44 protein-coding genes, 2 pseudogenes and 1 riboswitch are annotated in these 42053 nt (G+C 45.8%); of the genes and pseudogenes, 14 read left to right on the top strand and 32 right to left on the bottom strand.

The window, feature by feature from the left end; genetic code table 11:
* Positions 1–476 precede the first annotated feature (476 nt).
* Positions 477–932: an RNA-binding protein gene (locus tag AK965_RS18340; RefSeq protein ID WP_099080968.1), complete on the top strand. Its 456-nt coding sequence runs from the start codon at positions 477–479 to the stop codon at positions 930–932.
* On the opposite strand, the gene murI is transcribed toward AK965_RS18340, so the two are convergent.
* Both murI and AK965_RS18330 read right to left on the bottom strand, forming a co-directional pair.
* Positions 886–1701, bottom strand: coding sequence for a glutamate racemase (murI, locus tag AK965_RS18335; RefSeq protein WP_099080967.1), 816 nt, complete (start codon positions 1699–1701; stop codon positions 886–888). The genes AK965_RS18340 and murI overlap by 47 nt on opposite strands.
* A 182-nt stretch (positions 1702–1883) precedes the next feature.
* Complete coding sequence (locus AK965_RS18330) at positions 1884–3758, bottom strand: TonB-dependent receptor (protein ID WP_099080966.1); 1875 nt, start codon at positions 3756–3758, stop codon at positions 1884–1886.
* 57 nt (positions 3759–3815) lie between these two features.
* A riboswitch (cobalamin riboswitch) is annotated at positions 3816–4019 on the bottom strand.
* 187 nt (positions 4020–4206) lie between these two features.
* Here AK965_RS18330 and trmA point away from each other — a divergent pair.
* Positions 4207–5316: a tRNA (uridine(54)-C5)-methyltransferase TrmA gene (gene trmA, locus AK965_RS18325; protein ID WP_099080965.1), complete on the top strand. Its 1110-nt coding sequence runs from the start codon at positions 4207–4209 to the stop codon at positions 5314–5316.
* A gap of 65 nt (positions 5317–5381) precedes the next feature.
* Here the strand turns inward: trmA and AK965_RS18320 are convergent, their stop codons facing one another.
* Together AK965_RS18320 and fabR are read right to left on the bottom strand one after the other, a co-directional pair.
* A complete protein-coding gene (locus AK965_RS18320) occupies positions 5382–5747 on the bottom strand; it encodes a YijD family membrane protein (protein ID WP_099080964.1) in 366 nt (121 codons plus the stop codon).
* Complete coding sequence (gene fabR / locus AK965_RS18315; RefSeq protein ID WP_099080963.1) at positions 5747–6388, bottom strand: HTH-type transcriptional repressor FabR; 642 nt, start codon at positions 6386–6388, stop codon at positions 5747–5749. Before fabR ends, AK965_RS18320 begins: the two co-directional genes overlap by 1 nt.
* Before the next feature lie 277 nt (positions 6389–6665).
* Here fabR and sthA point away from each other — a divergent pair, with 277 nt between their 5' ends.
* Positions 6666–8096 (top strand): Si-specific NAD(P)(+) transhydrogenase, encoded by a 1431-nt coding sequence (gene sthA, locus AK965_RS18310; RefSeq protein WP_099080962.1) that lies wholly within the window; start codon positions 6666–6668, stop codon positions 8094–8096.
* 63 nt (positions 8097–8159) lie between these two features.
* Here sthA and dinF read toward each other — a convergent pair whose 3' ends face one another.
* Together dinF and lexA are read right to left on the bottom strand one after the other, a co-directional pair.
* The gene (gene dinF, locus AK965_RS18305; protein ID WP_099080961.1) at positions 8160–9503 is read right to left on the bottom strand and encodes an MATE family efflux transporter DinF; all 1344 of its coding nucleotides are present in this window, start codon (positions 9501–9503) and stop codon (positions 8160–8162) included.
* Positions 9504–9701: 198 nt separating this feature from the next.
* Positions 9702–10322, bottom strand: coding sequence for a transcriptional repressor LexA (gene lexA / locus AK965_RS18300; RefSeq protein WP_099080960.1), 621 nt, complete (start codon positions 10320–10322; stop codon positions 9702–9704).
* Between the two features lie 368 nt (positions 10323–10690).
* On the opposite strand from lexA, the gene plsB reads away from it, so the two are divergent.
* Positions 10691–13117, top strand: a complete 2427-nt coding sequence (gene plsB / locus AK965_RS18290; protein WP_099080959.1) for a glycerol-3-phosphate 1-O-acyltransferase PlsB — start codon at positions 10691–10693, stop codon at positions 13115–13117.
* 82 nt (positions 13118–13199) lie between these two features.
* Here the strand turns inward: plsB and ubiA are convergent, their stop codons facing one another.
* Both ubiA and AK965_RS18280 read right to left on the bottom strand, forming a co-directional pair.
* Entirely contained in the window at positions 13200–14054 is an 855-nt protein-coding gene (gene ubiA, locus AK965_RS18285; protein WP_099080958.1) for a 4-hydroxybenzoate octaprenyltransferase, read from the bottom strand.
* On the bottom strand, positions 14055–14594 hold the full coding sequence (locus AK965_RS18280; protein WP_172438191.1) for a chorismate lyase: 540 nt from the start codon (positions 14592–14594) through the stop codon (positions 14055–14057).
* Between the two features lie 152 nt (positions 14595–14746).
* Between AK965_RS18280 and AK965_RS18275 the strand changes: the two genes are divergently transcribed.
* Complete coding sequence (locus tag AK965_RS18275; RefSeq protein WP_099080956.1) at positions 14747–15157, top strand: flagellar basal body-associated protein FliL; 411 nt, start codon at positions 14747–14749, stop codon at positions 15155–15157.
* Positions 15158–15222: 65 nt separating this feature from the next.
* On the opposite strand, the gene glpG is transcribed toward AK965_RS18275, so the two are convergent.
* From glpG to ftsY, 6 genes are all read right to left on the bottom strand, one after another.
* On the bottom strand, positions 15223–16062 hold the full coding sequence (glpG, locus tag AK965_RS18270) for a rhomboid family intramembrane serine protease GlpG (RefSeq protein ID WP_099080955.1): 840 nt from the start codon (positions 16060–16062) through the stop codon (positions 15223–15225).
* Positions 16062–16382 carry a thiosulfate sulfurtransferase GlpE gene (gene glpE, locus AK965_RS18265; protein WP_099080954.1) on the bottom strand — a complete coding sequence of 107 codons (321 nt, stop codon included), beginning with the start codon at positions 16380–16382 and terminating at the stop codon, positions 16062–16064. Before glpE ends, glpG begins: the two co-directional genes overlap by 1 nt.
* A 414-nt stretch (positions 16383–16796) precedes the next feature.
* The gene (gene rpoH, locus AK965_RS18260; protein ID WP_099080953.1) at positions 16797–17654 is read right to left on the bottom strand and encodes an RNA polymerase sigma factor RpoH; all 858 of its coding nucleotides are present in this window, start codon (positions 17652–17654) and stop codon (positions 16797–16799) included.
* Positions 17655–17830: 176 nt separating this feature from the next.
* Positions 17831–18799 carry a permease-like cell division protein FtsX gene (ftsX, locus tag AK965_RS18255; protein ID WP_099080952.1) on the bottom strand — a complete coding sequence of 323 codons (969 nt, stop codon included), beginning with the start codon at positions 18797–18799 and terminating at the stop codon, positions 17831–17833.
* The gene (gene ftsE / locus AK965_RS18250; RefSeq protein WP_005535654.1) at positions 18789–19463 is read right to left on the bottom strand and encodes a cell division ATP-binding protein FtsE; all 675 of its coding nucleotides are present in this window, start codon (positions 19461–19463) and stop codon (positions 18789–18791) included. Before ftsE ends, ftsX begins: the two co-directional genes overlap by 11 nt.
* Positions 19464–19486: 23 nt before the next feature.
* Complete coding sequence (gene ftsY / locus AK965_RS18245; protein ID WP_099080951.1) at positions 19487–20689, bottom strand: signal recognition particle-docking protein FtsY; 1203 nt, start codon at positions 20687–20689, stop codon at positions 19487–19489.
* Positions 20690–20912: 223 nt separating this feature from the next.
* On the opposite strand from ftsY, the gene rsmD reads away from it, so the two are divergent.
* Positions 20913–21512, top strand: coding sequence for a 16S rRNA (guanine(966)-N(2))-methyltransferase RsmD (rsmD, locus tag AK965_RS18240; RefSeq protein ID WP_099080950.1), 600 nt, complete (start codon positions 20913–20915; stop codon positions 21510–21512).
* A gap of 25 nt (positions 21513–21537) precedes the next feature.
* Complete coding sequence (locus tag AK965_RS18235; RefSeq protein WP_099080949.1) at positions 21538–21804, top strand: DUF1145 domain-containing protein; 267 nt, start codon at positions 21538–21540, stop codon at positions 21802–21804.
* A gap of 64 nt (positions 21805–21868) precedes the next feature.
* Here AK965_RS18235 and AK965_RS18230 read toward each other — a convergent pair whose 3' ends face one another.
* The 4 genes from AK965_RS18230 to AK965_RS18210 all read right to left on the bottom strand — a co-directional run bounded on the left by AK965_RS18230 (position 21869) and on the right by AK965_RS18210 (position 24830).
* Positions 21869–22453: a YhgN family NAAT transporter gene (locus tag AK965_RS18230; protein WP_005430358.1), complete on the bottom strand. Its 585-nt coding sequence runs from the start codon at positions 22451–22453 to the stop codon at positions 21869–21871.
* A gap of 102 nt (positions 22454–22555) precedes the next feature.
* Positions 22556–22777 (bottom strand): YecH family metal-binding protein, encoded by a 222-nt coding sequence (locus tag AK965_RS18225; protein ID WP_172438190.1) that lies wholly within the window; start codon positions 22775–22777, stop codon positions 22556–22558.
* A gap of 85 nt (positions 22778–22862) precedes the next feature.
* On the bottom strand, positions 22863–23483 hold the full coding sequence (locus AK965_RS18220) for a lysoplasmalogenase (protein WP_099080947.1): 621 nt from the start codon (positions 23481–23483) through the stop codon (positions 22863–22865).
* Positions 23484–24464: 981 nt separating this feature from the next.
* Positions 24465–24830, bottom strand: coding sequence for a DUF4145 domain-containing protein (locus AK965_RS18210; protein ID WP_099080946.1), 366 nt, complete (start codon positions 24828–24830; stop codon positions 24465–24467).
* A 239-nt stretch (positions 24831–25069) separates the two neighbouring features.
* Between AK965_RS18210 and AK965_RS18205 the strand changes: the two genes are divergently transcribed.
* The gene (locus AK965_RS18205) at positions 25070–25399 is read left to right on the top strand and encodes a DUF2500 domain-containing protein (RefSeq protein ID WP_099080945.1); all 330 of its coding nucleotides are present in this window, start codon (positions 25070–25072) and stop codon (positions 25397–25399) included.
* Between the two features lies 1 nt (position 25400).
* On the opposite strand, the gene AK965_RS18200 is transcribed toward AK965_RS18205, so the two are convergent.
* Positions 25401–26414 carry an acyltransferase gene (locus AK965_RS18200; protein ID WP_099080944.1) on the bottom strand — a complete coding sequence of 338 codons (1014 nt, stop codon included), beginning with the start codon at positions 26412–26414 and terminating at the stop codon, positions 25401–25403.
* 276 nt (positions 26415–26690) lie between these two features.
* Here AK965_RS18200 and AK965_RS18195 point away from each other — a divergent pair, with 276 nt between their 5' ends.
* Positions 26691–27041, top strand: coding sequence for a cystatin domain-containing protein (locus AK965_RS18195; RefSeq protein ID WP_099080943.1), 351 nt, complete (start codon positions 26691–26693; stop codon positions 27039–27041).
* An 89-nt stretch (positions 27042–27130) separates the two neighbouring features.
* Here AK965_RS18195 and arsJ read toward each other — a convergent pair whose 3' ends face one another.
* The 6 genes and pseudogenes from arsJ to rhtB all read right to left on the bottom strand — a co-directional run bounded on the left by arsJ (position 27131) and on the right by rhtB (position 32042).
* Positions 27131–28348, bottom strand: a complete 1218-nt coding sequence (arsJ, locus tag AK965_RS18190) for an organoarsenical effux MFS transporter ArsJ (protein WP_099080942.1) — start codon at positions 28346–28348, stop codon at positions 27131–27133.
* Positions 28349–28605: 257 nt separating this feature from the next.
* On the bottom strand, positions 28606–29100 hold the full coding sequence (locus AK965_RS18185; RefSeq protein WP_099080941.1) for a cyclin-dependent kinase inhibitor 3 family protein: 495 nt from the start codon (positions 29098–29100) through the stop codon (positions 28606–28608).
* Between the two features lie 11 nt (positions 29101–29111).
* On the bottom strand, positions 29112–30113 hold the full coding sequence (locus AK965_RS18180) for an ArsJ-associated glyceraldehyde-3-phosphate dehydrogenase (protein WP_099080940.1): 1002 nt from the start codon (positions 30111–30113) through the stop codon (positions 29112–29114).
* A 43-nt stretch (positions 30114–30156) separates the two neighbouring features.
* The gene (locus AK965_RS18175; RefSeq protein WP_099080939.1) at positions 30157–30492 is read right to left on the bottom strand and encodes a metalloregulator ArsR/SmtB family transcription factor; all 336 of its coding nucleotides are present in this window, start codon (positions 30490–30492) and stop codon (positions 30157–30159) included.
* 103 nt (positions 30493–30595) lie between these two features.
* Positions 30596–31405 (bottom strand): annotated as a pseudogene (locus AK965_RS18170) (EAL and HDOD domain-containing protein).
* A 22-nt stretch (positions 31406–31427) separates the two neighbouring features.
* On the bottom strand, positions 31428–32042 hold the full coding sequence (rhtB, locus tag AK965_RS18165; protein WP_099080938.1) for a homoserine/homoserine lactone efflux protein: 615 nt from the start codon (positions 32040–32042) through the stop codon (positions 31428–31430).
* 65 nt (positions 32043–32107) lie between these two features.
* Here rhtB and AK965_RS18160 point away from each other — a divergent pair, with 65 nt between their 5' ends.
* Positions 32108–33106 carry an alpha/beta fold hydrolase gene (locus AK965_RS18160; protein WP_099080937.1) on the top strand — a complete coding sequence of 333 codons (999 nt, stop codon included), beginning with the start codon at positions 32108–32110 and terminating at the stop codon, positions 33104–33106.
* Between the two features lie 161 nt (positions 33107–33267).
* Complete coding sequence (locus tag AK965_RS18155; protein WP_099080936.1) at positions 33268–34092, top strand: Cof-type HAD-IIB family hydrolase; 825 nt, start codon at positions 33268–33270, stop codon at positions 34090–34092.
* A gap of 68 nt (positions 34093–34160) precedes the next feature.
* On the opposite strand, the gene AK965_RS18150 is transcribed toward AK965_RS18155, so the two are convergent.
* Complete coding sequence (locus tag AK965_RS18150; protein WP_099080935.1) at positions 34161–34631, bottom strand: EVE domain-containing protein; 471 nt, start codon at positions 34629–34631, stop codon at positions 34161–34163.
* A 39-nt stretch (positions 34632–34670) separates the two neighbouring features.
* On the opposite strand from AK965_RS18150, the gene AK965_RS18145 reads away from it, so the two are divergent.
* Both AK965_RS18145 and AK965_RS18140 read left to right on the top strand, forming a co-directional pair.
* On the top strand, positions 34671–36221 hold the full coding sequence (locus AK965_RS18145) for a COG3650 family protein (protein ID WP_099080934.1): 1551 nt from the start codon (positions 34671–34673) through the stop codon (positions 36219–36221).
* Positions 36221–36817: a tRNA-uridine aminocarboxypropyltransferase gene (locus AK965_RS18140; protein WP_099080933.1), complete on the top strand. Its 597-nt coding sequence runs from the start codon at positions 36221–36223 to the stop codon at positions 36815–36817. Before AK965_RS18145 ends, AK965_RS18140 begins: the two co-directional genes overlap by 1 nt.
* A 71-nt stretch (positions 36818–36888) precedes the next feature.
* Here AK965_RS18140 and yigB read toward each other — a convergent pair whose 3' ends face one another.
* The 6 genes and pseudogenes from yigB to AK965_RS18110 all read right to left on the bottom strand — a co-directional run bounded on the left by yigB (position 36889) and on the right by AK965_RS18110 (position 41609).
* Complete coding sequence (yigB, locus tag AK965_RS18135; protein ID WP_099080932.1) at positions 36889–37608, bottom strand: 5-amino-6-(5-phospho-D-ribitylamino)uracil phosphatase YigB; 720 nt, start codon at positions 37606–37608, stop codon at positions 36889–36891.
* Positions 37608–38549: a tyrosine recombinase XerC gene (xerC, locus tag AK965_RS18130; protein WP_099080931.1), complete on the bottom strand. Its 942-nt coding sequence runs from the start codon at positions 38547–38549 to the stop codon at positions 37608–37610. The genes yigB and xerC overlap by 1 nt, the downstream gene beginning before the upstream one ends.
* A complete protein-coding gene (locus tag AK965_RS18125) occupies positions 38515–39246 on the bottom strand; it encodes a DUF484 family protein (protein ID WP_099080930.1) in 732 nt (243 codons plus the stop codon). The genes xerC and AK965_RS18125 overlap by 35 nt, the downstream gene beginning before the upstream one ends.
* Positions 39240–40070 (bottom strand): diaminopimelate epimerase, encoded by an 831-nt coding sequence (gene dapF, locus AK965_RS18120; protein ID WP_099080929.1) that lies wholly within the window; start codon positions 40068–40070, stop codon positions 39240–39242. Before dapF ends, AK965_RS18125 begins: the two co-directional genes overlap by 7 nt.
* Before the next feature lie 10 nt (positions 40071–40080).
* Positions 40081–41334, bottom strand: coding sequence for a diaminopimelate decarboxylase (gene lysA, locus AK965_RS18115; protein WP_099080928.1), 1254 nt, complete (start codon positions 41332–41334; stop codon positions 40081–40083).
* Positions 41335–41397: 63 nt separating this feature from the next.
* Positions 41398–41609, bottom strand: a pseudogene (locus AK965_RS18110) (lipoprotein).
* Here AK965_RS18110 and cyaY point away from each other — a divergent pair.
* Positions 41589–41903 (top strand): iron donor protein CyaY, encoded by a 315-nt coding sequence (gene cyaY, locus AK965_RS18105; protein ID WP_099080927.1) that lies wholly within the window; start codon positions 41589–41591, stop codon positions 41901–41903. The pseudogene AK965_RS18110 and the gene cyaY overlap by 21 nt on opposite strands.
* Positions 41904–42053: the final 150 nt, after the last annotated feature.

Below are 42053 nucleotides of genomic sequence, written 5' to 3'. Positions count from 1 at the left end.
GATTGGTCACTCAGTTCATTGAAACCTAATTTGATACCAAGGTATCTAATTGGATTATCATCAACGAGTGCCCACACAGATTGATAGGTCTATATTGTTAAAGAGCTTTTCTAATCAACTTGGCGCTTCTGCGCTTCGTGGTTAGGGGTGCGTACTTTACGCTTCCCGTTTTGAGAGTCAAGCGTTTTTTCAAACTTCTTTTCTCCCTTTCCAACTCGTCGTGTTACTTTCGTCTCACTCCGTGTCGGTGGATGCGCAGTATAGGGAACTGAGAAATGAACACAACCTTTTTTCGAAAAAAAACAATTCAACCGCTCACTTATCCATCAAACACGTTGTATCTGCATATTTCTTCGTCACATTTGAGACATGTCACAGCAATTGGTTGGAAAAAAACCAACCATATACGTAAGATCCATGTGTCTATTTTGTTAATAGACAACTTACTTAATTCTTATCTATATGTAGTAATTAAAATGACTTCTAAAAAAAATCTGATCTTATGTGCCGGGTTAGCGGTCGTTGGGGGAGTTGTCTTCTCTCAATTGGCTATTTCGCCAGCCTTCAGCTTCGTTATTGGTGTCGCCGCTACTGCTTTTCTATTTTCACTTTCTAGCAAGACACCTGTTATTCAACCTTCGAATACCGATCCTTCTACTAAAACGCTGTATGTCGGTAACCTGCCTTATAAAGCAAATGAGAGTCACGTGCGTGATTTATTTGCGCAATATGGTCAAGTCTACGCTGTGCGCTTAATGAAAGATAAGCGCACAGGCAAAAGAAGAGGGTTTGGTTTTGTCGTAATGGCAGCAGAGGATGCTGAACCAGCCATCGCTAAACTAAATGAAAAAGAATATATGGAACGAACATTGAAAGTTCGAATTGCTAACGATCCAAAACACCAGGATGGCGATAAACCTGAACAGGATTAAATCCTAGTTTCGCCAAACAAACGTTCAGTGCATCTTCTTCCCAAGGAGGTGCACTGGCATAAATCTTCTTAGCCCCCTCTTCTTTACTTTCTTCTATTTCCTGATTGAATAATAACGCTTTCACTCGACGAGCAATCGCTTCACCAGAGTCAATCAGAGTCACTTCACCATCTAACGCTTGATGAATTTCTTCTTTCATCAATGGGAAGTGTGTACAACCTAGCACGGCGACATCAACTTTATCTCGCAAGGGCGAAAGGATCGTCTTTAATTCATTCATCGAGATCGACTGACCACGCAGCTTTTCTTCTGCCATATCAACCAAACGCGTAGAGCCAAGGAGTTCTACCGGTTTACCTTGTGCAAAATCACGAATCAATTCATGTGTGTACTGGCGGGTGACGGTTGCCGGTGTTGCAATAAGCCCAACCCCTTGAGATGCAAGTAAGGAAGCAGGCTTGATCGCTGGCACGACACCGACGACAGGTATGGATAAGCTTTCACGTAACGAGGGAAGCACAATAGTACTCGCGGTATTGCACGCGATGACCACAATATCTACCTGATGATCTTCAACTAATGCTGACACCAGTTGATTAACACGTGATATCAAGACATCCTGATCAAGCTCACCGTATGGGTAAGCTTCATTGTCGAACAAATACAAGTAATCCATGTGTGGCAGAAGTCGGTGGATTTCTTGAAAGACAGATAGCCCTCCGACACCGGAATCAAACACTAGGACTTTTTTCTTACTGGATGCTCGCACGAGTCTTACCTGCAAATTAGAGACCCGGCGATCATACTGGTTAGATTTGGTTTGGCAATGCTTTAACTGGGTATCTTTGATAGCGGCATTACGCCTCAGTCCCACTCCAAGCTTAGTTAATGCAATATGTCTTTGAAATAAACAAGACCGCCTATACGGCGGCCTTAACTCCTCAAGCGCTATTAAAAGCGATAGTCTGCTGAGACAAAGTACTGACGCCCCGGAGTCGCGTAGCCCGAATACATCTCGTAATCCTTATCGAATGCATTGCTCAGTTTCGCATTAATATCCCAACTTTGGTTTACAGCGTAAGAAGCAGTGAAGATCCATAGACTATAACTAGGGAGTCTATTGCCATTATAGAAGCGCTCACCTTGGTACAGATACTGCGAACCCAGCGTCCATTGGTCAAATGTTGCGTAAGCATTCCACTTAGCACCGCGTTTTGAACGGTAAGCTAATTGAGTGTCTTCTGCTCCGGACTTATCGATAGGATCTTTGTAATCGAGATAGAACTCGTGAGAAACAACATCCGTGTCGAACTTCACTTCTAGCTCAACCCCTTTGATTTCTGCTTCGCCGACATTTTGCATGCCCGCACCTTCCCAAATCAGCATATTCTCAATTTGGTTGTAGTAACCCGTTACCGTCCAATCAACAATGGATGCCGCGCCAGATAGAGAGATCTCCGTATTTTCTGACTCTTCTGGTTTTAAGTTTGGCATTTCAGAACCTGGGTAGTACAAGTCAACAAAGCTTGGGGCGCGAAAAGCGGTGCCGTGACTCAAGGTCAGCTCGTAACCTTCGTAAACTTTCCAACTAGCAGCCGTTTGCCATGTGGTGTTGTTACCAAACTGATTGTTTTCGTCATTACGTACACTTGCTTCTAGCGTCCATACGTCAAATACATACTGAGCAATAGCGCTAACACCAAAGTTGGTTCTTGGGTTCTTGTCTGGTGCGTAGTCTTGTGCTGGTCCCCAATCACTTGGTGCAATGTAGCCTTTTGCGAGCTTCTCAGTACGATAATCCAAACCACCGCCAACGCTCAACTCTTCGTTAATGCTGTACGAATTCAACCAAATCGCGTTGAATTGCTCAATGGCAACATGATCACCTTTTGATTTAGACTGGTTCGCTTTGTAGTCATAGTTGTCTTGCTGACCGTAAGCGATTTTCAGCTCTGAAGAATACAGCTCTTTTGAGTATTCCAATGACAAGTCTGCACCAACGTATTCCACATCACCCGTTTTCTTTTCGTGCTTATCGACAGTGTCCCAATCTGGGTTTCCATAGTTACTATTGTCGTAGTCATATTCATTGTTATATGCCGTCACACCAACGTAACCTGTCACATTCTCAAAGAAGTTCTGCTGATAGCCCAATTTAAAGTTAAAAGACTCAAAACCGTGCTCATCACCGTCATTAACGCCCGGCAACGGCCTAACATTAAAACCATCCGTTTTCTCATAACCTAACACCCCCTTTATGTGCTTATCTTCGCCGATCGGTTTAGAGACAACAAAGGCGCCTTGGGTATGGTTATCAGAACCGTAGCCAGCCGATACTTTACTCGCATCACTATCAATATTTGCACGAGTAATAATGTTGATAACGCCAGAAATCGCTTCTGAACCGTAGATAGAGGCGCGAGCACCACGGATATAGTCGATGCGTTCAATTGAGTTAATTGGAAACTGGTTAAAGTCCACACCGCCCATAATGGCTCTTGGCATTCGTACGCCATCCACCAGCACAAGCACTTGGGATGAGCTACCACCACGAATATAAAGAGAGGCACTTTGGCCACGACCGCCATATTGAGCAACCTCCACACTTGGTAAGGTGCGGAATACATCGACTAAGCTCTGCGCTTGCAAACGTTCGATGTCTTCTTTGGTGACAGTGACCGTTTGTGCCAGTACTGCGCCATCAATTTGCTTAAAACGGTTAGCCGTCACGACGAGGGTTTCGTCAGCGGAGATTTCTTGGGCCTGTAGATAAGAGACAGGTGAAAGTAACGATGCACATGTGATCGCTAGTAGAGATTTTCTCATTATATTGTCCTAAATCGCGTCGTTCCTACTGAGCCTCACCCTTAAGCGATGATTTCATATTATGGCTCAGCTGTTGGTCGGTATTCGGACTTCAGAGCGAGGTTTACACCACCTACTTACTCGACTTCCCACATATACTAATGCAGTGTCTTGAATGAGCGTTCGTTCTCTTTTACCGCTGCGCGTCAGTTCTGGACTCTCACCAGATTCCCATTTCAGCCATCTAGATTGCTAGATAACACCAACTCGGGGCAAATATTATTCAGCTATTGATTATTTGTCCAGCCAATAATACCCACCGGAATACTCAGACTCTCGTTCATTTCTCGATCTACCGACGCAGAACACACTATCTTTAAATCAATTCAGGGACAAAACTGGACATACGGTTGAGATTGAATAAAATCTGCGCTCTTAAATTGAAGAATGCACCATAAAAGGTAAGATCATGGCTACTCTTGATGTACATCCACAACGCTACCAAGAACAACTGGCTGAAAAAGTCGAACGTCTCACTGATATGTTCGCGCCATACAACGTGCCAGAACTTGAAGTGTTTGAATCCCCAGAGCAGCACTACCGTATGCGTGCTGAGTTCCGCGTTTGGCATGAGGGTGAAGATCTTTACTACATCATGTTTGACCAAGAAACTCGTGAAAAATACCGCGTTGACCAATTCCCTGCGGCAAGTCGTCTGATCAATGATTTGATGCCACTATTGGTTGAAGCAATGAAAGACAACGAATCACTACGCCGCAAATTGTTCCAAGTGGATTTCCTATCGACGTTGAGTGGCGAGGTTTTGGTTTCTTTGCTTTACCACCGTCAACTTGATGATGAATGGATTGAAAACGCAAAAGCACTGAAGCAACGTCTAAATGATGAAGGCTTTAACCTGAACATCATCGGTCGTGCGCGAAAAATGAAAGTCGTTCTTGACCGCGATTACGTCATTGAGAAGCTAGACGTAAATGGCCAAAGCTACATCTACCAACAAGTAGAAAACAGCTTTACCCAACCAAACGGCAAAGTAGCAGAAAAAATGCTGGAGTGGGCCGTCGACTGTACTCAAGAGAGCACCGGTGATCTACTAGAGCTTTATTGTGGTAACGGTAACTTCTCTTTAGCACTGGCACAGAACTTCGACCGCGTTTTAGCCACTGAGCTAGCGAAACCATCGGTGGTTTCTGCGCAATACAACATCGCAGCGAACAAGATTGATAACGTACAAATCTTAAGACTATCAGCAGAAGAGTTTACGCAAGCCATCGAAGGTAAGCGTGAATTCCGCCGCCTACAAGATGCGGGTGTGGACCTGAAGAGCTACAACTGCAATACGATTTTTGTCGACCCGCCACGCTCAGGTATGGATGTAGACACGTGTAAAATGGTGCAAGGTTACGGACGCATTATGTACATCTCTTGCAACCCTGAGACACTAAAAGAGAACCTGGACATTCTATGTGAAACACATAACGTAACGCGTTTTGCTTTGTTTGATCAATTCCCTTACACGCACCACATGGAAGCAGGTGTTCTGCTTGAGCGTAAAGCGTAATCCACCAGCATCAGGCATAAAAAAAGCGAGCTCAGTAGCTCGCTTTTTTATTGGATTCGATTTGCTTATTCTACTGCGTTTTTCTTGTTCATAAAGCCCAGTTTCTTACCGATCCAAGCCAATAAGATCAGAGAAACCAGGATAGCAAAGAAGTTCGAGCCTGCTTCTGGGTATTGCGCTTTGATAAACGCAGAGTGACCAAAAGCTCCCACAAAGAAACATGCTAGCCCCACGAGCGGGATATCTTCTGATACCGGATTGTTAAGATATTCTTGGTACAGCGCTTGTACCGCCAACACAAGAGCAATCAAAGGAAAGATGGAGAACGACACTTCACTCATGGTTAACCATGACAACAAAGCATCACCACATATACCTGCAACCAGCGCCAAAATCAGCGTTTTCTTTTCAGATTTATTTCCATTCGACATTATTCTATCCCGCCTTTTAATCGGTTACGTTCACGTTCTTTGCGATACCAATAGGCCCCTTTGGCTATCATTCGCAATTGCATGATCAATCGCTCGGCGAGTTCATCGCGTTCACGTCGATCTAAATCTAAAGCTTCTGCACCAGAGCTAAATACCAAGGTCACCGATGCCTCTGCTTGAGTAAACGCCTCTTCCCTAGTCATTCCAGTGCTCATTAAATACTCTGTTAATTCTGCCGCAAAATGCTGAATTTCTCGAGCGACGGCAGTACGAAATTCAGAAGAAGTGCCAGAGCGCTCACGCAGCAATAAGCGGAAAACGTTAGGACTACTTGCAATGAATTCCATGAAGGTTTCAACCGAAGTTCGAATTACACTGCCTTCTTTGACAATACGCTGGCGTGCCTGTCGCATCAGTTGGCGTAATAGCAAACCACCTTCATCAACCATGGTTAAGCCTAGCTCATCCATATCTTTGAAGTGCCGATAAAAAGAAGTGGGTGCAATCCCCGCTTCTCGAGCGACTTCTCGCAAGCTGAGATTGGAAAAACTACGATCCGCACTTAATTGATTAAATGCCGCATCGATCAGCGAGCGACGTGTTTTTTCTTTTTGTTGTGCACGGATTCCCATTGATTTCATTCTTAAACTGGCTCTTCTTTTCATTCGGGTACGAGAGTGTCAATATAACGCATATCCCCCCTACGTATAAAGCGACGTTATCTCGGTTCAAATTGACCAAAGCGAGCCTCGAACACGTTACTACTGGCTTATATCCGAATGCAATCTTCCCTACTCAATTTGTAGACATACCGCATAGCAAATAGTTATTTTATTCATTTCTGCGTGATCACTTCCACTCTCTAGCAGCCATTACATACCACCTACTGTGTAAATGAGTTAACATCTCGCAACAGCAATGTTACGCAAATATAACAAGGAAACCATCATGGCGCATGCTAATCACTATGACGTGATCGTAATTGGTAGTGGTCCCGGGGGAGAAGGGGCGGCAATGGGTTTAACCAAAGCAGGACTGAATGTCGCCATTGTAGAAAAAGAAAGTAGCGTGGGTGGCGGATGCACGCACTGGGGAACCATACCTTCGAAAGCATTGCGCCATGCCGTTAGTCGTATTATTGAGTTCAACAACAACCCATTATTTTGTCGTAATAACACAAGTATTCATGCCACATTTTCTGACATTTTAGGCCATGCAAAATCGGTCATCGACAAGCAAACTCGACTTCGCCAGGGCTTTTATGATCGTAACTCGTGCACGTTATTGTTTGGTACAGCACGCTTTATCGATAATAATTCGATTGCATTGATGCAAAGCGATGGTACGGAAGAAATCTTCTCTGCTGATAAATTTGTTATCGCGACAGGTTCTCGCCCTTACCAACCGAACAACGTCGACTTCTTACATGAGCGTATTTACGACAGCGATTCTATCCTGAGTTTGAAGCACGATCCTCGCCACATCATCATTTACGGCGCAGGGGTAATTGGTTGTGAGTACGCATCAATCTTCCGTGGACTTGGCGTAAAGACCGACCTGATTAACACTCGTGATCGCCTGCTCTCCTTCCTTGATAACGAAGTCTCCGATGCGCTTTCTTACCACTTCTGGAACAGTGGCGTTGTGATTCGCAATGATGAAACCTTTGAGAAAATAGAAGGCACCGAGGATGGGGTTATCGTCCATCTACAGTCCGGTAAAAAAATGAAGGCAGATTGCCTACTGTATGCCAATGGTCGTACGGGCAACACGGACAAACTGAACCTTGCGGTCGTTGGGCTTGAAGCCGACTCTCGCGGTCAGCTTAAAGTCGATGATAACTACCGTACCGATATCGAGCACATCTACGCCGTAGGTGATGTGATTGGCTATCCTAGTCTAGCCAGTGCTGCGTATGACCAAGGTCGTTTCGTGGCACAAGCCATCACCAAAGGACAAGCCGACGGCAATCTGATTGATGATATCCCGACGGGTATCTACACCATTCCAGAAATCAGCTCAGTAGGTAAAACCGAGCAAGAACTGACTGCGGCGAAAGTGCCTTACGAAGTGGGACGCTCTTCATTCAAGCATCTAGCTCGTGCACAGATTGCAGGTAAAGACATCGGCAGCTTGAAGATCCTCTTCCATCGCGAAACCAAAGAGATTCTTGGTATTCACTGCTTTGGTGAGCGTGCTGCGGAAATCATCCACATCGGTCAGGCCATCATGGAGCAAAAAGGCGAAGCCAATACGATTGAATACTTCGTCAATACCACTTTCAACTACCCGACGATGGCAGAAGCGTATCGCGTAGCCGCACTGAACGGATTGAACCGATTATTCTAATTCAATTGGGTTGCCATGATCCAAAAACTAAAACAGCAGGTTTCGACCTGCTGTTTTTTGTAATTAAGCGAGGAAGCTTCCCTTTCTCCACTGATAGAAGAAGATGACCCCGAGTCCAATCCCCCGCATCGCCATAAAGCTAGTCATCGCAAACCACAATGCATGGTTTTGCCAGCCAGAGAACAAAAAGAAAATCGCGAAGAAGCAGCACGTCGCGACAAACATACTGTTACGCATGTCCTTACCTTTGGTCGCACCAACAAAAATACCATCGAATAGAAAGCACCACATCGATGTTAATGGCATTACTACCAGCCACGGTAAATAAACGGACGCTTGTTGCTGTACGACTTCAATTGATGTGATCATGGCGATCAAATGCGATCCCACCAAAGCAAATACCGCAGTCAGACCCAAACAGATGATCAGACTCCAGAAAAAGGTACCAATTAACGACGCACTGAGTTGTGCTCGGTCTTTCGCGCCAATCGCTTTCCCCACCATGGCTTCCATAGCGTAAGCAAAGCCATCCATGCCGTAGGAAATCAGCATCAAGAAACTCATCAATACCGCATTAGCTGCCACCACATCATCACCAAAGCTCGCTCCTTGGAAAGTCATAAAGCTAAATGCTGCTTGCAAGCATAATGAGCGTAAGAAGATATCGCGATTGAGTTTTACAAAGCGCCCTAGCCCATGTTGAGTATCGGTAAGCAAACTCTTTGGAGACGGCAACTGGCGCGCTTGCCATGTTTTCCACACGCACAGTAAGCCAAATGCCATGCCTGAGTAGTCTGCAATGACAGACGCAAGCGCCACGCCTTCTACTTTCCAACCCAAACCAATCACAAACAACAAATCGAGCGCGATGTTAGTTGCGTTAGTGATGATCACCATCCACATTGGTGCTTTGGCGTTTTGCGTTCCAAGCAACCAACCCAATAACACAAAGTTCATCAATGCCGCTGGCGCACTCCACACACGGATAGAGAAATATTGTATGCCGTAGCGCTTCACTTCCGCACTGGCATCACTCCAACCAAAGATCAGATCTGCAATCGGATGATGAGCAATAAGAAAGACCAACGCGAACAGCAATGCCATGACTGAACCTTGCATGAACACCAACGCCAACTGTTTGCGATCTTCGCCGCCATAAGACTGTGCTGCCAATCCAGTGGTCGACATACGTAAAAAGCCAAGTAGCCAGAACGTCACGCTGATCATCGTGCTACCCAACGCGACACCCCCCAGATACCAAGCGTGCTCAAGGTGGCCGATCACAGCGGCGTCAACCAAGCCCAATAGTGGGACAGTAATATTCGATAGCACCATCGGGATTGCGAGCATTAACACCTGACGATGAACTCGAGGATTTGATAAAGGAGAAAAGATTGAGTTTGTCACAGGCGCCTCTTTAGTGGGCCTGAACTCGAACAAAGAAGCCAGGCAATGTAGGCGCAAGAGTGTACATGAGAGTTTAATAACTCGCCAATAACCGCTTGATATACCAATCGGAATAACCCATCTGTTACCCTTATTGGTTAATGTTGAGAACGAACATACATAAAGCCCAGCGAGAGTGCTGGGCTTTGGGGGAAAGTATTACATCCAGTCCGTGTTGCGAATAATGCCAACCGCCAGACCTTCGATCGCCAGATGCTGAGACGTCAAATCAACTTGAATAGGCGCAAACTCTTCGTTTTCTGCATGCAGCAATACCGTTGAGCCTTTGCGCTCCAGACGCTTCACCGTCACATCATCATCAACACGAGCAACGACCACCTGACCATCACGCACATCTTGAGTTTTGTGCACAGCCAGTAAGTCGCCATCCATGATGCCAATGTCTTTCATACTTTCGCCGTTTACGCGAAGTAGGAAATCCGCTTTCGGTTTGAACATGGCCGGATCCACTTGATAGTGCGATTCCACATGCTCTTGAGCCAGAATCGGCTCACCGGCAGCAACTTGACCAATCAAAGGCAGACCTTGATCGTCGTTCGCTGCATCTTCCAGTAGGATTCGTATCCCACGAGATGCCCCTGGTATAATTTCAATCGCTTGTTTACGAGCAAGGGCTTTTAGGTGTTCTTCTGCGGCATTCGCAGAGCGGAAGCCAAGCTCACGCGCAATCTCTGCACGAGTTGGTGGCATTCCAGTATCTTCGATTTTGCTTTTAATCAAATCGAAGACTTGTTGTTGGCGCGGCGTTAACGGCTTCATATGTCACCTGTCTTTTTATACAGTTAACTGTGAGTATATCCAGTAAATGAACAAATGAAAACCCAATTGGTTGTTTTTTAATTTATTTGATTCGCTTCCTGAGCGCCCTCACCAACCTTAACTTAGCTGGCGTTTTAAACACACCGCTCCCTATTCCACGAAAGAAAGCCATCACCTAGGCAATCGACCAATTTGCACTCAATAAAATTAAAAGGTTTGATCAGTTTCTGATATCCTTACACCGCTTAAATTTTATCGCCTAGGCTTATTTCTATAGCCGTATCTATTTCCTTCCTTATTAATGTGGGGAAAGCGGACACAGAAATAAGGTTGGGCTTGTTTGAATACCTATTGAGGCTGTGAACTTTATGTCTTCTGGACAATCATTTTCACGTTCATTACTAAAACTACCTTTATCGGTAATGGTAAAGGGCACCACAATTCCATCGAATCCGATTGACGATCTCAACATCGACCTAACCAAACCGATTGTGTATGCCTTACCGTTCCGTTCGAACGTGGATTTGCTGACACTACAAAAGCAAACTCTGAGCCTTGGTCTACCTGACCCGCTCAGCCCATTGGAAGTCAACGGCAAGACACTGAACCGTTTCGTGTTCATTGCGTCTCCTCCAACCATGATGAGCAATGACAATGATGCACCTAGCGAATCGGTCTCTCTCTTTACTGACCTACTGGAATTGCACAAGCTCGACAGCGAACTTGATGTTCAGATGCTCCCAGTAACAGTGCTGTGGGGTCGTAAACCAGGTAAAGAAGAGAACCACAAGCCATACCTTCAGCCAATGAATGGCCCGCAAAAAGCAAAAGCAGTCATGGCCGCAGGTCGCGACTGTTTAGTTCGCTTCAGCCCGGTGGTGTCTCTGCGTTACATGGCCGACTCCCACGGTACGGACAGTGCCATCGCGCATAAGCTGGCGCGTGTCGCTCGTATCCACTTCTCTCGTCAAAAACTGGCTGCGTCAGGTCCAAACTTGCCTCAACGCGAAGTGCTGTTTGCTCGTCTAATGCAATCGCCAGCGATAGAGAAAGCGATTGAAGATGAAGCGCAGAGCAAAAACATCTCGATTGAAAAAGCACGCAAAGAAGCCCATGACATCATGGATGAAATTGCCGCTGACTTCTCTTATGGTTTGGTGAAAAACGGCGATCGCATTCTTGGTTGGCTATGGACAAAACTGTACCAAGGTCTGCACATCAATAACGCGTCGACCGTTCGTCGCCTAGCGCAAGATGGTCATGAGATTGTGTACGTGCCATGTCACCGCAGTCATATGGACTACCTACTGCTTTCTTACGTTCTGTACCATGAAGGTATGGTACCTCCGCACATTGCTGCAGGTATTAACCTGAATTTCTTCCCAGCAGGCCCAATCTTCCGTCGCGGCGGTGCGTTCTTTATTCGTCGTAGCTTTAAAGGCAACAAGCTGTACTCAACGATTTTCCGTGAGTACCTATCCGAACTGTTCGCGAAAGGTTACTCGGTTGAGTACTTCAGCGAAGGCGGTCGTTCACGCACAGGGCGTCTACTGCAAGCAAAAACCGGTATGTTGGCCATGACGATTCAAGCGATGCTGCGCGGTCTAAACCGTCCAGTCACGCTAGTACCTGTTTACATCGGTTACGAGCACGTCATGGAAGTGGGCACTTACGCCAAAGAACTTCGCGGTTCACGCAAAGAGAAAGAAAACGCCGGCCTTGTGTTGCGTACTCTGCGTAAGCTGCGCAACTTTGGGCTTGGCTATGTGAACTTTGGTAAGCCAATTCAGCTAAACCAATACCTGAATGAGCACGCTCCTGAGTGGACGAAAGACATCGACCGCATGGGCGGCAGCAAGCCACAATGGATGAACCCTGTGGTGAATGATCTAGCAAACAAGATGATGACGCACATTAACGATGCGGCAGCGACCAACGCACTCACACTGTGTGCAACAGCGCTACTGGCCTCTCGTCAACGCGCCTTGTCTCGTGACTCGCTGATCAATCAGATTGAGTGCTACTTAAAGCTACTTAAGAACAACCCATATTCAAGCACTTCAACCGTTCCAACAGAAAGTGCTGAAGAGTTGGTTGATCACGCCATCTCTCTGGATAAGTTTGTGATTGAAACGGACACCATGGGTGACATCATTTCGCTGGATCGTAGCCAGTCGATTCTGATGACTTACTACCGCAACAACATCATTCACTTGTTTGCGCTACCGTCATTGATTGCACAGATGATCATTCGTCAGCGCAACCTGTCAGTAGAGAAGATTCAAGAGAACGTTGCACAAATTTATCCATTCCTTAAGAAAGAGCTGTTTCTAAGCTACAAAGAAGAGAAACTGAATGATCTCGTCGTGAAGATCTTGAACGAGTTTGCAGAGCAGAAAATGATCAGCCTAGACGGCGGTAAGTTGGAGATCAACCAATCAAACAACCAACCTTTGGTTCTGCTTGGCCGCACGATCACTGAAACATTGCAGCGCTACTCCATCGCGATGAATTTATTGGTTGCCGACCAAGAGCTAGGTAAATCAGATCTAGAACAGCAGAGCCAAGACATTGCTCAACGCTTGGGCCGTCTGCACGGTATCAACGCGCCAGAGTTCTTCGACAAAGGTGTGTTCACTGCAATGTTCAATACGTTGAAAGAACAGCAATACTTAGACAGTGACGGCAATTGCGATTTAGATAAAACGCAACAATTCGCCAAGCTTCTGTTTGCTCTGCTCTATCCTGAAGTGAAGCTCACTATCGAAGAGAGTATCCACCAACTTCAGGCATAAAAACTGAGCTCAGTACAAATTAAAAAGGCATCCGATTGGATGCCTTTTTGTCTTCGAACGATAGTGGCTTGGTAATGAATACTTACCAGAACGCGACAAGTAACCCCATCGCAATCACCATTCCCACATAATTGTTATTGAGGAAGGCTTTAAAACACAAATCGCGTTCACGGTGGCGAATTAAGTGCTGCTGATACACAAACAGAGAAGCGGCAAGTAAAATCGTCCAGTAGTAGCTCTGCCCCAGTTCGTAGTGTTGACCAAGCAGAACCAACATCGCCAAGGTCATCAACTGCAGAACGCCAATCACCAACTTGTCATGACGACCGAACAAGATAGCAGTCGATTTAATACCAATCTTTAAATCATCATCACGGTCGACCATCGCGTATTGAGTGTCGTAAGCAATCGTCCATAATGCGTTAATCACGAACACGAACCACACAATCCATGGCAACTCACCGGTTTGTGCAGCCCATGCCATTGGAATCGCCCAGCTAAATGCCAAGCCCAAAAAGAGTTGCGGCAGGTGAGTATAGCGCTTCATAAATGGATAAATGAAGGCTAATACAATGCCTGCGAAAGAAAGCTGAACCGTCAGCGGGTTCATGGTTAGCACTAATAAGAATGAGCTGATACCCAGAACCAAAAATAGACCAATCGCCTCTTTCGAGGTCACTTTGCCCGATGGCAGTGGGCGCTGTTTGGTACGCTTCACATGGCCATCAACTTTACGATCAGCAAAATCGTTAATCACACAACCAGCGCTACGCATTAGGAACACACCTAACACAAACACGATGAGTACATTCCAACTTGGCATGCCTTGGGCGGCAATCACAAGGGCCCAAACCGTCGGCCACAATAACAAGAGTGAACCAATTGGGCGATCCATTCGCATCAGTTGCCAATATGCTTTGGCTTTCTCTGCGGTCATTTACACCTTCTCCTTAGCGTAAACTGGTGAACTAGGTAAGAATAACTCAGCGACCAACATAGGTTTGTGATTCATCCACAGTCTTGAACGACGAGCTAATAAGCGGCCTTGAGGCAAACTCACCCACCCCATTTGTAGGGCATCACGTTCAACATTGTCAGCACTAAACACGGTCAAACCTAGCGGAATATCCCCTTGCTGGGCTAAATCGTATTGCTGATCGATCAAGGTAGAACGTGGAATAAGGGTGCGTCCAATGACCCACTCACTATTGTCGCCACGCAAAATCACCTCACGCAGAAGGCAATCTTGCTCAGACAAGAGTTGGCTCTCGTTGCGTTTTAACGTCTTAGCAGCGACGATTTGATTATGCAGTAATTCCACGCTTAGGTGCTGGCAATACTGACTTAAACGGCGTGACAAAGACCCTTGTTCTTCAAGCCAATGCTTGGCGAATTCATTTGGAAATTCAAAATTTTCGGGGTTTTGCCACTCTACTTCCAATAATGAAGCAAGATAGAGCGATGTCGGCTGATTCATACTAGTATTCAATTGGTGGCTTTATGCGTACAATAAAGCAACAACTTACTGTCTTATTGAAACTGTAAGTTCCGTTATTTGTTATAGGCGGTCATTGTATCAAGACTTAAGCGATTCGAATATCGCGATCCAGAGAAAGAAAAGTTAGAAATATGTACAAACGTTATGTAGCCCAAATTATTTTCGCATTAAGTCTACTTGTTTCCACACCCTCTTGGGCAGAAACAAAAGAAGCAGGACCACAATTAGCCTACTTTACCCTTGAGCCCGATCTCACCACCAACTTCTATACGAAAGGGAAAAAACTCGGTTATGTACAAGTGCGCATCGACATTATGGTCATGAGCCAGCATGATTTGGCGGTCATTGAACACCACCAACCATTGATTCGTGATGCCGCAATCGAGCTGCTGGGTAAGCAAACTGAAGACACCATCAAATCCCTATCCGGTCGAGAAGATCTACGCAAAACCTTAGTCGCGACACTGAACGAAACACTACTGCCTGAAACAGGTAAAACCATCATTGCTGATCTGTTGTTTACCAAATACCTCTATCAGTAATCGATAAACTCTATATGCAAAAAGACCGCCGATTGGCGGTCTTTTATTTCGAGAGACAAGCAAAGTTACACTTGCTGGTATTTTTGCTTCACAGAATCAAACATGGCAATCGCCATACCCGAGAGCAAACCCACCAAATGCGCCGTATTGGCAATCGCCATAAACGGCTGAACAAAGCCCAGCACTAACCATACCAGCATAAAGCCAATAATCGGTTTTGGCAGGGTTAGACCAAGATGCGGCAGACGGTAGCCAAGAATCCATAAGTAACCAAGCAACGCATAAACCACGCCAGACAAGCCACCGAAGTTCGCTCCCTCAACGTAGAACTGCCCCGCACCGGACAGTGCCGCTGAGATCAAGAAGATTTGCAGCAGCTTTCCTGAGCCTAAGCGACGCTCGATATCACCACCTAGTTGCCACCACCACAGTAAGTTAAATGCAATATGGGTGACTGAAAAATGCAATAATGCATGGCTTATCCAGCGCCAAAGTTGCCATTGCTGCCCTTCAAATGCGGGAAAATGCAATAAGTCGAAGACACCTCTACCAAAGCCTAATATCTGCAGAAGGTAAATCACTGCGCACGTGAACATCACCGAGAGTGTCACAGGGCCCGCTTTAGCTTTAACCATGCTCATGATGCTCGGGCTCGCGTAATGAAACTGGCTCTTACGAGTATCGGCAACGTCCCACGAAGCTGCACTGTATTTCGATCCGGAGGGATTCGCAAGAAAGTGCTGTAATTCGGCTTCCACTTCTATTTCGTGCTGACTATCCGCAAGCCAGAGTGCAAATTGCCCTTCGCCTTCTGGCATCATTTGGATTTCAATCTTGCGTGATGCCATGTAATCAATGAAAGCTTGCGCCATGCGTGGGTTATTTAACGTTACCAATCTCTTCATTAACTTCTCACTATCGGTAGTTGTGCTCGTTGCCAAGCTTCAAAGCCACCATCCACACTGTACACCTGTTCGAAGCCTTGGTTAACTAAATATTGTGCAGCACCTTGACTACTGATCCCGTGATAGCACATCACTAAGATAGGCTGTTCAAACTCAACGTCATTCATAAACGAAACGATAGAGTCATTGGTTAAGTGAAATGCCGACTCAGCGTGAGCAACGGCAAACGCTTGAGGGTCACGGATATCAACAAGCCTTACGTCACCTTGCTTAAGTAGAGTCAGTGCGCCTTGTACATCAATATGCTGAAACTGGTCCATTTCTTTCTCTTTCTTTTGTTCATAATTGCGGATGCTATTGTAACCTATCCAGAGCCAAACTTAGACACAAGGATAATCTGGATATTAAATCTTGCTCACAATACCACCACTTGTGGATAAAGCTGTGAATTACGTTGATAAGGTATATTTAGATCTTTTGATCCACAATATATAGTAATGATCTTGATTTAGTTGTGTGTATATTTATAACTATCCCCAACTAGCATTAGACTTGAAAGCCTTATTTTGTCCGGCTTTCGAACAGTTGATGAATAATTACCTCACAGAGTTATGCACAGGTAGCACAGATAAGTGGGATCGCAAACGCTACCGATATTCGATCGAAAATAAAAAAGCCGAGATCACATGATCTCGGCTTTCTATGAAAATCTTATCTTAGATGAGAAATTGAAGTTAGAATTCCCCAACCGCCAGTTTCAGTTTCTTCATTGCGTTCTTTTCTAACTGGCGAATACGCTCGGCAGAAACGCCAAACTCATCGGCAAGGTCTTGCAACGTTGCCTTCTCATCGTCTAACCAACGAGAACGAACAATGCGCTGGCTGCGCTCATCTAAACTTGCAAGTGCATGACCTAAACGGTTGTTAGTGTGCGTTTCCCAGTTTGCCGCTTCAATATTGTCAGCCACATCAGATGACTTGTCTTCTAGGTAGACCATTGGGGCAGTGTACGAGTTTGCGCTGTCATCATCATCCATTGGCATGTCAAACGTTGAGTCGACGGCCGCTAGACGAGATTCCATTTCTCGCACCTCTGAAGGATCCACACCCAGCTCACGAGCAACGGTTTCTACTTCACCGTTGTTGAACCAACCAAGACGCTTTTTGGATTTACGCAGATTGAAGAACAATTTACGTTGCGCTTTGGTTGTCGCGATCTTCACGATACGCCAGTTACGCAATACGTACTCATGAATCTCAGCTTTGATCCAGTGAACAGCGAAAGAAACCAAACGCACACCCACTTCTGGGTTGAAACGCTTAACCGCTTTCATCAGACCGATGTTGCCCTCTTGTACTAGGTCTGCCATCGGCAAGCCATAACCCGAGTAGCCACGAGCAACATGAACAACGAATCGTAGGTGTGACAGGATCAGGCCTTTCGCCGCATCTATCTCACCATTGTAATGTAATCTTTCTGCCAGCCCACGCTCTTCTTCTGGTGTCAGCATTGGGTAGCTGTTTACAGAACGAATATAGCTATCAAGACTATCTTGCGTGACTAGAGCCATCGGATACGCTTCTTTTGTCATTCAATTCCTCATCAATCTCTGATCTGGAGCATTACATTACAATTTAGCTTCGCCATCTTGAACTTAAAATGAACAAGTTTCAAGAAGGGCGAGTAATTATCCATAAACAAATGGTCTAAACAAGAGGAGAGATATTAGCTTGTGCTAATAAATTCCAAGTATAAGACCTTTATCACCTAAACAGGTTCAATTTCGTTCAGGTGACGCTGCGCGGATACTCGTGCGGCGATACAACCCAGTAAACTACCAGTGATGATCAACAACAGAGATTCATCCCAACTCAATCCAATCAAACGGAATTGGCTGTCATAAAGTGACGCCAACTTTTCCACAGCATTATTCATAACAACGGTGATCAAAGCCGTCACTAACCATGCTATGCTTGCACCCAACACACCGAACCACATGCCCGTGTATAAATAAGGACGAAGAATAAAGCTGTCGGTCGCCCCAATCAGCTTCATGGTTTGAATCTCTTCTTTGTTCGCCAGCACATTAAAGCGCAATGTATTACCGACGATTAAAAATACCGCACCCAACATCAGTATTGTCAGGGTGATAACAATAATACTAGCAAGAGTTTTGATGGCATCAAGGCGTGCTAGCCAGTCTTCATCGAGCCTCACGTCGGTCACGTCTTGTTGCTCACGAACTTGCTTGGCAATCGACTGAATATCACTCTTCACTTCTGAATCGGGTGTAATCACCAACACGCCAGGTAATGCATAACCACTTAGTAGGCTCAACGCTTGGTCAAAGCCGGCGTATTGGCTTAAATCCGATAGACCTTGTTGCGGCGAAATATATTCCACCTCTTTTACTAAAGGCCAAGTCTCGATTTGATCTTTTAACACCATCACGCGTGCATCAGGCATGCCTTCCACTAAGTAAGCACTCACTTGCGATGGTGATGCGACGTCCTCAGCTGCTCCAGCGAGGTTTTTCCCCAGCAAATACAAACAAGCGGGCATCGACAACGCCATCGAAATCACGGCTAGAGTAAGAATGTTACCTAAAGGACGACGCCATAACGCGCCGAAAGAAGATTTTGCTTGTTTTGCATGGACAGAAAAAAAACCATCGGTATTGGCACGCTTGGCACTGCGACCTTTCCCTTTCTTCTGGGTGCGCTTGTTACCTACCATAGTCTTCTACCTCACTTAGGAAGCCTTGGTTCAATTCAAAATGGCGATATTGTGGGCGAGTATTTACTAACCCGATATCGTGCGTCGCAAGGAGAATCGTTACGCCTGCCCGGTTAAATTCTTCAAACAGTCGTAACACGCGGTTAGACAGCTCAGGGTCAAGGTTACCCGTTGGCTCATCGGCCACTAGCAAGGTTGGCCGGTTTACCACGGCACGTGCGATACCCACCCGTTGCTGTTCACCACCAGATAACTGGCTAGGCAAACAACGGGCTTTATCGAGCAAGCCCGTTTTATCCAACGCTGCAGAAACGCGGCGTTTGATTTCATTTTCGGAAATGGATTCAATGCGCATCGGCAGCGCCACGTTGTCGAACACGCTGCGATCCATCAAAAGACGGTGATCTTGGAATACAATTCCGATATTACGGCGCAAAAACGGAATGTCTTTGTTTGAGATACGTGTGATGTCATGACCATTGAAATGGATTTTTCCATCGGTTGGACGCTCTATCGCACATATCAATTTCAACAAGGTGCTTTTACCTGCACCAGAATGTCCGCCTAAAAACGCCATCTCTCCGCGCCTCAAGTGAAAATCGACTTTCTGCAGGGCTTGTCGACCACCTCGGTAAGCTTTGCTCACTTGCTGAAATTTGATCACCGTTTGATTTCCTCTAACTCTAATTACTCTTCACGGCTAAACAGAGCGTCAATGAACTCTTGAGTTTCAAAAGGACGCAAGTCTTCGATACCTTCACCAACACCAATGTAGCGAATTGGGATTTCGAACTGATCGGCAATCGCAAAGATCACACCACCTTTTGCTGTCCCATCCAGCTTAGTCAAGGTAATCCCGGTTAGAGGCGCAACATCACTGAAAAGTTTTGCTTGGCTAATGGCGTTTTGACCCGTACCTGCGTCTAGCGTTAGCATGATCTCATGCGGTGCCGAATCGTCAATTTTCTTCATCACGCGCACGATCTTGCGTAGCTCTTCCATCAGGTTTGCTTTGTTTTGTAGACGACCTGCGGTATCCGCAATCACCACATCCACACCACGCGCTTTTGCTGCTTCAATCGCATCATAAATGACCGAAGCACTGTCAGCGCCAGTATGCTGAGCAATCACAGGTACATTATTACGCTCACCCCAGACTTGCAGCTGTTCAACGGCTGCAGCACGGAAGGTATCACCTGCGGCAAGCATGACTTTTTTACCTTCATTTTGGAATTGTTTCGCCAGTTTACCGATCGTGGTGGTTTTCCCCACACCGTTCACACCAACCATCAAAATAACGTAAGGTGTTTTGCCACTGTCGATTTCAAGAGGCTGTTCAACCTTAACAAGGATTTCAGCCATCTCTTCTTTCAGCAGACCATAAAGGGCTTCGCCATCTTTAAGATCGCCGCGAGAGGCTTTCTCTGTCAGGTTGTTGATGATTTTTGTTGTGGTGTTCATGCCCACATCAGCAATCAATAGCTGCTCTTCTAGCTCTTCGAAGAGGTCATCGTCAATTTTTTTACCGCTGAATAAACCAAAGAAACCTGCGCCAATGTTGGCTTTGGTTCGACTTAGACTGCGCTTAAGACGTGCAAAGAAGCTCTCGGTCGGTTTTTCCTGCTCTTGAACACGAGGAGCGACGGGGGCTTGCGGCTCTTCTGCTTCTGCTTCTGCTTCTGCTGAAACAGCCTCAGCTTTCACTGACTCTTCTTCCACACTTGTTTTTTCTTCCACCGGCTCGGCAACTTCTTCCGTTGGTTTCTGCTCGGTCGCAGGCGCTTCCGCTGCTTCTTCTTTTACTGACTCTTCCGGCGTTGGCTTTTGGCTTTGCTCTTCATCACCAAAACCTAGCCACGAAAGTAATCCGCGCTTCTTTTTTTCCGTCATCTGGGGCTATCCTAGATTGTCTCTTTATCTATTAAGTACGCTTTCCTGAAAACAGAATGACTGATTCAGAAAAGCCTGATGACAGAGTTGTGCTAACTTTCCAATTAGGTAATTCTAATCTTATTAGTGTTACACTCTGTCATCTTGAATATTCTGGGCTGCACCCAAGCTTAAAGCTTGGGCGATTGGCTATAGTATCACTTTATTAGCGGTCAAAAAATCTATGGTAAGACGTCGCCAGCAAAACTCCTCACAAAAAAAGCCAACAACGGGCTTTGTTCGCATTATTAGTGGTTTATGGAGAGGTAGAAAGCTACCTGTGCATGATGCAGAAGGTCTGCGTCCAACCACGGATCGCGTAAAAGAAACGCTGTTTAACTGGTTAGCTCAAGATGTACCACAAGCAAAGTGCCTCGACTTATTCGCAGGTTCCGGCGGCTTAGGCTTTGAATCCGCTTCTCGCCAAGCGGAACAAGTGACCATGATTGAGCTAAACCCTCAAGCATTTCTGCAGCTACAGAAAAACGTAGCCTCACTTAATGCTAGCAATATCCATGTGGTAAATACCGATACGCTGAGCTTTTTAAAGCAACCGGGCACGCCACATCACGTAGTATTCATCGATCCACCGTTTCGCAAAGGGTTATTGGATGAAACCGTGACCTTGCTAGAGCAAAACGGCTGGCTGACTGAAGATGCGATGATTTATATTGAAACTGAAAAAGAGCTGAACATGGCTGGGGTTCCGGATAGCTGGCTCCTGCACCGAGAAAAAACCGCAGGTCAAGTGAGTTATCGCTTATACGCACGCTCACCAGCTTAAAGTTTCGATTTAAAAGGATAGTTAAATGAAAGCGCTATTGATACTGGCAAAAGCGGCGATCGCCTTTGTCTGGTTTATACTAATTCTCAACATTTTTATGCCATTCCCAGGAAAAGCAGCTATCGCGCTGTACATCATGGCCGCATTCCTGTTCATGATGCATGGTTTGCAGATGGCGATCTTCATCGGTGCGTTTGGTGACAAAATTAAGATGAGCGCATGGGAAAAGTACTCGATTTTAATTTTTGGTATTTTTGCTCTGCTCGATATTCGTCGTAAGCACATGATGTAATAAGACAGATAAACGAAAGCCGCTCACAAGAGCGGCTTTTTATATTCATCCGATGAGCAAAAGTTTAACCCATGTAACTCTTCACGCCATCAAGAAACATCTGGGTAGAAATCATAACCAACAGCAATCCCATCAAACGCTCAATCGCTTTGAGACCACGCTCTCCCAAAATCCGGTGGAAGAAGCTGTAGAACATCAAGATGAAGAAAGTGGCGCCCCAAGCAATCAATACAGCGGCAGACAACTCCATAATCTTGTCTGGATGCTGAGAAGAAAGTAAAAGCAGTGCAGCGATAACCGAAGGCCCAGCAATCATGGGGATGGCCATCGGCACAATAAACGGCTCTTCACCTGCGGCCAGCCCGGTAATGCTACCAGCACTTGGGAAAATCATCTTAATGGCGATGATAAACAGAATGATGCCGCCAGAAATACTCAAGGTCTCCGGCTGAACATGAAGGAAACTCATGATGCTCTGTCCTGCGAACAAGAACAGCATCAGAATCATCAAGGCAAACACGAGTTCACGAATCAGTACTTTTCGGCGACGCTTCGCATCTAAATGTTTGAGAATGGACAACACTATCGGCAAATTGCCAAGAGGATCCATAATAAGAAACAGCATGGTCGCTGCTGAAAGAATGTCCATGTTCTGGCCTCGACTAATAAGATGGCGGCCAGTATAGGCGAGACTATGTTTGAGGGCCAATTAAAAACATTCGCCCTCACTTCGGTCATACTAGGTCGGAGCTTAGTGGTTGCAGATACGCGCCATGTTCACCACAAACTTACCTTCCAGTTCAAGTACTTTTTCGCGTTTTAGCAAAAATTCTAGCAATGCATCTAAGTCTAGATCATTCAACTTACAGGTATGAAAACGCACTTCTGCGCCAAAGTGAGCCGCTAGCTCATCACGATTCATTGGCGTTTCGCGAAGTAAGTTTAGTAGGTCATGGGCATGAATTTCAGTCATCATCAACTCCAGTGTTCAAATTCAGTGTGGTCAGTGTACTCAAATCAGCTAACGTTGCTTTGACTTAGGTTAGGATCTGTTAAACCTAATAAATGATGGAAGACACAATAAGTGCATGCGCTAAAAAGTAACTCCCACTCACCCACAAGTAAGCATGTTTCATTGGCTTACGATACCCATGAATAGCATAAACAAGCGCGGAACCCGTCATAACGAGCGTCCCAGTGAAACCAAGCGCATTGGCATAACTTGGAATATGTAGCCAGACGTCACCGGCTGACCACGCAAGGAAAACAAGCATGATGCCCATAACAACGACCGGAAATACCAAAGAGTCTAATTGAGGAAGTAGCAAGAAAAAGGCAACGATGCTTGCGGCCAACAATAACGCTAAAAGCCACCAAACAACTTCGCCGTTAATTTGCACCCAAAAAGCTTTGCTATAACAGATCTGGGCCAACAAGTAGCTAGCAAAGTAAAGCGGCTTGCGAGATTTGAATGAATGAAGCGTGTCTGCAAGTATGAAAACGATCAATCCGCCAGCAATCCAATAGGTATGAGCTGCTGAGTCGCCCTGAGTAATTGCCAAAATAAACAACAAAAGCAGAGTAAAAATTTTAAATATCAGGGATTGTGTTGGATTAACTTGCTTCGCTCCCAACACGGAATATAGCCCCGATAGCCCAATTGCCAACCAACTCCACATGCCGTATACACCTTTTATGTTACCTCGCCGCTAGTCTAGGTAGACCAATCGCTATGTAAAGGTGCAATCTATGAAAGTTGGATCTCGCTAGCGATTCGACACATTCGTTACGCCGACCACCACTTTATACTTTCTCTCACAATAGAAGGCCTCCCCACTAGCATTAACATACAGAAAAAATTGAAAAGAAAACCATCAATATGCTCGCAATACAGACAGTATGATGGAATTATCGACACAAAATAGAAATCCACCCAATTAGCGATTCAAAAGCAGAAATATTGCAACCTTGATACAGCAAAAACCCCCAGACGCCCCGTTACAATATAGAATAAAAACTCAACTGACACATATTAAGTATCTAATATTGATGACAATAGTTGCGTTTGTTCAATAAAACTCGACCTTAGACAATAGGATCCGTAGTGCTGCGTTTTTAGCACGATAACTTTCTCATCTGATAAGAAAATGACACCAACCAAGCCACACACTCAATCACCCCTGCCAGAAAGTACCACCATTTCCCCAACTTTTGAGAAACACACAAAAAATACATAACCAAACCACCACCAGAAAAAAAAAACACTATCACCCCATTAATGTAACGAACTTTAACTAATAAAAATCAATAATTTATAATTTATTAGGAGAAATAAACCACAATAAGAACACTTAGCAACCAAGTCAAAAAACACTGTTTTAATCATCAAATAGCGGTGATAATGAATGATTAAGTATTATTTTTGAAAACCTTTTGGCAATCTGGTTGATCAAAGCCTGAAAACAGTGCTATATTGATTACATCGAGTTCATCAAGGATTTAAGGGGTAGTGTTATGATTTCTTCTTCTCAGAAACAGGGGCTGGTAATGATTGCAGTAGTTATGGGTTTAATGACACTGCCAATGATGTACTAACCAATTGATTTAAATAAAAAAGGGACGCGTACGCGTCCCTTTTTTTATTATTTATTTTTTGCCAACTATAGATGCTTAGACAGAATATCCCAATGCAAGTAATAAAAACCAAGTGCGGCAAGCGTAATCAAGGTCATTAACAAAATCGCCGTTCGCCAGATAAAGCGAGAGCTTCTCGGCGTCAACTCTTTTTCACATTCATCGCAGGCGGCCATAAAGCCTTTTCTATCGTCCAGTTTGTAATTTTCTTCATGTACGATCTTATTACGCACTGTTGCAATAAAACGTAATTTTGCGATGACATCATGTGGCAAACGCTCTTCACAACTGGTGATCAGTTGGTGTAGTCCCTTCCCCTCTGCATGGTATTGTGTTCGCAGAAGCTTTTCGATCGTTCGGGTACGCATGACAACTTTCTCAATATCTGACATCGTGCCCCTCCTTACTTGATCCTTCCTTTATCCATCATTTCATTCTTCTACAAATCTGGAGTTTTTTCGAGATACTAAATGCAATTTTCCTTTCAATTTGTGTCCTTACACGCAGATAAACTGTGAAGTGCGCCGAATAAAGCCCTCCCCATTTACTAAATCATCAAAAAATTATCTCAACTCATCGTTTAATCAGGAAGTTCTGTAAAATAGGGACCAATGAAACATTGGAGGTTATCATGCCAATCTCACTTATTTTAGTTTTACTCACCCTGATCGCTCTAGGAGCTTGGGTATTCTTTCGCTTTTATAGCAAGCATTATTTCGGTGAAAATGCCCCTGAGCAAAGTGCACAAGTCACCATATTAGACAAACAAGCGATCGATATACCGGACGCGAAGCCCGGCCAAGACGATCAAGAGTATTGGATTTATGTGCAGCGCGGTTCCATGGGACCGAAACGCGAATTTCAAATCGGGGTACATTACTACCACGCTCTTAATCCAGGTGACAAAGGGACGCTGACTTATCATGGCGACAAATTTCTACACTTTGCCCTCAAACGTTAATCTACGGCAGCAACCATCGAGTCTTGGCAGATCTCGAAAACAGATAACTCATTGCCAAGGCTCCTGCTCCACTTAATATGACCCACAGTGGGATCACCCATATTGGATTCCCTTGGTGCCAACCAAACGCCTTCATCGGCCACAAGAAGATCGGGTGCAACAAATAAATGCCTAAACTGTACTGACTAATGAAACTCACTACCTTCTGGATTTTCGGCGGTAACTCTTCCCCAACATAACGGCATAACATAAAAATCATCGAAGCCGCTAAAACTACGTTGAGCGTTTTGTAAGACAACCAACGACCCACCGTATATTTACCGGCATCCAAACTATTCATCACCACCATAGTAAACGTCAACGCCAATGCCACCAGCCCGAGACCAGTAAACAACATTGTGACCGAACGATTGAGTGGGATCTTCTTAAACAGCACGTAACCTAACGGTAGGTAGCCCATATAGAGCCACATTTGATTACTCCAAGGCCCATCAATCTTGAACAAGAATAAGGTGCTGGTGAATAACCACAGCGCCAAATAAGCATAGAGAGCGTTATCGTCCATATGACGTACCATCCACTGAAATAACGGAATTACAAAATAGAGCGGAATAAAGTAGTAAAAGAACCCAAGGTGATAGTAAGTCGCATGATGCAAGCTGTTGCTCACGACTTCTTTTACCGTGGCAAAGTCAAAGCCTTGCGCTGTCCAGCCTGACAAATACGCATAAAACATCGACCAAACTAAAAAAGGCACCAACACTTTACCTAAACGCCGTTTGACGTAGTACTTGGCATCAAAAGGACGCGTATCACTGAGCATCAAGGCTCCGGTGATCAAAATGAACACTGGTACCGCCCAACGACTCACACTATTTACACCGACGGCCGTTAACCATTGGTCAAGAGGAATCCCGCCCAACTCAGTGCGGTATGGGGCCAATACGTGAATGGCGATCACTGCAATAGCCGCGACACACCGCAATAAGTCAAAAAACAGAACCCTTTCTCTCATGTTTTTTTCTACTTGGAATGACTGTACGCTTATAGCATAGGGTAATTTTCATCCAGTTAAATAGTTAACAATCTGTTTTTGCTTGTTTTTAACACAACAGCGAACTCTTAAATAACATTGATCTGTAAAATGATTTGCTGCAACACCCATTGTTCAAACGGAAGCCGTAGCCCCAACCTTTCTCGAATGGGCAACAGCATAAGTCAGCTTATTACTTTAGGATGTTGGACAGATTAATAAGAGAGGTCTTTATGAACAAAGCATTATTAAGCATTACTGGTTTGTGTTGTGACCTTAGCTGGATGCAACCAAAAGGAAGAGGCCGTAACACCAGCGCAACCGGAAGCGAACCCTATCTGCAGCGCAGAAAACCTTGCTGGCGGTTGGTCACAAGGTGAAGTGACACCTGAGGCTCAACAAGCGTTAGATTTTGTACTCGGTCAGCTGAATACCGCGGCTAAGCTAAAAGAGCTCTTGAGCGTACGTACTCAAGTCGTAAATGGCCTTAACTACGCGATTGAATTCGAAATGGACAATGGTGAAGTTTGGAACACCATCGTTTACCGCCCACTGAAAGGTGATATGGAAATGACGCGGCTAGCACTACAAGGTCGCATTTGCCCATAACCCAAGCTTGCTGATTTGCGACACTGAAGCACAGAAAGCAAAATGGCTCCCATTGCGGAGCCATTTTTTATACTGAGTCGTAAACTGATTTAAACCGCCGCCACTTTGGCTTTTGGTAACTTGATAGAGATGACCGTCGTCAGCGCTAAGAAGGCAAAAGAGACCCACAGACACGCCGCCAGACCCGCTTCTTGGTAAATCCAACCGGATAGAACCGTACCAATCAAACGTCCCATCGCATTCGCCATATAGTAGAAGCCGACATCCAGTGAAACACCATCGCCTTTCGCGTAGCTTACGATAAGGTAAGAATGCAAAGATGAATTCACCGCAAATACCGCACCGAAGCTCATCAAGCCGACAACAATAACCAGTTCTGGTTGCCAACCAATTTGCACGCCGTAAGCAATCGCGCCAGTGATGACAGCAAGGATACCTGCCCAAATCAATGCTGCACTACCGTCTGGCACTCTACCTTGTGCTTTACCGGTAATACGAGGCGCAAAGCCTTGAACGAATCCGTAGGCAATCACCCAAGCCGCTAGGAAACCGCCCACCATCAGGTGATCCCAGCCAAACACACTGCCTAGGTAGATCGGAAGTGCAACGACAAACCACACATCACGCGCACCAAATAGGAACATACGTGCCGCAGACAGGATGTTCACCGATTCTGACTTAGAGAAAATCTGACGGAATTTAGGCTTGCTCTTCGCTTTACCCATGTCAGCCTCTAGCCAAATCAAACTGGATACGAAAACAATCGCCAGCACACTTGCCATGATGACCATCGAAGTTTGGAAACCAAACGCGGACAACAGCAAACCACCAATAAAGAAGCCTGCGCCTTTTAACGCGTTTTTCGAACCCGTTAAGATCGCCACCCATTTATAAAGTGCCCCTTGCTGCTCGTCTGGCACCAACGTTTTAATCGCGCTCTTGGCACTCATCTTATTCAAATCTTTGGCGATACCTGAAATGGCCTGCGCTGCCATCACCCAAGGGATGGTCAACCACGCATTTGGCACTGCCAACATCAGCAAGGCAAAAATCTGCATCCCTAACCCGACGTTCATGGTTTTGTTGAGACCAAGTCGAGCACCTAGCCAACCACCAACCAAGTTGGTCACTACGCCAAAAAATTCATAGAAAAGGAACAGCGAAGCAATGGCTAAACTTGAGTAGCCTAAGTCATGGAAGTAAAGCACCACCAACATACGTAGTGCGCCGTCCGTCACGGTGAAGTTCCAATAGTTGAACGTCACCAGCATGTACTGACGGATACTTTTACTTAGTTTTGAAATCATAACGACCTCAGATGTACTGCAATCAGAGCATTTAGATCATGATGTTCCAAATACTCTATGACCTGAACACCAGTATTGAGCCATCTCAATACTGGTGCCAAACTGCGAAACAAGAACTGACAATAAAATTAACTATTACTTAATAATAAACAGATAGTTAAATATCAAACTGGCATCCAAGTATCACATAAAATAGTAAGCTACATGGCGTAAGGAGAGCTTTTGGAACATGATGTTCCAAAAGCTCGACAAGCTGATCACGCGCTTTGTGCGACGCGCTCGATGTACTCAACTTGTACTGGTTTGGTGAACGCGCCAGGACGCAAAGCTTGCACTTCGCGCACGATATCTTCTAGCGGCCAACCTTTCTCTAGCAGTAGATGCGCAGCAAACAAACCTGTACGACCAGAGCCGCCTAAACAGTGCATTGCGACCTTACCACCTTGCGCTAGAATTGCGTGCAATTCAGGGCTTGCTTGTTGCCATTTTGCAGCAAACCCTTCGTCTGGCGCGCAGTCGTCTTCAATCTCTATTTGAAACCATTTCATGCCTAACTGTTGAGTGATTTCGCCCAGAGCAGAAACGTCTTGCGCTGCCAACTCTGAGTTATCAAGTGCTGTCACTACCGCTTGTACACCTTGGTCTTTCAACTGCTTTAGAGAATCTTGCAGTTCAACACCTTTTGTACCCGGACACGGAGTCAAAACCAAAGCGCCCGCTTCTAAATCTAATTGCCATGTAGGATGAGACATTTTAAAACTCCTTATGCCATACCAACGTTACGAACCAATTCTGCAGTGCGCGTTGCGTAGCCCATTTCATTGTCGTACCAGGCGTAAATCTTCACCATGCGAGCGCCAACAACCATAGTGGATTGTGCGTCAACGATGGTTGAACGTTGGTCGCCTTTGTAATCGATAGAGACCAATGGACGCGCTTCAAAGCCAAGGATGCCTTTTAGCTCACCTTCCGATGCTTCTTTCAGTAGTGCGTTCACTTCTTCTGCCGTGGTATCACGTTTCACATCAAAAATGATATCTGTCAGCGATGCGTTTGCTAAAGGAACACGAACTGCGTGACCATTAATTTTGTCTTTTAGATCTGGAAAGATTTCAACAATTGCAGTCGCACTGCCCGTAGTGGTTGGGATCAGGCTCATACCACATGCACGCGCACGACGTAGATCTTTGTGCGGCGCATCCAGAATCGTTTGTGTGTTAGTTAAATCGTGAATCGTTGTAAATGATGACTGCTCGATGCCCAGTTTCTCGTGAATCACTTTCACTACTGGTGCAATACAGTTAGTGGTACAAGATGCCGCTGTGACGATGCGGTGCAACGCTGGATCGAAGATGTGGTCGTTCACACCAACCACGATGTTTGCTACACCTTCTTCTTTTACTGGCGCACTCACTACAACGCGTTTTACGCCTTGCTCTAGGTATTTGTTTAGGAATGACGTTTTTCGATGAACACCCGTTGCTTCAATCACAACATCACATTGACCCCAGTTCACCGCATCGATATCACGCTCCTGTGAAGTCGTGATGCGTTTACCGTTGATCACCATGTCTGTGCCTTCAACTTGCACTGCGTGGTTCCAACGACCTTGAACTGAATCAAACTCAAGTAAGTGGCCCAAAGTCGCTGCATCGCCCGCTACATCGTTGATGTGTACGAACTCTAGCTCTGGCCAATCAAACGCAGCACGCAGTGCCAAACGACCAATTCGACCGAAACCGTTAATACCTACTTTAATCGTCATAATCTTCTACCTTTTCAAGCCTATAAACTGTTAACGCTTACTACTAGCAGCAAGCCGCACGAGCTTTATCGTGCAATCGTGAAATATCGTCTTGGTACTCTTTCTTCAAACAGTTCGAGTCCACCAAATCATCAATTAATTTTTGCATCCATCCTGGTAACAATTCGGACAATTCGTAATACACCCACTGCCCCTGCCGTATATCAACTAAGATACCGTTCGATCTGAGTTGCGCGAGATGGCGCGATATTTTTGGTTGGCTTTGTTGTAGCGCGTAGGCTAAATCACCAACACAGACTCTTTCTTCACGAACCACCAGCATTAAGCAACGCACACGGGTCTCGTCGGAGAGAAGTTTGAAGAACTGATGTGGAAGCATAGGGAACATACCTATATATGGATATGCATATATAATTATTTAAAACTTAGGTGTCGTCAAGCGATCGTGCTCGACTGTAATAAAAGTTTAATATTTGATCGAATTATGCGCCAACGAAGCTCTGACTCCAGCGAACGGCCTCATCGAGTTCCAACGTCACATCATCAAAAGACAAACCCTGTTGTTCGTGTACGTCTAGCCAATCTGCACGCTCACAGCACTCTCCCATAGCAAGTAAGGCGCCATCTTCCCCTTGTCGGTGAAGTAGCACTTGTTGTACTAAATGACTCAAAGGGAGCTGTTCCACCAGCGATTCCACTGATAGATCGAGCATGGTATCGAGAATTGGCAGTAAGCCAACCATGAAACCCTGCTCGCTATACAGAGAAAAAGGTTGGTAGCGAGAGATCCATTGGCAAAATTGCGCCCGCTGCAAACACAACATGTATAACTCACGCGGTTTGCGACTAGAAATGTATGAAGCAACGATTACAGAAACAAATAGCTTTAACTTATCTTGACCAAGGTAAACTAATGCCTGACGAAATGAAGTAATGGGTACTTCCAGTTTAATCGATTGGGTGTTCACGAAGCGCAATAGTTTGTAACACAGCGCGACATCTTGAGTGATGATGCTTTCAATACGACCAAAATCTAAATCAGGTAGGCAAACTTCTTGGTAAGCGATGTAACAAGCTTTGTGGAGGAAAATGGATAAAGCATCGTGACGATGCGATCAGCGGGTTGGTACCGACTGAGAAAAAGTTATCCACAATCAACGGCATGCTACCCGGTTTGATTCGATGTGAGCAGGGTAAGCATTACTTTCACCATCACGGAACAACAACTCATACCCCAGCGGCTGTCTTTTTCGGTTAAAAATGGGCTGGCGAGCGACATACGCATTAATCATATTTTGTGGTTTTTATCTTTTATTATTTAGCTGCGGCTAACAATGCTCCACACCCCATAAACATCGAGCCAAATACTTTGTTTATTTTACCCATAACCTTGTCTGAGCGAATAAACCGTCCCATCTGTGCCGCTAGTGTGGTGTAGCCCAGCATGACAAACGCATCAATCGTAACTGTCGTGATACCTAGCACCAGCAGCTGAGTCAGCTGTTCTTTTGCAGGGTCGATAAACTGTGGAAACAATGCCACCAAAAATACGATTGATTTTGGGTTGGTCAGGTTAATAAGAATGGCTTTGTACAATAGTGAAGAACCTGACATCACTTTATGATTTTCCTTGGCCACTAAGCCAGACGTATCACGCCACTTTTGAATGCCAAGCCACACCAAATAAGCCGCTCCGACCCATTTGATCATGCTAAAAGCCGCTGCCGATTGCGCGACTAACGCTCCAATACCAGCCCCAACCAATGCAATATGAATAGCCAGACCAATTTGCAAACCAACAATAGCCCCTAATGACTTGCGAGTGCCGTAACTCAAACCATTGCTGATTGAGTTGACGGTACCAGATCCCGGAGCCAGACTAAAAACAATTGCAGTTACCACATAGGCTAACCAAACGTGGGTATCCATTGCATTTCCTCTATAATTCTTCGATGATACGTCACGTCAATAACGCATCTTCAGGTAATCGACTAATGGCTATTCACCATTCACCTTTGACTTATACTCAAGAGACTTTATTTGAGCAAGCAATAGGTGGTCCGATCGCTGCACTCTGGCAAACTCGCCAAGAGGGCTTCATCAAAGGGGCAGAAAAAAAGAAAATCTATTGGTGCAAACTCACCCACTCTGAACACACAAAAGCGGTGCTCATCGTCAATGGCCGAATTGAGTGTTGTTGGAAGTACCAAGAGCTGTTCTACGATCTATACCGACAAGGTTACGATATATATTCGTTTGATCACCGTGGACAAGGTTTATCAGATCGCTTGATACCAGACTCAGACATGGGTCACGTCTATGAATTTGATGACTATATTGATGATATGGCATTGGTGCTCAAACAACTCGATTTAAGCTCCTATCAGCAGCGATTTATCATCGCACATTCAATGGGTGGAGCGATTGCAACGCGTTATCTGCAAACTCACCCAGAGCATCATTTCAATGGTTTGATCTTAAGCTCACCGATGTTTGGCATTGATTTACCCTGGTATCTCAATCCGGTTGCGCTCCCTGTCAGCCAGATCCTCACAGCATTCTCATCCAAACCTCACTATGCACCAGGGCACAAAGAGTACTATCCCAAGCCATTTGAAGACAACCCACTCAGCCAAAGCTACGATCGCTACCACTGGTTTCGTTGCTTATACCGTGATAAACCAGAGCTGCAAGTTGGGGGGCCTAGTACGCGTTGGGTGTGGCAAAGTTTAATGGCGACTAAACAGTGCATTTTATTAACGCGTCAGGTGAAAGTTCCAGTGTTGTTAATGCAATCAGGCAATGATCGTATTGTTAGTAATCAGGCTCAGCAGCGCTTTATCAATAAGTTAAGAAAAACCAACCCTCATGCAAGCTTGGTTTCTATCGCTGGTGCCGAACACGAAGTCTTGTTTGAAAAAGACCAATATCGTAATCAAGCTTTGGATGCCATGTTTAACTTTATGAAAGAACAGAGACAGACCACAGATTAAAGAGGAAACTTTCGCTTAGCGATTTACCCTCTTTTTCTGCCTAATTTTGGCGTAAACTGCCTTTTGTTCCCCGCACTCGATGCAGTACGACCTAGTCAATCGACGGTGCTTCGCGTGCAATCAACCTGTTCCACTCTATCCACACCGTTTACGAGGGCTTCATGAGCACATCGCTACCTTGCAAAGAGATCACTAAAATCGTTGCCTCAGATCTGGATGGCACTTTACTCGCACCAAATCACCAACTAAGCGCTTACTCGAAAGAGACGCTAAAGGCACTGCACGAAAAGGGCTACACTTTTGTCTTTGCTACGGGGCGCCATCACGTAGACGTAGCCAGCATTCGTCGTACTGTAGGTATTCCGGCTTACATGATCACGTCAAACGGTGCTCGTGTACACGACCAAAATGATCAACTGAGGTACAGCCAAAACGTACCAGAAACCCTAGTACAACCGGTGATCGACACGATCAAGTCAGATCCTGGCATACTTATCCACATGTACCAGAACGACGATTGGTTATTGAACAAAGATGATGAACAACTGCGCGATTTTCATGAAGACTTTACCTATAAGCTATACGATGATAGCAACGCGCCGACTGATGGTATTGCAAAGATTTTCTTTACCCACCCAGCCCAAGATCATGAGCACCTAGTGGTATTTGAAAACAAATTGCGTGAGCAATTTGGCGACAAGTTGAACATCGCATTCTCAACACCTTGGTGTCTGGAAGTCATGAGCGCTGGCGTTTCTAAAGGTGATGCGCTAAAGGCCGTGGCAGAATCAATTGGCTTAACACTAGAGAACACCATCGCATTTGGTGACGGCATGAATGACGTAGAAATGCTATCAATGGCGGGTAAAGGTTTAGTCATGGGCACCTCTCACGAGAAAGTGATGAAAGCACTACCAAACAATGAAGTGATCGGCAGCAACGCCGACGATGCGGTTGCGCACTACCTGCAAGATCATCTGCTATAACCTGTATTGGCTATCAACAGCAGGTTATTGGCAAAATCACAAAGGGCTGCACCATGCAGCCCTTTCTTTTATCGCTGACTTGGCAACTTCTCTTTGCCGAGAATGGCCTCCCACTCTTGCTCACTCACCGGCATGATCGACAAGCGATTGCCGCGTTTCACTAGTGGCATATTTTCTAGCTCTGGCACCGCCTTCATTACCGACAGCGGAATCAAACGCTCAGTCTTACGTACAAACTCGATATCCACCATCATCCAACGTGGATTTTCTGGGTCGGATGTCGGATCGTAGTAATCGCTTTCTAGGTCAAACTGGAAATGATCGGGATACGCTTCACGGGTCACTTTGGCAATGCCAGCCACACCTACGTTCTTACAAGAGGAATGGTAAATCAGCACCAAGTCGCCCAATTTAACTTGGTCACGCATCATGTTACGCGCCTGATAATTACGAACGCCCTCCCAACATGAAACCTTTTGGGTTCGAAGCGTGTCAATAGAAAAGGTATCTGGTTCTGTTTTAAATAACCAATATGCCATAATGCGATCCGATGCAGATTGTAATGAGGAAGATATAACATGAAGGCTTTGAAAAACCCAGTGGCACTCGCCACACTGCTGGTCCTGCAAGCGTGTAGCGTGCAACCTCCACAGTCCGATGCAGGCACGCCAACCACGCTAGCTGCGTCCTTGGATAAGCCAGAAACCATCTTACCTCAAACCTTTATGCTACGTGGTGAAGTGGTAATTGGACACGAAAGCCAATACATCACCCCTTGCGGTAGCGATAAACAGTACTGGCTGCAACTGTCGCCACAACAAATACAACGTGCTGTGGCCATCACCAGTGAACCTTATCAAACCATGTATGGTGAAGTCATTGGTCACCTCAACCCACCTGGCGCCGACGGTTTTTCTGCAGATTTCGATGCTAACGTTGTGGTTGAGCAGGTGAACTTCCTTACGACAGAAAATCCGCATCGCTGCAAGCAAACCAGCAAACCCACTCGCGTATTTGGCAATGAACCATCATGGGCAGCAACCTTTGAAGGTAATGCGCTTAAATTCCAGCGACTTGGAAAATCTAACCAAACGTTAGACATCAACAGCAGTAAGCTGCAACCTCGCCAACGAGCTTACCAACTCAATGACGGCGAACTACATATGACCGAGAACTTGTGTTCTGACACCATGAGTAACTCACTCTATGGCTGGCAAGCAACGCTGGAACACGACGATAAGACCTACCAAGGTTGTGGTATGGCAGCCAACGTAGATTCGACCTTGGAGTGGGTGAACACTTACGTGGCGACGTCAACTCAATCACAAGGCTTTGAAGTGCAGATGACACTGAACAGCGACCACAGTGCGATAACCAAATACAGTTACTCTGACGGACAGCCACCTTTAGTGGAACGCGGTTACTGGCAACAACTGAGTCCATCACAAGTACAAGTCGTGATGACTCACCACCAGCAACAGCGCTTAATGACCGAGCGCCTGTTTACTCGTGAAGGCAACCAGCTGAAAGCAGTAAAAGAGAAAGTGGGTAATCTGGTTTACCCAATCGCCGATGGCGGACTTGTGCTTTACCCAGCAACAGTACACAACTCAGGCACTGAACAACTAACCACGGATCGCAGCAACGATCCGATTGGTGCGGCTGATGTTCCTTCCAGTGCGGACTTCAACTCAAAAGTGGATGCCACCGTACGCCATTACTTTTTCATTAACCAAACCAGCCCAAGCAACAACCAATACCGCTGGCTGACTTACGATCTAAATGGCGATGGTAATGAAGAGCTGCTAGTCCAACTAGATTGGTGCGGTTCTGGCGGTTGCACCCTGCTCGTGTTCGAAAACCACGAGAATGAGTGGCGTTTCAACAGCCGTATGACGCTAGTGCAAAGCCCAATCATGCTGGGTCAACAAACCTCACACGGTTGGCGTGATCTGATTTTTAATGTCAGCGGTGGTGGTGCAACGCCGGGTCAACACGTGATGCAATACACGGGCGTAAGCTACCCAATCAACCCAAGCTTGGCGCCAACAGCGAGCAAAGAGCAAGTCAGCGGTGTGCGTCTGTTCTCGGATGGCATCAGCCCTGTTCGTGAAGGAGTACGCTTATAATGGTGCAGCCTTGTCCACATTGCGGTTTTCAATTCAACTGCATTTGTTCACTGCTGCCTAAACTCCGTAGTGAACACGCATTCATGCTGTTGATGCATCCAAATGAACTAACGCGGGACACCAACACAGGCAAGCTGATCGCACAATGCCAATTGAATGTGACCCAAGCGGTTTGGGATCGCAAAGCACCACCAGCAGAGTTACTGGAAACGCTTGCAGAACCAAGCCTATTGCCAGTGCTGCTCTTTCCCAGTGAGGAAAGCCTGACCTTAGCGCAAGTTAAACAGCAAAGTGATAAGCAAAACAGAAAGCCGCTGTACATCATCCTGGATGCAACATGGCAAGAAGCGCGTAAGATGCTCAATAAAAGTCGTTGGTTAGAAGATGTGGCAATGATGAGCTTAGCCACTCAAACAGATTCCCAATACCAACTACGTCGCAACCAACAAGAAGGCAACCTGTGCACTTTTGAAGTCGCAGCTCAATTGCTGGGGCAACTAGGAGAAAAGCAAAACCAGCAACAGATGTTGGACTTCTTCAAGCACTACCTGCCCGTCTTCCAAGCTGAGAAAAGTGGTCACACTCTAAAAACTTAAGACGATGAGAAAACAAAAAACGCAGCACTGGCTGCGTTTTTTATTCGATACCGTTTCACGTGGAACAATGACTAGTTCAGTAACTCAGGCAACGAAAGTAATTGATGAATTTCAACATCCGGCAACACACGTCCATTGGTGTGCGTCATGACAGAGCGCGCTTTATCATTAAACCAACAAGCTGAGAATCCAGCACGTTTGGCTCCTTGGATATCTGTCAACAAGTGGTCGCCCACATGCAAAATATTTTCTGCGGGAAAATCGAGACACTGCTGCGCTTTGGTAAAGAGATCGGACGCAGGTTTAGCCTGTCCATCAGGGCCGGCTTTCAATACCGATTGGAAGAACGGCGCAAGCCCCACACGATCCAAATCGACATTACCATTCGTGATCGCGACCAACGGTACCTTATCACTAAGCTCAGCCAGTACATCCAAGCTTTGTTGAGGTACTTTAAACTGGCTACGCCAATCCAACGCGACATCGACACCGGCTTGGGCCGCCATTTGCGCCTCATCATCATGGTAACCTACTTGCAAAAAGCCATGCTTAAGCTGAACAAAACGCCAAAGCGTCACATCACTTTTAAGTTCCGGCTGCTGCTGTGCTACACGCTTTTTCAACGTCAACCAATCGGCTTTATCCATCTGCGCCACCGCAGGGTGGGTTTGCTTAAGCCAGGCCAACAGCTCTTGCTCCATGCGCACTATCACTGGGTAGTTATCATAGAGAGTGTCGTCAAGGTCAAAGGTCATCGCCTTTACTGGCGCAATACGGCGGTAGAATTTCATCAGCGTCCCTCGTTTCCGCTCTTCTTACGTGCACGAGGATGAGCCTGATCATAAGCTTGTGCTAAATGCTGGAAATCCAAATGCGTATAGATTTGAGTGGTCGAAATATTTTCATGCCCCAGCAATTCTTGCACCGCACGTAAGTTGTTGCTTGATTCCAGCATATGCGTCGCAAATGAGTGACGCAATTTATGCGGGCTAATATGACTCGCCACTGATTGTTTTTTCCCCCACTCTGCCATGCGCTTTTGTACACTACGATGAGAAATGCGCGTCCCCAATTTTGAAACAAATAACGCGGGTTCGCCTGCTGCGGCTAGATCACCACGTACTTTCAGCCACTTGGTAACCCATTCCGTTGCCATACCTGAAAACGGCACTTTGCGCTCTTTGTCGCCTTTACCAATGACTCGGAGTTCACCACTACGCAATTGCACATCTCGTACATCGACGCCGACCAATTCAGCCAAGCGTAAACCGGCACCATACATCAGCTCCATCATCGCACGATCGCGAATCGACAGTGGATCCTCTTCGTTCACTTCCAATAACTGATTGACTTCATCGACATCGAGATTTTTCGGTAGCGGACGCTTTTTACGCGGAGCAGAAACGCCTTTGGCTGGGTTCGCAGACAGGTCGCCACGTAAGATAAGAAAATCAAAAAAACTGCGCAGAGAGGATAAACGTGTCGCCAGACTACTGGCTTTCATGCCTTCTCGCATGCCTTTACCAGCGAGCTGGCGTACCCAGCCCGCATCGACCTGGGACCACTCTTTCAATCCCATTTCAGTCAGGTGCTGAGCCATGGTTTCTAGCTGCTGCTTATAATTACGTTGGGTATGCAGACTCAGCCCCTTTTCGCTTCGCAAGAATTCGTAGAAACGTTCAAGAGGCTTTTGAAGACTATTTGGCAGAGGAATGCTGGGAGTTGTTGTCATGATGACTTTGCCATACCAATGTTTGAGCGAGATGTGCCACCACTAATGATAGGTGACGCAAAAACAAGGTATCCATATCTGGTTGGAAATGGCCGCCCTCTTCACTAGAAAACGCCAACACGCCAAGCGGCTGTATTTTTACCAGCGGCAATACCACATAGGAACCCATTTCTGGAACATCCATATCCCCAAACAAAGCTTCACGATCCACTTTACGTAAACGGCCTAAATACGCCTCTTTTCCATTTAAGTGATTGGTTGCAAAGCGCTGATAGTCTTCCTTACTCAGTTGAGTTTCAGCATCACACTGGCTCAACAGACGAACATAAGCCTTCAAACCGAGCTCTTTGGCTTTGTGTTCAATGGCGTGAATGACTTGCTTAAAGTCACTGCACTTTAGGATTTGCCCTTGCAGATCCATAAATTCGTAAAAAGTGCGATCGTTGTTCGCCGCCAAAGACATCAATGTGGTGATCTCTTCTTCCAACTCTTCTATACGTTGACGCTGACGGTTCATTTGAATATGCACCAAAGAGACCGTACCTAAATCCGCATGAGGGAAAGATAGGCGGTCGACTAATGCTGGGCGTTGCACAAAGAAATCCGGATGATCCTTCAAATACTCTGCAACGACTTCCGCCGTCAATACATCCGCTTCGACTTCAGATAATGGTTTTTTCTTTTGTTCTACTAGCACGACAACTGACCATCAAATACGTGAGTTGCAGGACCGGTCATGAATAACGGTTGCCCTGGACCTTGCCAAGAAATACGCAAATCACCGCCCGGAAGTGACACTTTTACATTTTCGTCCAGTAAACCTTGCAGAATACCGACCGCTACTGCACCACAAGCACCGCTACCACAAGCTTGCGTTTCGCCCGCACCACGTTCATAAACACGTAGACGGATATGATTGCGATTCACCACTTGCATAAAGCCTGCGTTCACACGCTCAGGGAAACGTTCGTGTGATTCAAGCAATGGCCCAAGCTTTTCTACTTCTGCGCTATCCACATCATCTACAACAGTAACGACATGCGGATTCCCCATGCTAACCGCCCCACAGAACAGAGTTTTCTCACCAACACGCATGATGTAGGTTTTCTCTTTCTGCTTCGCTTTGAAAGGAATCTTATTCGGTTCGAACTCCGGAACGCCCATGTTGACAGTCACTTCACCATCGTCTTCTACATCAAGAATCATCTTGCCTTTCTTGGTGCTAACGCTAATGCTGTACTTGTTAGTCAAACCTTTTAAACGTACAAAACGAGCAAAACAGCGTGCGCCATTACCACACTGCTCCACCTCACTGCCATCCGCATTAAAAATGCGGTAATGGAAGTCGCTTTCTGGATCATAGGGCGCTTCAACGACAAGCAACTGGTCAAAGCCAACGCCCGTATGACGATCCGCCAAGCGACGGATCAAATCTTGCGAGAAAAATACGTTCTGGGTAATACAGTCGACGACCATAAAATCGTTACCCAAACCGTGCATTTTAGAAAAGTGGAAATGCATTTGTTGTGTGTTACTCCGGTAGAATCTGTTCCAGCTGCCACAAACTGGTCAGCTCCTCACGCTGGCGAACAAGGTGGCTTTGGTTACCATCCACCATCACTTCCGCCGCTCGGGTACGAGTATTGTAGTTCGAAGACATAACAAAACCATAGGCGCCTGCAGAGCGAACCGCGAGTAGATCACCTTCTTGCAGAACTAGTGCTCGATCTTTGCCCAAGAAATCGCCCGTTTCACAGATAGGACCGACTAAGTCGTAGGTCTGTGCTTCACCTTCACGCGGTGAAACTGGGACGATATCTTGCCATGCTTGGTATAGCGCAGGACGCATTAAATCGTTCATTGCCGCATCGATGATGGCAAAGTTCTTGTGCTCGGTGTGTTTTAGGAATTCCACACGTGTTAGCAAGATACCTGCGTTAGCTGCAATCGCACGACCTGGTTCGAAAATCAGTTCGAGATCTTGGTGATTCTCAAGACGACCTAGCAGCGCTTTCGCATAATCAGAAGGCTGTGGTGGCAATTCATCACGATATACCACGCCTAGACCACCACCGACGTCTAGATGACGAATGTTGATGCCTTGCGCTTTCAAGTCATCAATCAGTGCTAATAGACGGTCAGTGGCGTCGATGAAAGGTTCAATTTCAGTCAGCTGAGAACCAATATGGCAGTCGATGCCTTGCACGTTTAAGTTTGGCAGACTCTGAGCAAATTGATATACAGCTGGCGCACGGTCAAACGCGATACCAAATTTGTTATCACGTAGACCAGTCGAAATGTAAGGGTGTGTTTTTGCGTCTACGTCAGGGTTAATTCGTAGAGAAATCGGTGCAACCACACCTAGCTCGCCTGCAACTTTATTCAAGCGCTCTAGCTCAGGTTCTGATTCCACATTGAAGCACTTTATACCCAACTCTAGTGCGCGTTTCATTTCTACTGAGGTTTTACCGACACCAGAGAACACCACCTTCTTCGCATCACCGCCAGCGGTGATCACACGCTCTAGTTCACCACCTGATACGATATCAAAGCCTGAGCCCAAACGAGCCAGTGCATTCAGTACACCTAAGTTTGAGTTTGCTTTTACTGCGTAACAAACAAGGTGAGGGTGTTGACCCACTGCACTATCAAATGCTTTCCAATGACGCTCAAGCGTCGCGCGTGAGTATACATAAAGAGGAGTGCCATGTTGCTCAGCAAGAGCTTGAAGAGGAACATCTTCAGCCCAAAGCTGGCCATCATCCTGATAGTTGAAGTAATCCAAAATTCGCTTCCCTTATTTAATTCGACTGCTTAACCCTAATATCACACCAAAAAGTGCGGCTGATTATTGTGACTGCTCGCTTTGCTGAGCATCATCTGGGATGTAAAGTGAACCTGATTGTCCGCAACCAGCAAGTATCGCTGCAACCATCACAAACAACACCGTAAGTAGTTTTTTCATTTTGCATATCGTGATTATTGAATCAATGCCCCCTATAATCGCACCACACTCAAGAAAAGCAATAGGATAGACGGATGAACGATACTGAATTTCATCAACTGGTGGACACACAGATGCAAATCATCGAAGAATCCATCGATGATTCAGGCGCAGACATTGATTACGAGGTGTCTGGTAACGTAATGACATTAGAATTTGAAGACCGCAGCCAAATCATCATTAACCGCCAAGAGCCAATGCATGAAATTTGGTTAGCATCAAAGTCTGGAGGTTTCCATTTCAAGTTGGTTGACGATAAATGGATCTGCTCCAAAACGGGCATGGAGCTGTTTGAAATGGTGAAACAGGAGTGTGAAAAGCACGCTGACGAAGAAATCGACTGGGTATAAGTCAAATCGGTCATCACCAAACTAAAAAAGAGCACCTCTGTGCTAATGCCGATCAGTTAAGAGATAAATGATCGGTTGAACGATCCTACAGATGGCTTATAAAGGCTCTAAGTTCCCAAAACTTAGAGCCTTTTATTTTGCAATTAACCA

Origin of the sequence: Vibrio sp. PID17_43 (assembly GCF_002608565.1) — a bacterium.
GTDB lineage: Bacteria > Pseudomonadota > Gammaproteobacteria > Enterobacterales > Vibrionaceae > Vibrio.
Note: the sequence above shows the minus strand (reverse complement) of the source record. Positions and strands in the feature narration are given on the sequence as shown.

Coding starts and splice junctions, on each gene's coding strand:
- cyaY (WP_099080927.1), top strand. CDS start 41,589: ATGAACGATACTGAATTTCATCAACTGGTGGACACACAGATGCAAATC.
- dapF (WP_099080929.1), bottom strand. CDS start 40,070: ATGCATTTCCACTTTTCTAAAATGCACGGTTTGGGTAACGATTTTATG.
- ftsY (WP_099080951.1), bottom strand. CDS start 20,689: ATGACGGAAAAAAAGAAGCGCGGATTACTTTCGTGGCTAGGTTTTGGT.
- AK965_RS18140 (WP_099080933.1), top strand. CDS start 36,221: ATGGTGCAGCCTTGTCCACATTGCGGTTTTCAATTCAACTGCATTTGT.
- AK965_RS18150 (WP_099080935.1), bottom strand. CDS start 34,631: ATGGCATATTGGTTATTTAAAACAGAACCAGATACCTTTTCTATTGAC.
- ubiA (WP_099080958.1), bottom strand. CDS start 14,054: ATGACCGCAGAGAAAGCCAAAGCATATTGGCAACTGATGCGAATGGAT.
- AK965_RS18155 (WP_099080936.1), top strand. CDS start 33,268: ATGAGCACATCGCTACCTTGCAAAGAGATCACTAAAATCGTTGCCTCA.
- AK965_RS18205 (WP_099080945.1), top strand. CDS start 25,070: ATGCCAATCTCACTTATTTTAGTTTTACTCACCCTGATCGCTCTAGGA.
- plsB (WP_099080959.1), top strand. CDS start 10,691: ATGTCTTCTGGACAATCATTTTCACGTTCATTACTAAAACTACCTTTA.
- AK965_RS18220 (WP_099080947.1), bottom strand. CDS start 23,483: ATGTGGAGTTGGTTGGCAATTGGGCTATCGGGGCTATATTCCGTGTTG.
- fabR (WP_099080963.1), bottom strand. CDS start 6,388: ATGAAATCAATGGGAATCCGTGCACAACAAAAAGAAAAAACACGTCGC.
- AK965_RS18340 (WP_099080968.1), top strand. CDS start 477: ATGACTTCTAAAAAAAATCTGATCTTATGTGCCGGGTTAGCGGTCGTT.
- lexA (WP_099080960.1), bottom strand. CDS start 10,322: ATGAAGCCGTTAACGCCGCGCCAACAACAAGTCTTCGATTTGATTAAA.
- sthA (WP_099080962.1), top strand. CDS start 6,666: ATGTTACGCAAATATAACAAGGAAACCATCATGGCGCATGCTAATCAC.
- AK965_RS18225 (WP_172438190.1), bottom strand. CDS start 22,777: ATGACTGAAATTCATGCCCATGACCTACTAAACTTACTTCGCGAAACG.
- AK965_RS18320 (WP_099080964.1), bottom strand. CDS start 5,747: ATGTCGAATGGAAATAAATCTGAAAAGAAAACGCTGATTTTGGCGCTG.
- AK965_RS18235 (WP_099080949.1), top strand. CDS start 21,538: ATGAAAGCGCTATTGATACTGGCAAAAGCGGCGATCGCCTTTGTCTGG.
- rpoH (WP_099080953.1), bottom strand. CDS start 17,654: ATGACAAAAGAAGCGTATCCGATGGCTCTAGTCACGCAAGATAGTCTT.
- AK965_RS18160 (WP_099080937.1), top strand. CDS start 32,108: ATGGCTATTCACCATTCACCTTTGACTTATACTCAAGAGACTTTATTT.
- AK965_RS18230 (WP_005430358.1), bottom strand. CDS start 22,453: ATGGACATTCTTTCAGCAGCGACCATGCTGTTTCTTATTATGGATCCT.
- AK965_RS18145 (WP_099080934.1), top strand. CDS start 34,671: ATGAAGGCTTTGAAAAACCCAGTGGCACTCGCCACACTGCTGGTCCTG.
- glpG (WP_099080955.1), bottom strand. CDS start 16,062: ATGAAGAGATTGGTAACGTTAAATAACCCACGCATGGCGCAAGCTTTC.
- rsmD (WP_099080950.1), top strand. CDS start 20,913: ATGGTAAGACGTCGCCAGCAAAACTCCTCACAAAAAAAGCCAACAACG.
- AK965_RS18185 (WP_099080941.1), bottom strand. CDS start 29,100: ATGTCTCATCCTACATGGCAATTAGATTTAGAAGCGGGCGCTTTGGTT.
- AK965_RS18180 (WP_099080940.1), bottom strand. CDS start 30,113: ATGACGATTAAAGTAGGTATTAACGGTTTCGGTCGAATTGGTCGTTTG.
- AK965_RS18280 (WP_172438191.1), bottom strand. CDS start 14,594: ATGAATCAGCCGACATCGCTCTATCTTGCTTCATTATTGGAAGTAGAG.
- glpE (WP_099080954.1), bottom strand. CDS start 16,382: ATGGACCAGTTTCAGCATATTGATGTACAAGGCGCACTGACTCTACTT.
- yigB (WP_099080932.1), bottom strand. CDS start 37,608: ATGAAATTCTACCGCCGTATTGCGCCAGTAAAGGCGATGACCTTTGAC.
- xerC (WP_099080931.1), bottom strand. CDS start 38,549: ATGACAACAACTCCCAGCATTCCTCTGCCAAATAGTCTTCAAAAGCCT.
- arsJ (WP_099080942.1), bottom strand. CDS start 28,348: ATGATTTCAAAACTAAGTAAAAGTATCCGTCAGTACATGCTGGTGACG.
- trmA (WP_099080965.1), top strand. CDS start 4,207: ATGGCTACTCTTGATGTACATCCACAACGCTACCAAGAACAACTGGCT.
- AK965_RS18275 (WP_099080956.1), top strand. CDS start 14,747: ATGTACAAACGTTATGTAGCCCAAATTATTTTCGCATTAAGTCTACTT.
- AK965_RS18330 (WP_099080966.1), bottom strand. CDS start 3,758: ATGAGAAAATCTCTACTAGCGATCACATGTGCATCGTTACTTTCACCT.
- rhtB (WP_099080938.1), bottom strand. CDS start 32,042: ATGGATACCCACGTTTGGTTAGCCTATGTGGTAACTGCAATTGTTTTT.
- ftsX (WP_099080952.1), bottom strand. CDS start 18,799: ATGGTAGGTAACAAGCGCACCCAGAAGAAAGGGAAAGGTCGCAGTGCC.
- AK965_RS18210 (WP_099080946.1), bottom strand. CDS start 24,830: ATGTCAGATATTGAGAAAGTTGTCATGCGTACCCGAACGATCGAAAAG.
- AK965_RS18175 (WP_099080939.1), bottom strand. CDS start 30,492: ATGCTTCCACATCAGTTCTTCAAACTTCTCTCCGACGAGACCCGTGTG.
- AK965_RS18200 (WP_099080944.1), bottom strand. CDS start 26,414: ATGAGAGAAAGGGTTCTGTTTTTTGACTTATTGCGGTGTGTCGCGGCT.